Genomic DNA, 51,758 nt, shown 5'->3' with positions numbered 1-51,758 from the left:
CGCGGCACCTCAGGTCAGACGACCGGGCCCAGCTTGCGCTCCATCACGCAGCGGTTGGGGAACTGCTCCTGGTACGGGTTCGGCCTGCCGTACCAGTGCCCTCTCACCTCCACCGTGACCGGGTCCCAGATCAGCGGGCAGGGCCCGGGATCGACGTCCAGATTCCCGAACCACCCGTCCACGCCGCGCAGCGCGTCGCAGGCTTCCCTCGGGCGCGGGTGCACGCCCCCGTCCGGGTCGCACGTCAGGCGGAAGGCGTACGCCCCGCCGTCGGCGGGAGTGATGGTGATGATGGACTCCGCTCCCGAGGCGGCGTTGGCGGGAAGCGCCGCGAACGGCACGGTGAGGGTGGCGGCCGCGCACAGTCCGAGCGCGGCCAGTCTGCGGGCTGCGGTCAGTATGAGCGTCATGGGGGAACCTCCCTGGTCAACGGACGTCCCGGGGCGGGACGGCGCACGCATCATGACTACCGTCAGTGACCGATCTGCGGCTATTGGTGATACAGCCAGCTAGTTGTGAGCGCCCTGATACGGAGAGCTATCCATGCAGGTCATAGACGTGCGGCGTTACGCAGTGGTAATTAACTGGCTATTCCACTGGCGTTTCGGATCTCTGTAATGTGACGAACAGGTAAGCCGAACAAGGAGATCCGCAATGGCGGAATTCACCCCCACTGTTCCCACGCGAGTCCTGCCGCCCGTCGCCGTTCGCGACCTTCCAGAACCACCCCGATCCACCTGGCGCATCATCGGCCCGGGCCTGGTCGGCGCCGGCGTGGGGCTGGCGTCGGGAGAGTTCATCCTCTGGCCGTACATCGCCTCACAAGTCGGCCTCGTCTTCATCTGGGGAGCCGCGATCGGCATCATCACCCAGTGGTTCCTCAACATGGAGATCGAGCGTTACACCCTGGCCACCGGCGAAACCGCGCTCACCGGGTTCAGCCGGATGTGGAAACACTGGGGCCTGGTCTTCGTGCTCATGACGCTCGGCTCGAACCTCTGGCCGGGCTGGGTGACCACGTCCGCGACCATGGTGACGTACCTGACGGGCTCTGGTGAGGGCTCCGTACGGTGGATCGCCATCGGCATGCTGGTGGTGATCGCGCTCGGCCTGACGCTGGCGCCCGTGATCTACACCGCGCTGGAACGGGTGATCTTCGTGAAGATCGCCCTGGTGGCGACGCTGGCGGTGGTCGCGATCGTGCTCGCGATCACCGCCGAGAGCTGGCTGGAGCTGGGCAGGGGCCTGAGCGTCGGGGCCGAGTTCCCGGTGCCGCCGCTGGACTTCGCCGTGCTGATGGGCGCCATCGCCTACGCCGGAGCGGGCGGCGGCCAGAACCTGTGCCAGAGCAACTGGATCCGCGACAAGGGCTTCGGCATGGGCCTCTACGTCCCGCGCCTGGTCAGCCCCGTCACCGGCCACGAGGAGGCGGCCTCATCGACCGGCTTCCAGTTCGCGCCGACCAAGGAGAACCTGGCGCGCTGGAAGAACTGGTGGCGCTTCGCGAACGTCGAGCAGGCGTCGACGTTCGCCCTGGTGTCGTTCGTGACCATCGCGCTGATGTCGATGCTGGCCTACTCCACCGTCTTCGGTAAGCCGGGCCTGGAGAACGGCATCGGCTTCCTGCAGGTCGAGGGCCAGGTGTTGCAGGACACCGTCGGCGCCTGGTTCGGGGTGCTGTTCTGGGTGATCGGGGCACTGGCCCTGTTCGCCTCGGCCATGGGCATCGTGGACTACACCTCGCGCCTGGCATCCGACACGATCAAGACGGTCTACCTGCGCGACAAGCCCGTCTCGGTGAACCGGGTCTACTTCTACACGGTCTGGGCCATGGCGCTGATCGGGACCGCGATCCTGCTGGCCGGGCTCGACCAGCCGCTCATCCTGCTGGTGTTCTCGGCGTGCTTCGCGGCCGTGATGATGTTCGTGTACTCGATCCTGCTGATCATCCTCAACCGGCGAGCGCTGCCGCAGGCCATCAAGGTGCGCTCCTACCGGCTGGGGGCGCTGATCTGGTCGGTCGCGTTCTTCGGCACGCTGACCGTCATCGTGGTGATCCAGCAGGCGCAGAAGCTCTTCGGTTGACCTCAATCGCACTTGAGGTTGCACACTCGGCGGCATGAACGTTGTCGAGGTAACGAAGTTCGGCGGTCCCGAGGTGCTCGTGGCCGCGCAGGCCCCCGATCCCGTCTCGGGGCCTGGGCAGGTGCTGGTCGGCGTGTCGGCGGTGGACGTCATGTCCATCGACGCGCAGTTGCGTGCCGGGTGGGGGCAGGACTGGTACCCCGCCCGGCCGCCGTTCGTGCCGGGCACCGGGGTGGCCGGGCGGGTGTTGTCGGTGGGCGACGGCGTGGATCCCGGATGGACGGGACGGCGGGTCGCCGCGCTGCTCCCGGCCGGCGGGTACGCGGAGCGCGCCGTGGCCGGTGTGGAGGCCGTCGTGGCGGTGCCCGACGAGGTGCCGCTGTGGCGGGCGGCGGCGCTGATCCAGGTGGGGCCCGCCGCGCTGAGCCTGGTGGGGGCGGCCGGGCTGGAGCCGGGCGCGCGGGTGCTGGTCACGGGGGCCGGTGGGGCGCTTGGCCTGCCGATCGTCCAGCTCGCGCGGGCGGCGGGGGCCCAGGTGACGGCGGCGGCGCACGGCCCCGCCAAACGGGCGGCGGCCCTGGATGCGGGCGCGGCGGAGGCCGTCGGCTACGAGGAGCTCGCCGGGCGGTTCGACGTGGTGTTCGACGGGGTCGGCGGTGAGGTCGGCGCGGCCGCGTTCCGGCTGCTGGGCAGCGGCGGGAGGTTCTTCGCGTACGGGGTCCCCAGCGGTTCCACGGCTCCGGTCGACCCGGCGGAGGCCGAGCGGCGGGGGGTGCGCCTGGTCGGCATGGAGCAGGTGCAGTTCTCCCCCGACGAGTTCAGGCGGCTCGCCACGCTGAGCATGGAGGAGCTCGCGGCGGGCAGGCTGACGACCACCGTCGGCCTGGCCCTGCCGCTGGAGCGGGCGAGCGAGGCGCACGCCGCGCTGGAGGCCCGCGAACTGGTCGGCAAGGCCGTCCTGCTCGTCACCGCCCAGGCCGTCCGCTACCACCGGCTCGGCGGGCCCGAGGTGCTGGAGCTGGAGGAGATCCCGCTCCCCCAGCCGGGCCCCGGCCAGGTACGCGTCGCGGTCAGGGCGGCCGGGGTGAACGGCATCGACTGGAAGCTGCGCACGGGCTTCCCCGGCGCCCAGTTCGACGGCCCCCAGCGCACCGGGATCGAGCTGGCGGGGACGGTCGACGCGCTCGGCCAGGGGGTGACCGGCCTGCGGCTGGGCGAGGCGGTGTACGGCCAGGTGGTGTTCGGCGCGCTGGCCACTCATGCGATCGCCGAGGCGGACGCCCTGGTGGCCAAGCCGGACGAGCTCACGTACGAGGAGGCCGCCGCGCTGCCCGTGGCCGTCGAGACCGCCACCCGCACGCTGCGCGAACTCGACCTCCAGAAGGGGCAGACGCTGCTGATCCACGCGGTCGCGGGCGGCGTCGGGCTGGCCGCCGCGCAACTCGCCCGCGCGCTGGGCGCCAAGGTCATCGGCACCGCGAGCGAGCGCCACCACGACGTCCTGCGCGGCCTCGGCGTGCACCCCGTCACCTACGGCGAGGGCCTGGAGGAGCGCCTCCCGCACACCGTGGACCGGGTGCTGGACGCCTCGGGCAGGGACGTGCTGGAGTTGTCGGTCAAGCTCACCGGCGACCCCGCCAAGGTGATCACGATCGCGGACATGGCCGGCGCGAACCGCCTGGGTGTGCGCTTCTCGACCGGCGCGGGCTCCGGCCCCGCCGCCAAGGCCGAGGTCCTGCGCGCGGCCGGCGACGTGCGGGTGCCGGTCGCCGAGGTGTTCCACCTGGAGCGGGCCGCCGACGCCCATCGCCGCAGCGAGGACGGCCACTTCCTGGGCAAGCTCGTCGTCAACGCGGAAGCCTCTTTTCCGCATTAGCGGGCACACTGGTGCGCATGCTGGAAACCTCGGCCCGCCTGCTCAAGCTGCTGTCCCTGCTCCAGGCGCACCGTGACTGGTCGGGACCGGAGTTGTCCGCCCGGCTCGGCGTCTCGACCAGGACGATCCGCAACGACGTCGAGCGCCTGCGCTCGCTCGGCTACCCGGTGCACGCCACGCCAGGGGCGGCGGGCGGCTACCGGCTGGGCGCGGGCGCCGCGCTGCCGCCGCTGCTGCTCGACGACGAGGAGGCCGTCGCGGTCGCGGTCGGGCTGGGGCGCGCGGCCGGGGGCGGCGTCGAGGGCATCGAGGAGACCTCGGTACGGGCGCTGGCCAAGCTGGAGCAGGTGCTCCCCGCCCGGCTGCGGCGCCGGGTGAACGCGCTCAACACCTACACCGTGCAGATCCCCGGCAACGCGCCCTCCGTGGCGCCCGACGTGCTGACCACGATCGCGAACGCGGCCCGCGACCACGAGCGGCTGCGCTTCGACTACACGGGCCACGAGGGCGGCACGAGCGTGCGGAACGCGGAGCCGTACCGGCTGGTGCACCGGCGCGGCCGCTGGTACCTGCTCGGCTACGACACGGACAGGCAGGACTGGCGCACGTTCCGGGTGGACCGGATCCACCCTCGCTCACCCTCGGGCCCCCGCTTCACCCCGCGCGAGCTGCCTGGCGACGGCGACGTGGCCGCGTACGTGGAGAAGGGCGTCAGCACGGCGATGTGGCGCTACCACGCCACGGTGCTGCTGCACGCCCCGGCCGAACAGGTGCGGGCGCTGCCGCTGGCACTGGATATCGAGCCCGTGGACGCCGCCACCTGCCGGGTCAGGCTGGGCGGCGACGACCTGGACGGGATGGCGGTGTGGATCGGGCACATCGGCGTGGACTTCGAGGTGCTCGACCCGCCCGAGCTGGCCGAGTGCGTACTGCGGCTGTCAGAGCGCTACCGGCGGGCCGTCAGCGGCCGGTAAGGCCCCGGTCAGCGGGCCCGGGCAGGCTCGGGGACATGAAGAACATGACACACGTCGCGGGCGGCAAGAGCGACTTCCAGCTCGTCACCCACCTGACGCTGTCCGGCAGCCAGTTCGAGATCGGCCGGGCGCTCACCGAGGAGGCCAGGCGGCTGGGCTGGGCCCCCACACCGGCCGACCCGATCGTGAACCGGGCCCGCAGGACCTGGTTCGAGCGGCACTGGCCGCAGCACCACTCCCGCATGGACGGCGCGGCCTCCGCCCTCGGCCTCGACCCCGACCAGGACGAGGTGGCCCTCGACGGGCTGAGCTTCGTCCCGGAGGGCTCCGGCTGCTCGGCCCTGTGGGTCCCGCCGACGGCCGCCACGGACGGCCACGGGCGGGTCGGCCGCAACTACGACTTCTTCACCTGGACCACCAGCGAGATCATGGGCGGCGCGCCGAAGCAGAACGAGCTGCCCATGTCCGCCCGCCCCTACGTGATCACCACGATCCCCGACGAGGGGCTCTCCTCCGCCGTGATCACGATGTCCGACCTCGACGGCTGCATGGACGGCGTCAACTCGGCCGGGCTCGCGGTCATGCTGCTCATCGCCGACTTCGAGAGCGCCACGCCGCCGGAGAGCGTCACGCCGCAGGTCGGGCTGGGCAGCCTGCACCTGCCCCGGTTCCTGATCGACACCTGCGAGAACGTAGACCAGGCCAAGCAGGCGCTGCTGAGCGCCAAGCAGTACGACCACGGCACGCCCCTGCACTACCTGGTCGCCGACGCGAACGGCCAGGCGTTCGTGTGGGAGCGGGGCAGGGACGGCGGCGAGCACATCGTCGAGTTCGGCGACGGCCCGCTCTGCGTGACCAACCACCTGCTGCACCGCAACCCGGACCCGATGAACCTGCCCGAGGACACCGAGTCCAGCTTCGCCTCCTACGGCCGGCTGCGCTCGCTGTACGAGCGCAGCAAGGGCGCCACCATGTCACCGCGGGACCTGCGTGACAGCCTGCGCGAGGTCCAGGCGGCCGAGGACCCGGCCGCGCCGTTCCGCACGTTGTGGAGCACGGTCTTCGACACCACTGACCGCACCCTGTCCACCCGCTTCTACCTGGGCGACGGCGACCGTTACAGCGAGGAGCTGGTGTTCCCGGCCTCCCCCAGATAGTCCAGGCGCACCTTCGAGCGCGACAACTTGCCGGTCGGGGTACGCGGGAGCACGTCGCGGTACTCGATCACCCTCGGCTGCTTGAACCTGGCGATCCGCGGCCCGCAGTGCTCAAGCAGCTCGGCGGTCAGCTCGGGCCCCGGCGCGACCCCCTCGGCGGGCTGCACGAGGGCGACCACCTTGTGGCCCCACTCCTCGTCGGGCACCCCGATGACGGCCACGTCGGCCACCGCGGGGTGCTCCAGCAGGGCGGCCTCGATCTCGGCTGGGTAGATGTTCACCCCGCCGGAGACGATCAGGTCGGTACGCCGGTCGCACAGGAACAGGTAGCCGTCGGAGTCGAGGTAGCCGATGTCACCCGGGGCGTACCACTCGCCCAGCATGCTGGCGGCCGTCTTGGCCGGGTCCTTGCGGTACTCGAAGGTGCCCATGGCCGACTTGACGTAGATCAGGCCGGGCTCGCCCGGCGGCAGCTCCACGCCGTTCTCGTCGCAGATCTTGGCCTCGAACGTGGGCGCGGGCCGGCCCACGGTGCCCGGCCTGGCCAGCCATTCGTGCGGCTTGACCGCGAAGGCGATCGTGGACTCGGTCGAGCCGTAGTACTCGTACAGCACCGGCCCCCACCAGTCCATGATCCCTTGCTTGACCGCGACGGGGCAGGCGGCGGCGGTGTGGATGACCTGGCGCAGGCTCGACACGTCGAACTTGCCCCTGACCTCCTCCGGCAGCTGCAACATCCGGTGGAACATGGTGGGCACCATCATCGCGTTGGACACCCGGTGCCGCTCGATGAGCTCCAGGATGTTCAGCGGGTCGAACCTGGGCGTGATCACCACCGTGTGGCCCAGGTGCAGCGCGAACTGGGCGTGCGCGCACGGCGCCGAGTGGTACATCGGCGAGGTCACCAGGTGCGTCTCGTCGCCCGCCTTGAGGTCCACGACCTCGCCGAAGAACCACGTGTACAGCGGGACGAGCTTTTCCGGCTCGGCCCCGGCCAGCGGGCGCTGCACGCCCTTGGGGAATCCGGTGGTGCCGGAGGTGTACCACATGACCGCCCCGGCCGCCCGGTCCTCGGGCGCGGTCGTCGGCCGGCCCTCGGCCAGGCCGTCCGTCCCGGCCTCGCCGCCCGGCACGCTGTGGTCGGCGTCCGTGATGACGATCTTGGCGTCGCAGTCGCCCAGGATGTACGCCACCTCGGACGCGGTCAGATGCCAGTTGACCGGCACGTAGTAGAGCCCGATCTGGCCGGTCGCCATGACCATGACCAGCGCGTCGATGCCATTGGGCAGCACGCCCGCGACGACGTCCCCGGTGCCGAGCCCGCGGGCCCGCAGGCCGTGCGAGACCTGGTTGACGCGGGCGAGCAGGTCGCCGTAGGAGGTCTCGGCGCCGTCGGTGTCGATCACCGCGAGGCGGCCGGGGTCGGCGGCGGCGATGGCGTAGAAACCCGGTAGGTCGCTGACGTCCATTTAGAGCTCCAGCAGTTGAGCGAGTCGGGCGCGGTGCACACGCGGTGGGCCGAGCAGCACTTCGTCCGCCTTGGCCCTTTTGTAGAACAGGTGGGCGTCGTGTTCCCACGTGTAGCCGATGCCGCCGTGCAGCAGCAGGTGGTCGCGGGCCACCTCGAAGCAGGCGCGGCCGACGTACGCCTGCGCCAGGGCGGCGGCCTCGGGCAGCTCGTCGGGGGCCTCGTCGGCGGCCCACGCGGCGTATCTGACGATGGACTCGGCCTGTTCGAGCTTGCCGTGCATGTCGGCGAGCTTGTGCTTGACGCCCTGGTAGGAGCCGATGTAGCGGCCGAAGGCGACGCGGACCTTGGCGTAGGCGACGATGGCGTCCAGCGCCGCCCGCATCACCCCGAGCTGCTCGGCGGCCAGCGCCACGCACAGCCGGTCGGCGATGCCGTGCTCCGGCGCCGGGCCGAGCACGCGCACGGGCGCGCCCTCCAGCACGACCTTCGCCTGGCCGCGCGTGAGGTCGAGCGTCTCCAGCGCGGTCCTGGTCACGCCGGGGCCCGCCAGCTCGACGGCCACCATGACCAGGCCGTCGCCGGTGCGCGCGGGAACGACCAGGACGTCCGCGTCCATGCCGGAGAGCACCTGCGGCAGCGTGCCGCTCGCCGTCGTGCCGTCGGAGGCGACCTCGCTCTCGTCCAGCGTGGCCGCGATCCGGCCCTCGGCGATGCCCGACATCAGCTCTTTGTCGGGCACCAGGGTCAGCGCGAGAGCGGTGAACGCGGTGGCCAGGAAGGGGCCGGGCAGCAGGGCCGCGCCCGTCTCCTCCAGCGCGACCGCCAGCTCGGACAGGCCCGCGCCGGCGCCGCCGTACTCCTCGGGGATGATCAGGCCCGACAGGCCCAGCTCGCCGTTGAGTCGGGCGTACACCTGGGGGTCGTAGCCGTCGCGGACCTTGGGCAGCGGCGAGGCGGTGCGCAGGAAGTCGCGTACGGCGGCGCGCAGCTCCTGCTGTTCCTGGCTGAGTACGAGCTTCACGCCTGCGTCCCCACCTTCAGGTCCTTGAACGGCACGGTTTTGTCCACCCGAGGCTCCGGCGGCAGGCCGAGCACGCGGTCGCCGACGATGTTGCGCATGATCTCGTTGGTGCCGCCACCCAGCGCCATGCCGGGCGCCATCGAGATCGCGCGGGCGAGCGGATGGCCGGCCAGCGCCGCCTCAGGACCGACCAGCCGCGTGGCCAGGTCCGCCTGGTAGAGGGTCAGCTCGGCCAGCAGCAACTTGGCGGCGCTGCCCCGCGCGCCGGGGAAGATCCCGGCCCTGGTCTCCTGGGCCAGCCGCTGGTTGAACAGCGCCAGGGCGCGGCTGCGGATGTGCAGCTCGACGAGCTCGTCGCGGACCAGCGGGTCATCGGTGTCGACGACCTTGCGCAGTGCCTCCAGCGAGGCGGGGTTGTCCTTCTGCCCGCCCATGCCGACGCCCGCCGAGATCGACAGCCGCTCGTGCAGCAGCGTCGTGACGGCCACGCTCCAGCCGTCGTTGACCTCGCCCACGCGGTGCTCGTCAGGGATGGTCACGTTGTCGAAGAAGATCTCGTTGAAGTTGGCCCTGCCGGACATGTCCTTCAACGGCCTGACCGTCACGCCGGGGTGGTGCATGTCCACCACGAACATGGTCAGCCCCTTGTGCTTGGGCACCTCCACGTCGGTGCGGGCCAGCAGCAGCCCCCAGTCGGCGTAGTGGGCGACCGAGGTCCACACCTTCTGGCCGTTGACGATCCAGTGGTCGCCGTCGAGCTCCGCCTTGGTCTGCAGGCTGGCCACGTCGCTGCCGGCGCCGGGCTCGGAGAAGAGCTGGCACCAGATCTCCTCGCCGCGCAGCAGTGGCCGGACGAAACGCTCGCGCTGGTCGTCGGTGCCCCGGTCGACGATCGTGGGGCCGGTCATGCCCAGGCCGATCGAGAAGACGTACGTGGGCAGGGTGTAGGCGGCGGCCTCCTCGGCGAACACACGGTCTTCCGCCTGTGTCAGACCCTGGCCGCCCCATCGCTCCGGCCAGGTGATTCCCGAGTAGCCGGCGTCGTACAGGCCGGCCATGAAATCTCTGGCACGGGCGATCCCGTCCGTCTCCGCGTAGTCGTCGGACGGCACGTTCCGCTGCAGCCAGGCCCTGGCCGCACGCCGATAATCCTCAAGGTTCACATCGACTCCTCGGCATCAGTGCTCACTTACTCTAGTCAGGTCATCGCGGCACGCATAGAGCATTGCTCTGGAGGTCGCCGCGGCGCTGTTGGCGCCGGCGCGAGACCGGGGACAAGCCACGACGGCAGGCGCGGATCGAGGATTCGGCCACCGACGACCGTTTCGTCCTGGGGATGCCGGTTAAGGATGACTGAGGCAGTTTGTTGAGACCCCAACCGAAAGGCGTTCGGGACACGCGGTTACCATGATCAACCTGACCGCCGGCGAATGACCACGAGGGAGATCTTTATGCCAGAACCGTCCCGGTTTGTCCTATAAATCCCAGTGATCAGAAGTTAGAGTTACTCGCTGTGACAACAGGTTTCAGCCGATTACGGCGCGAGGATTTGCTGAAGACGGCCTGCGAGGTGATCGCGGAGCAGGGGTTCGGCCACACCAGGACCCTGGACATCGCCAGGGCCGCCGGGGTGAGCCAAGCGCTGCTCTTCTACCACTTCGAGACCAAGGAGCGGCTGCTCGCGCAGGCCTTCACCTATGCCGCCCGGCTGCATCTCAACGCGCTCGCGGACGTCGAGCGGTCCAAGGGCACGCCACTCGACCGCATGCGCTCCCTGCTGCGGCTCTGCTCCCCCGCCATCCCCACCGAGGGCTGGCGGCTGTGGATCGACGCCTGGTCCGAGGCGATGCGCAGCGTCGAGCTCGAAGAGATCTCGCGGAAGATCGACGCCAGGGGCCGCACGCTGATGCGTACGATCATCGAGGCCGGCGTGGAGTGCGACGAGTTCGTGTGCGAGATCCCCGACGACACCACGTGGCGGCTCTTCGCGCTGATAGACGGGCTGGCGGTCCAGACGCACGCGCATCCGAAGGTGTTGTCACGGCGACGGGTGAACGCGCTCATCCGTACGGCGGCGGCGAGCGAGTTGGGGGTGCCCGCGGAAAAGCTGTGATCCCGCCCCTTCCCAGCCTTATTGGATTCTCCGTACAATTGCTGGGCGAGGGAGAGGAGTGCATGCGATGACATCCGCACCGAGCTCTACCGCCGCCAGGGAACGTGACGAGAAGGTCGCGAGCGGGAGCGCGTACCGAGCGGTCATCGAACGCCTCTCGAAGGCGTCGGTGGACAAGCACTGGGAGCCGTACCGCGACATCCCGTGGGACGATCCGGAGTTCCAGGTGGACCAGACCGATCCGCGCTGGGAGCTGACCGGGGTGGACCGGCTGGGCGCCCACCCCTGGTATCGCGCCCGCTCACCCGAGGTGCGCGCGCGGATCGGGTTATGGCGGGTGGCCACCGCCATGAAGATCGGGCTGCAGTTCGAGAACCTGCTCAAACGCGGGCTGCTCAACTACGCCTACCGGCTGCCGAACGGATCCCCCGAGTTCCGGTACGTCTACCACGAGACCATCGAAGAGGGACATCACGGGATGATGTTCCAGGAGTTCGTGAACCGTACCGGGATGCCGATCCGCGGCATGCCCCGGCCGTTATCGATCATCGCCCAGGTGGCGCCCTGGATCCCGCTCGTCTCGACCGAGTTGTTCTTCGTGTTCGTGCTGGGCGGCGAGGACCCGATCGACCACGTCCAGCGCCGGCTGCTCAAGGACGGCAGGGCGCACCACCCGCTGGAAGAGACGATCATGCGCATCCACATCGCGGAGGAGGCCAGGCACATCTCGTTCGCCCGGCACTACCTGCGTAACCGGGTGCCGCGCCTGCCCGCCCACCGGCGGCTGCTGCTGGGCGTCGTCTCGCCGCTCATCCTCGGCGTGATGGCGCGCATCATGCTGGCGCCGCCCGGGCCGATGATCCGCCGCTTCCGGATCCCCGCCCACGTGGTGGCCGAGGTCTACCTGCGCAACCCGGAGGCCCGGCGGGAGATCCGCGACTCGGTGGGCAAGACGCGCGAGCTGTGCGCCGAGATCGGGCTGATCAACCCGCTCACCCGGCGGATCTGGCAGGTCATGGGGATCTGGGAGGCCACCTCCGCGTGACCGGTCTTCCATCGATGGGACCATGGACAGGTTCTCGAAGTGTTCGATGGAAGGTTCTGATCTGTGAGGCGGCTACTCACGGTCCTGCTGCTCGCGTTCGCCTCGGTGGGGGCGTTGTGCTCCCCCGCCATGGCGCACAACGTGCTGATCAGCAGCGACCCTGCCGACGGGGCCACGCTTTCCGCCTCGCCCGGGCGGGTGACGCTGGTGTTCGACCAGGCGGTGCGCCAGGGATACGCGCAGGTGGGCGTGACCGGGGCGGACGGCTCCTCGTGGGCCGACGGGAGTGCCGCCGTCGCGGCCGAGCGGGTGTCGGTGAAGGTGAAACCGCTGCCCGCCGGAGGCTCTTACGTCGTGGGCTACCGGATCCTGTCGGCCGACGGGCACCCGGTCACGGGGAAGATCACCTTCCGCCTGGCCGCGGACGCCTCCGGGGTCACGGCCGGGGCGGCTTCCGGCGGCACCAGCGCCGAGGCCGCCGAGGCGGCGGCCAACGGCGGGGCCGGGATGGCCGTGGTGTGGATCGTGGGCGCGCTGCTGGTGCTGGCGGCGGGCACCGCCGTGGCACTGCGCCGCTCCGGCCCGGCGGCACCGGCTTCCGGGGCTGAGGGGACGCGGTCGTGACGGTCGCCGCTCCTCCCCTGCCCCGGCAGCGCGTCGGCGGGCGGCTGGTCGTGGGCGCGTTCGGCGTGTGCGCGGTCGTCGCGGCCGTGGCGGCCAGTTCGTTCACCGCGCAGGAGGCCGTCCCCGGGATCCCCATGCCGGGACCGCTCGTGTCGTTCGGGCTGCCCGTCGTCCGTGTGCTGCTCGACCTGGCCGCCGTGGCCGCGGTCGGGCTCAGCCTGCTGCCCAAGCTGCTCGGCTTCAGCGACCCGGACCGTACCGAGCCGGTGCTGGTCAGGGTGCGCCCGCTGGCCGTGATCGCCGCCTGGGCGTGGGCGATCTGCGCGCTGCTCACCATCGTCTTCCAGACCGCCGAGCTCAATCCCGGCGCCGTGCCGACGTTCGGGATGATCGCCGGCTACATCGGGAGCGTCGGCACGGGTCAGGGGCTGCTGTTCAGCGCGGCGTGCGCGCTGGTGGCGGCCGGCATCGGGCTGATGGCGGTGCGGTTCGGCGAGAAGGTTCCCGCCGAGCTGCGGGTGATCGTGGCGTTGTTCGGGCTGTTGCCGATCCCGGTCACCGGGCACGCGGTCAACTCGGTCTGGCACGACCCCATCATGATCTCGATGGAGATCCACGTCATGGGCGCGGCGGCCTGGACGGGCGGGCTGGTGGCCACGGCCGCGTTCCTGGCGCCGCACCGGGACCTGCTGGCCAGGGTGATGCCGAAGTTCTCCAGGATGGCCACGGTGTGCCTGCTCATGGTGGCGCTGTCCGGCCTCGTCACGGGGCTGGGCACGATGGCGCTCACGCCCGGGGTGAAACTGCCGGACGCGATCGTGACCAGCCACTACGGGCTGCTGGTCGTGGTCAAGACCGCCCTGGTGGCGCTGCTGGTGCCGCTGGCCGCGCACATCCGCTTCCGGCTGCTGCCCGCCATCCGCCGTGGCCAGGCCACCGCCCTGGTGGGCTGGGCGGCGGCCGAGGTGGGCGTGATGGGGCTGGCGTACGGCGTGGCGGTGGCGATCACCCGCGCCTCGATCGCCTGAGAGCCTTCTACGGCGTCGCAGCCGTCTACGGCGTGGGGGCGCGCCGCCGCAGACGGCATAGCGGCTGTCCACGGCGTGGGGCCGCCGCAGACGGCATGGCCGCCGTCTACGGCGTGGCGGGGGTGACCACGGGCGGGGGTGGGGCGGGGACCGGCAGGGGCCTGCGCCTGGCCGCGAACCATTCGATGGCCAGCCAGGCGACGAGCAGCCCGAGCCCGGCCCACACGGCCGACGACGTGGCCAGTGGCGGCGCCCCCAGCAGCTCTTTCTGGCCCATGAGGGCCCCGTACACCGGCCCCATGACCGCGTTCTGCGCCATCAGCGCGCCAAAGGCGCCGGCCGTCACGCCGACCGCCCCCAGGACCGCCCGGACGGCGGGCATCCGTACCAGGAATGCCACGTCCACCAGCACCCCGCCCACGATGAGGAAGAACGGCAGCGCCGACGGCGGGAACCCGGTGTAGGTCAGCAGTGGCCAGGCCACCGTCCTGAACCCCACGTACGCCGCCGCGACCAGGGTGGCGGCGCCGAACCTGCCGATCATCAGCCTGGCCGCCACCAGCACCGACAGCCCGACGACCACCGCGTACACGGGGTAGAGGTAGTCCGGCACGGGCAGCGTGAACCCGGTCATCATCACCCGGTCCACCGGCCGCCCCATCTGGTCGGCCGCGAACTGGAGCAGGATCTTCTCGGCGTAGACGGCGTGGTTGTCCCAGGCGCCGAGCGACAGGATGCCGTACTCCTGGTGCTGCTCGGGAAAGTGCACGTTCTCCAGGAAGAACGCGAGGAACGCCCCCAGCACGACCACCCGCTCCCGTCCCGGCGGCGCGCCCATGAACCAGCCGCGGACCACACCCGCGATCATGAAGAACGTTCCAGCGTAGAGCATGATGTGCGACGGGCTCCACGAGGTGATGTCGAGCCCGTTGACCCGGTGGTTGATCAGGTCGAGCGGCACCGCGATGAGGAAGATCCCGGTGCCCCACTGGATGAGCCGGAGCGCGGCCTTGTCCACGCCGTAGCCGGTGTAGCCGTGGATCACGGTCAGGGCGACGGCGAGGGCCGTGCCGGCGGAGTTGAGCAGGTGGGGCGGGGCCAGGTCGTCGCGCAGCCACATGAAGTGCCACGAGACGTCCCAGGCGGAGCCGAGCACCTTGAACGTGAACGCCACCAGCCAGCCGAAGTAGAGCACCCTGAACAGATCTTGCGGCGTGTCGCGGCCGGCCTCGCCGCGGGTCCAGTAGGGGAGGGCCCAGGCGGCGGCCTTTTTGAAGGATGCTGGAGACTTCACGGGACTGAATCTTACGGTCATCGGTGCCACTGTCCCGCGATGAGTCCGTTCGACCGTCTTTGACTGGCGGCACAATATCGCCCATGCCCTTCGACATCCGGCCCGCCCTCGCCCAGGACTCGGCCGCCATCGAGGCCGTGTGGATCGCCACCTGGCGCGTCGCCTACCGCGGACTCATGCCCGACGCGTACCTGGCGGGGTGCTCCCGGCCGAGTTCTCGACCGGCATGGGACGCGCGTTGATGACGGCGGCCACAGACGCGATCTCGGCGGCCGGCGGCACGGAGGCCGGGCTGTGGGTGCTGGCGGACAACCCCCGGGCACGCCGGTTCTACGAGCGGTACGGGTTCACGCCGTCGGGCCGGACGAAGACGCCGGCGAATCCGCCGCTGGAGGAGGTGCACTACCGGCTGAGGCTCGCAGGGAGAACATGAGAGGGATCCTGGGGGCGTCGCCGGGCATGCGGTAGACGCCGCCGTCCTCGGTCAGGGTGGGGAAGCGGCGGAAGACCGTGTGATCGTGTTCGTGCAGGAACTCCACGCGCAGCCCGGCCGCCGCGACCGCGCTGACGATCTCGCCGAGTTCGTGCCGGAACTGTACGGAGGTCTGGTATTCGAGGATCTCGGAGCCGGTGTAGGTGTACGGATATTCCCAGACGTGGGGGCCGGGGTCGAAGTAGTGGTGGGTGACCTTGGCGCCCGTTTCGTCATCCAGTACGTCGGCGAACGGGTGAAATTCCGCGATATACAGACTTCCGCCCGGCTTTAGCAGTGCTGCGACCGTTTCGGCCCACCGGGTGAGATCGGGCAGCCAGACCAGGGCGCCGACGCCCGTGTAGACGATGTCATACCTCTCACCGAGCGCCTCGGGCGCGTCGTAGACGTCGGCGGTGACGAACTTCGCCGGGATGCCGCATTCCGCGGCGATCCTCCTGGCCTGCTCGATGGCCGGTTCCGAGAAGTCGAGCCCGGTCACCTCCGCGCCTCGCCTGGCCCAGCCGAGGGTGTCGAGGCCGAAGTGGCACTGCAGATGCGCCAGAGTGCGTCCGGCCACCTCGCCCACCTCGTCGATCTCGAACGGGCGCAACGGGTCGCGGCCCGCCTTGAAACCCTCGACGTCGTAGAAGGCACTGCCGACGTGGATGGGGACTCTCGCGTTCCAGTTGGCCCGGTTGACCTGCAGATAGTCGTTCATGGTCATGATCGTAGGCGTCGGCTCGGCGCCGGCGCATCGGCATTTTTCCAGGAGCGTCGTCAGCGGTGGCGCAGGCGTACGGGGAGGTGTTTGAGGCCGTTCTGGAAGTTGGACGTGAGCCGCCGAGCGGTTCCGGCCGGCTCGACGTCCCAGGCGAGCAGTTCCCTGAACACCGAGCGGAACTGGGCGCGGGCCAGGTGGGCGCCGAGGCAGAAGTGCGGGCCGAAACCGAAGCTGACGTGGTCGTTCGGGGTGCGGGCGATGTCGAAACGGTCAGGGTCGGGGAAGACGGCCGGGTCGCGGTTGGCGCCGGCGTGGTAGACGACCACCTTGTCGCCCGCTCTGATGGGCCGGCCGGCGAGGGTGAGGTCGCGGGTGGCCGTACGCCTGAAGTGCATGACCGGCGGCCAGAAGCGGAGCATCTCCTCGATCGCGGAGTCCAGCAGGGAGGGATCCTCGCGGAGACGGGCGAACTCGGCGGGGTGCTGGAGCAGCGTGCACAGCCCGCCGGGGATGCCGTTGCGCAGGGTCTCGTTCCCGGCGACGGCGAACAGGAAGAACATGTTCTCGAACTCCGCCTCCGTCAGGCCGCCCTTCAGCATGGCCGACATGACGGACTCACCATCGGCGGGGGCCTCGGCAAGGGCGTGGGCATAGGCGAACATGTCGCTCAGCGCCGCCCTGGAACGCGGGCTGACCCCCGGCCCGAGCCTCGGCCTGGCCGCGAGGGCGAGGCGGCCCATGGGGCTCAGGGACTCGACGTCCGCCGTGGACAGCCCCGCGTAGTCGTCGTCCTGGTAGCCGATCACCCGCGACGCCCAGTCGTACAACAACCGCTTGTCCTGCGCGGGAACGCCCATGACGTGCGCCAGCGTCCACACGGGCAGGTCCGCGGCCACCTCCACGAAGTCGCACTCCCCCTCCCCGAACAGCGCCGACGCCCGTTCCGCGATCGTCCGCTCCAGGGCCCGCACGGCACGCGGGGTGAAGGCCGCCGCCACGATCCTGCGCAACCTGGAGTGGTCCGGCGGGTCCATGTTCAGCATCTGAACCTGGACGAACCGCAGATCGTCCGGGGTGTCGGGGTCGCGGATCTGGGTGGCGCCCAGATGGGAGGAGAAGTCCTGGGGGTTGCGCAGCACGTGCTTGACGTCGGGATGCCTGAACACGGCCCAGTAACCGGGCCCTTCCCGCCACGGTCCCACGGCCGGTTCCGGTACCCAGCACACGGGCGTCTCCGCCCGTAGGCGGGCGAACAGCTCATACGGTACGGCTGCGTCGTACGTGGACGGGACGAAGATCTCCACCACCGACCGCTCGGCACCGTTACCGCCGCCCGTCACCGACATGTCACCCTCCCGCTCGCATGCGGACGCACACCATTCAGCCGCTCAGGGCCACGGGAGGACGGCGGCGGGAACCGCCTTGTCCACAGGCGCTTCCGCACCGCGGGCCACTTGTCCACAGAACCCTCGCGCGGCACCTCACCCATGAAATACAGCGTGCATGATGACCCGGTGACCCCAGAAGACGCAGAGGCGATTCTCCAGGAATACTTCGCCCCCTGGATCCAGCAGCTCGGATTGCGCGTGGAGGAGGTGGGCGAGCGCCACGCGATCGTGCGCCTGCCGTGGTCCGACGATCTGGCCAGGCAGGGCGGCGGGCTGTGCGGTCAGGCGATGATGGCCGCCGCCGACACGGCCACGGTCATCGCCATCTCGGCGGCGCGCGGCGAGTTCGTGCCGATGACCACGGTCCAGCAGTCCACGACGTTCCAGCGGCCGGTGCTGGGCAAGGATGTCCTGCTCGACGTCCGCATCACGAAGCTGGGCCGCACCCTCGCCTTCACCGAGATCACCCTCACCGCCGAGGGCAGCGCGGAGACGGCGGCGCAGGCCACGACCGTCTACGCGATCTTGGGCTGACCGCAAGCGGAGATAGCCGTTCCCCTTATCTCGCGGGTAATCGCCAGGCCGCACGAATCCGAGGAGACTGCAACGGCACCGCAGAAACAGACTTTAAGGACAAATAATGACGACTCGCGAAACCGTTCAGGAACTGCTGCGCCGTATGGGTGAGGGAGACGTCGACCGGATCGCCGCGTTGTTCGCCGAGCAGAGCGAATGGCGGTTCAACTGGCCGGAGGAGGGGCATCCGTCGGTGCCGTGGATCCGCCCCCGTTCCAGCCGTCATGACGTGGCGGAGCATTTCCGCATGCTGGGCGCCTACCACGTGCCCGAGCTGAACGGCACGTCGGTGGCGCGGATCCTGGTGGACGGAGACGACGCCGTCGTCCTCGGCGACATCGCGCAGACCGTCGAGACCACCGGCAGGTCCTACACATCCCCGTTCGCGCTGCATCTCACGATCGAGAACGACCTGATCACCCGCTACCACATCTACGAAGACAGCCTCACCGTGGCCCGAGCGCTCTCGGACGACACCCGGCGGCAGGCTTCATGATCGCCCTGTTCACCTCCATCAGCACCTTCCAGCAGGTTCCGGCGTGAACCCCGTCTCAGGGATCTCTCAGGTGCGGAAAGTAGGCTCACCGCATGAAGCGTGTGGCCGCTCTGGTAGCGGCGCTCGCCCTCATCGGGGTGGCGACGTGGCTGGTGTGGCCGTCGGTTCCCGAGGTGCGGGGCCAGGACCAGAAGATAACCGTCGTCGACGGACCAGCCGACGACCAACGGGTTGAGCTCGATACGACGTTCTTCCCGCCGCCCGACGGCGGGAAGGCGCCTGCCGTGTTGCTCGCCCACGGTTTCGGCGGCAGCAAGCAGAGCATGAGAGACCAGGCGGTCCGCCTCGCCCAGCAGGGCTATGCCGTGATGACCTGGTCCGCTCGCGGCTTCGGCCGCTCGACCGGCCAGATCGCGCTCAACTCGCCTGACTACGAGGTCAAGGACGTCAAGCAGCTGATCGACTGGCTGGCCAAGCGTCCCGACGTTCAACTCGACGCCTCGGGCGACCCACGCGTCGGCATCGCGGGCGGCTCGTACGGCGGCGCCATCGCCTTGATGACGGCGGCGTACGACCAGCGGGTGGACGCGATCGTGCCCCAGATCACCTGGTCCGACCTGGCCGACGCGCTGTTCCCCAACGCCGCCGCCCAGACCACCGCCACCACCCCTCAAACCGCCTCCACCTCGACCTCAGCCACCACCCCTCAAACCGCTTCCACCTCGACCTCCGCCACCCCCTCCGCCGCCACCTCGGGTGGACAGGAGGGCGATGTGGCCACGAGTGGGGTCTTCAAGCGCATGTGGGCCGGAATCTTCTTCGGCCAGGGCGTCTCGCTGGACACCATGTCGCTGCTGGGCCAACGGGAGGCCGCCGGGGCGGTGTCGGCGGAACAGGCGCGGTGCGGCCGGTTCCTGACCGCGGTCTGCGACGTCTACCAGCAGGTGGCGAAGGACGGCAGGGCCACGCCGGAGGCCATCGCGTTGTTGCGCAGGTCGAGCCCGATCACCGTGGCAGGCCAGATCAAGGCCCCGACGCTGCTCATCCAGGGGCAGCGCGACTCGTTGTTCCCGCTCAGCCACGCCGACGCGAACGCCAAGGCCATCGCCGCCGCGGGCACACCGGTGAGCCTGGCCTGGTTCGACGGCGGGCACGACGGGGGCAACGGCGAGGCCGACTGGCTCTTCGACCAGTCCACGGCCTGGTTCGGCCACTATCTGAAGGGTGAGGACCCGGCGGCGCCTGTGAGCGCGTTCACGGTGACACGTGACGGCGGGCGTGACCCCGGCACGCGCCAGCGCATCCGGCTCCATCCCGAGGCCGCCTCCTACCCCGGCCTCGCGGGCACCGACACCTCCACCGTCGAGCTGAACGGCCCCGAGCAGAACATCGTCAACCCGCCCGGCGGCGCACCGGCCTCGATCTCGACCGTGCCCGGCATCGGCGGCCTGCTCGGCGGCCAGACCAACGGCGGCGTCTCGATCGACATGCCGGGCCAGAGCGCCGCGTACGAGTCCCGCCCGCTCACCACCCCGCTCCAGCTCACCGGCAGCCCCACCGTCAAGATCAAGGTGTCGGGCAAGGGCGAGGCGACGCTGTTCGCGAAGTTGTACGACGTGGCGGACAGCACCCAGTTGCCCGCCCTGCCCGCCGGGCTGGTGGCCCCCATCCGGGTGACGATCCCCGAGGGCGCGGGCAGCGCCGAGGCCACCGTCGCCCTGCCCACCGTGGACTACCGCTTCGCCGTCGGCCACCGGCTGCGGCTGGTCGTGACCACGACCGACATGGGGTTCGCGACGCCCGCCGAGCCGGCCACGTACCAGGTCTCGCTGGCCTCTCCCGCCCTCGCGGTCCCCACGGTCCGCACCCTGGCCGCCGCTCCGACCGGGGTGGCCTGGTGGGTCTGGGCCATGCCCCTGGCCGCCGTGGTGGTCGCCGGCATCATCCTGGCCACGGGCCGCACGCCCACCCGGCCCCGCCGCCGCACCGCCCTGGCCGCGAACGCACCGGCGCCCGTCCAGCCACAGGACTCGCCGCCCCTCGTGCCCTCCCCCAACGGCCAAGCGCCCGGCACCTCGGTCCCCGCTCCGGTCGGCGGCGTTCCTGCCTCCTCCAACGGTCAGACGGACGATCATGCCGACGCCCCCGGCAGTGCGCAGGAGCCCGCCACCTCGGGCCTCAAGGCAACCGCCGGCAGTGGGGCGGCCGCGGATGGCGAGGCAGTCCCGGGCGACGAGGCGATCCCGGGTGGCGAGGCGATCCCAGGCAGCGAGGTGGTCCCGGGTGGCGGGGCGGTCGGGGATGGCGGTGATGTGCCGGCGGTTCGTGGTGATGGCCTGGAGGTGCCGCTGGAGATCAGTGGGCTGACGAAGGCGTACCGCAACGGCGAGTTGGCCGTCGATGGCCTGTCGTTCCGGGTCGAGCAGGGCCAGGTGCTCGGGTTGCTCGGGCCGAACGGCGCGGGTAAGACGACGACGATGCGGATGATGATGGGTCTCATCCAGCCGGACGACGGCGAGGTCCGCATCTTCGGCGAGCGCGTGACCCCGGGCGCCCCCGTACTGTCCAGGCTCGGGTCGTTCGTGGAGGGGCCGGGGTTCCTGCCGCACCTGTCCGGGCGCGACAACATCGAGCTGTACTGGGCGGCGACCGGAAGGCCGAAGGCCGACGCGCACTTCGACGAGGCGCTGGAGATCGCGAACCTCGGCAAGGCCCTGGAGCGAGCCGTGCGGACCTACTCGCAGGGCATGCGCCAGCGGCTGGCCATAGCCCAGGCCATGCTCGGGCTGCCGGACCTGCTGGTGCTGGACGAACCCACGAACGGGCTCGACCCGCCCCAGATCCGGGAGATGCGGGAGGTGCTCAAGCGCTACGCGCGCGACGGCCGTACCGTGATCGTCTCCAGCCACATGCTGGCCGAGGTGGAGCAGACCTGCAGCCACGTCGTCGTCATGCAGCGCGGGCGCCTGGTCTCGGCCGGTCCCGTGTCGCGGCTGCTCAGCTCGGCCGTGTCCACCAATGGGCACGGGCCGCGCCTGGAAGATGTGTTCCTCGACCTCATCGGAGACAAGACGTGACCACCGCGACGGGGTACGCGCCGAACCGCACGCTGCCGTTGCGGGTGGAGATCGTCAGGCAGTTCAAGCGGCGGCGGACGCTGGCGATGTTCGGGCTGCTGCTGGCGCTGCCGTGGGTGCTCGTGATCGCGTTCCAGTTCGGGCCGCAGTCGAGCGGGCAGGCGCAGTCGGCGCTGCGCATCTCCGACCTGGCCACGGCGAGCGGCCTGAACTTCGCCGCCTTCGCCCTGTCCGTGTCGGCCAGTTTCCTGCTGGTGGTGGCGGTCGCCCTGTTCTGCGGCGACACCGTGGCCAGCGAGGCGAACTGGTCCTCGCTGCGCTACCTGCTCGCGGCGCCGGTGCCCCGCGACCGGCTGCTGCGGCAGAAGCTGATCGTGGCGCTCGGTTACTCGGCGGCGGCGGTGATCTGCCTGCCGGTGATGGCGCTGCTGGCGGGCACGCTGGCGTTCGGCTGGGACGACATCCAGGTGCCGGGGACGGGTGAGGTGATCCCGGCTCTCGACGTGCTGCCGCGGTTCGGGATCGTGATCGCCTACGCGATGGTCAGCCAGCTCGTCGTCGCCGCCCTGGCCTTCCTCGTCTCCACCATGACCGACTCCCCGCTGGGCGCGGTGGGCGGGGCGGTCGGCCTGTGGATCGTCTGCACCATCCTCCAGGCGGTCGAGGCCCTGGGCGTGCTGCGCGAGTTCCTGCCCACGTTCTGGAACAACGCCTGGCTGGACGCCCTGGCGCCCGAACTGGACTGGAGCGGCATGGCGAAGGGGGCGTCGGTGTCGATCACGTACGCGGCCATCCTCATCGCGGTGGCCTTCCGCCGGTTCCGGCGCAAGGACGTGGTCAGTTGACCCGGGCCCTCGCCCGGCGACACACCCCGGCCCACGGGATGATCAGGTCAGTCCGTCCAGGCGAGAGACTTGCTGACGGCCTTCTTCCAGCCCGCGTACCCCTTCTCGCGCTCCTCCTCGCTCCACTCCGGCTCCCACCGGCGGTCCTCCGCCCAGTGGGCCCGGAGTTCGTCGGTGTCGCGCCAGTAGCCCACGGCCAGGCCGGCGGCGTAGGCGGCGCCGAGGGCGGTGGTCTCGGGCACGACCGGGCGGCTTACGGGGACGCCGAGGATGTCGGACTGGAGTTGCATGCACAGGTCGTTCGCCGTGACCCCGCCGTCCACCTTGAGGACGTCGAGAACGACGCCTGAGTCGCGCTGCATGGCCTCCATCACGTCGCGGCTCTGGTAGCAGATGGCCTCCAGGGTGGCGCGGGCGAGGTGGGCCTCGTTGTTGTAGCGCGACAGGCCGACGATGGCGCCGCGGGCGTCGGCGCGCCAGTAGGGGGCGAACAGGCCGGAGAAGGCCGGGACGAAGTACATGCCGCCGGAGTCGCTCACCTGCCGGGCCAGCGACTCGCTCTGGGCCGCGGTGGTGATGATGTGCAGCTGGTCGCGCAGCCACTGGACGGCGGAGCCGGTCACCGCGATCGAGCCCTCCAGGGCGAACACCGCGGGCTGGTCGCCGAACTTGTAGGCCACGGTGGTGAGCAGGCCGCTCTCGGAGCGTACGCGGGAGGTGCCGGTGTTGAGCAGCAGGAAGTTGCCGGTGCCGTAGGTGTTCTTGGCCTCGCCGGGCGCGAAGCAGACCTGGCCGACGGTGGCGGCCTGCTGGTCGCCGAGGATCGCGGTGATCGGCACCTCGCCGCCGAACGGCCCGGACCGGAGGGTGACGCCGTAGCCGGTGGGGTCGGAGGAGGGGCGGATCTCGGGCAGCATGGCGCGCGGGATGTCGAAGAACGACAGGAGTTCGTCGTCCCAGTCGAGTGTGCCGAGGTCCATCAGCATGGTGCGGCTGGCGTTGGTCACGTCGGTGACGTGGGCGCCGCCGTTGACGCCGCCGGTGAGGTTCCACACGGTCCAGGTGTCGGTGTTGCCGAAGACGGCCTCGCCCCGGTCCACGGCCTCGCGGACGCCGTCCACGTTCTCCAGGATCCATTGGATCTTGCCGCCGGAGAAGTACGCCTCGGGCCGCAGCCCGGTCCTGTCGCGGATGATCTGTCCGCGTTCGTCCTGGTCGAGCGCGGCGGCGATCCGGTCGGTGCGGGTGTCCTGCCAGACGACGGCGTTGAAGTACGGGCGGCCGGTGCGCGGGTTCCACACGATCGTGGTCTCGCGCTGGTTGGTGATGCCCAGCGCGGCCAGGTCGTCGTGGTGCAGGCCGGCGCGCTGCAGGGTCGTCTGGACGACGGCGGCGGTCCTGGTCCAGATCTCGATCGGGTTGTGCTCGACCCAGCCGGCCCTGGGCAGGATCTGCTCGTGTTCGAGCTGGAACTTGGCCACCTCGGCGCCGTCGTGATCGAAGATCATGAAACGGGTGCTCGTGGTGCCCTGGTCGACGGCGCCGACGAAGTCAGGCATGTCTCACTCTCAATCTGACGGCTTCACGGTGTCGCGGTCCTCGCCCTGAGGCAGGAAGCGGGAGATGCACGCCTGGTAGAGGCCGGCCCCGAGGAGACCGCCGAGCACCGGGCCGACGATCGGGACCCAGAAGTACAGGTCTCCGTACTGATCTCGCCACGCTCCGCGGTATCCGGTGAGGAAGCTGGCCAGGCGGGGCCCGAAGTCGCGGGCGGGGTTGATGGCGTAGCCGGCGTCGGCGCCGTACGCCATGCCGATGGCGACGACGAGCAGCCCGATGACGACCGGCCCCATGTTCGCGCTCGGCGCCATGTTGGCCGTGTCGGACAGGGCGAAGATGATGAAGAGCAGGATCGCGCTGCCGATGATCTGGTCGCGCAGCCCGCCCCACATCGAGACCGGCAGCGTGCCGTTGCCCGGCAGGGTCGAGAAGACGATCTGGGTCTTGATCGTGTGCCCGGGGTCGGCCATGGCCAGGATCTCGGTGTAGTTCCAGCGCACGATGAGCGCGGCGAGGAAGGCCCCGGCGGTCTGCGCGACGACGTACGGCATGACCTTGTGCCGCGGGAAGCCGCGGAAGGCGGCGAACCCCAGCGTGACGGCGGGGTTGAGGTGCGCGCCCGTGGTGCGGCCCGCGACGTAGACGCCGAGCGCCACGCCGATGCCCCAGGCCCACGCGATGCTGTCGTGATCGCCGAGCCCGCCCGCCACCACCTGCGCGACCACGCCCGCGCCGAACAGGATGAGCACCATCGTCCCGGCGAACTCCGCGATGAGCTCGCCTGTCAGCCCCCTCTGGCTGAGCCGTTCGACCACCCCGCCACCCCCTCGCACCTTTGTGTGCCATTCCCGATCCGAGGGAATGCATACGGACTGTGCGTAATAGGTTGCGGAAAGTGAGAGGTGAGCCGTGGGCCTGACCGGCGCGCTCGACGCCACGAACCGGCAGGAGACCATCGACCGGCTCGCCGGGCAGACCTTCGACGTGCTGGTGATCGGCGGGGGTGTGACGGGCGCGGGCGCCGCGCTGGACGCCGCCTCGCGCGGGCTGCGGGTGGCGCTCGTGGAGACCCGCGACCTGGCCTCGGGCACGTCGAGCAGGTCCAGCAAGCTGATCCACGGCGGGCTGCGTTACCTGGAGCAGTTCGACTTCAAGCTCGTACGCGAGGCGCTCAAGGAACGCGGCCTGCTGGTCTCAAGGCTGGCCCCGCACCTGGTCAGGCCCGTCACGTTCCTCTACCCGCTGCGCCGCAAGGTGGTCGAGCAGCCGTACGTGGCGGCGGGGCTGACGCTGTACGACGCGCTGGAGGGCATGCGCCGCCCCATGCCCAGGCACCGGAACCTGTCGGTCAAGGAGGCCCGCAAGATCGCCCCAGGGCTGCGGGCCGACGTGCTGACCGGCGCGATGATCTACTACGACGCGCAGGTGGACGACGCCCGCTTCACGCTCACGCTGGCCCGTACGGCCGCCGCGCACGGCGCCGTGATCGCCACCCGCGCCGGCGCCGTGGCGATGTTGCGCGACGAGCGCGGCGAGCGGGTGGTCGGCGCCCGCGTGCGTGACGAGGAGAGTGGCCGCGAGGTGGACGTCGGCGCCGACGCGGTGGTGGTCTGCGCGGGCGTGTGGACGGGCCCGGTCACCTCGCTGCCGGGCGCGGCGGAGCCGGGATTCACGGTGCGGATGTCGAAGGGCGTGCACGTCATGGTGCCGGGCGAGGCCATCGACTCGCGTACCGGGATGATCATCCGTACCGAGAAGAGTGTGCTGTTCATCATCCCGTGGACCAGGCGCCGCTGGATCGTCGGCACCACCGACACCGACTGGGACGGCGAGCGGGAGGAGCCGGCGGCCACCGGCGAGGACGTCGACTACATCCTGGAGCACGCCAACTCGGTCCTGGCCAGGCCGCTGACCAGGGACGACGTGGTGGGCCTCTACGTGGGGCTGCGGCCGCTGGTGGCCGCCGACGAGACCTCCGCCACCACCAGGCTGTCGCGCGAGCACGTGGTGGACGTGCCCGTGCCGGGGCTGGCGACGATCGCGGGCGGGAAGTTCACCACGTACCGGATCATGGCCAAGGACGTGATCGACGCCGCGCTGGAGGGCTACGACGTGCCGGAGTCGGTCACCGAGCGGCTGCCGCTGATCGGCGCGGACGGGCTGCCCGCGCTGGAGCGCTCCGTCCAGCGCATCGCCGAGGACCACGACCTGGACACGGAGACCGTCGCCTACCTCGTACGGCGTTACGGCAACCTCGCCATGGAGGTCCTGGAGATCGTCCGGCGGGATCCCTCACTCGGGGAGCCGCTGATCGAGCCGGGCCCGTGGCTCAGGGCGGAGGTCCGCTACGCCGTCACCCACGAGGGCGCGCTGCACGCCGAGGACATCGTCGCCCGCCGCACCCGGATGCTCATCGAGTCGAGCGACCTGGCCGACCGGGCGGCCCCGCTGATCGCCGAGTTGATGGCGGGCCCGCTCGGCTGGGACCGGGCGCGGGTGGAGCGGGAGGTCGCCCGCTGCCGCGCCCTGGTGGAGTCGGAGCGCACCGCGCTGGCTAGATCGTACGGACGAACGTGACCAGGCTCGTGCCAGGACCGTTGTAGCCGGGAACGGGGTCGCCGACCTCGAACCCCATGCGCCGGTGGAAGGCGATGGAGGTCGCGTTGACCGGCGCGGTGATGGCCTTGACGACGTGGCGGCCGTGGTCGCGGGCCAGGTCGAAGAAGCGCTCGTACAGGCCGCGGGCCAGCCCGCTCTTCCTGAAGCCGGGAGAGACGCCGACGAAGTGGATGTACGCCTCGTCCGGCAGCGACGGCGAAGGGAAGCCGATCAGGAACCCCGCCAGCCCGCCGCCGTCTTCGGCGATCAGGCTCGTACGGTGGAAATGATCGAGGAAGAGCCTGGGGACGGACGGCAGGATCGGGCGGCCCCACCAGTCGTCGACCACGGCCGCGATGGCATCGTAGTCAGCGGGGCGCGCCTGGCGGAAGCTCAGCCCCAATGTGGCGGCTTGTTGTCGAGGTAGAAGGCGTCGGCGTCGTCGGACCGCCAGTCGCCCCAGCCGAGGTCGGTGTCGTCGGCGGTCTGCTCAGGTAGAAAATCATCCACGCCGGACATACTACCGAGACGTACAAACCAATACCGAGCGTGTCGGCTGGTTCAAGGACAGGTCAAGGCCCCGGCGGTACGATGTCAGAGCAGGTGTCGCCGATCCCCCCGTGAGGTCTGCTCATGGCCACCCCGACAGGCTGGCGGCGAGAAGGCAATCTGCCGGCGGAGCTCACCAGCTTCATCGGCAGGACCCGCCTCCTCGCCAACCTCAAACGACACCTCAACGAGTCACGCCTGGTGACCGTCACCGGCATCGGCGGCGTGGGCAAGTCGCGCACGGTGCTGCGGCTGGCGCACCAGGTGCGCACCCACTACCCCGACGGCGTGTGGTTCGCCGACCTCGCGCGGCTGCAGGACGCGGGCATGGTCAAGCACACCATCGCCTCCGCGCTCGGCATCGCCGACCAGTCGTCGCGGGCGGAGTCGGAGTCGTTGTCGGAGTGGGTGGGCGAGCGCGACATGCTGCTCATCATCGACACCTGCGAGCACCTGGTGCAGGGCTGCGCCGAGCTGGTCCACGAGCTGCTGGAGGCCGCGCCCAACCTGAAGGTGCTGGCCACCAGCCGCCAGTCGCTGCACCTGCCCTACGAGCACGTGGTGCCCGTGCCGCCGTTGCAGGTGCCGGGCGACGATCCGGCGGAGAGCCTGTTCACCAACGAGTCCGTGCAGCTCTTCGCGGCCAGGGCCGGGGCCAGCGTGCCCGACTTCGTGCTGGACGAGGAGAGCATCGCCCCGGTGGCCGAGTTGTGCCGCAGGCTCGACGGCATCCCGCTCGCGATCGAGCTGGCCGCCGTGCGCCTGCGGGCGCTGTCGGTGGAGCAGATCCTGGGGCTGCTGGCCGACCGGTTCAGCCTGCTGGCCGGCGCCAGCCGCACCGCGCTGCCCCGGCACCAGACGCTGCGGGCGGCGATCGGCTGGAGCCATGAGCTGTGCGAGCCGGCCGAGCGGTTGTTGTGGGCGCGGCTGTCGGTGTTCGCGGGCGACTTCGAGCTCGACGCGGCCAGGTTCGTGTGCTCCGACGGGCGGCTGCCGTCGGAGGAGATCACCGACCTGGTGACGGGCCTGGTGGAGAAGTCGATCCTGCTGATCAGGAGCAACCACGCCGGCGTACGCTACAAGCTGATCGACACCCTGGCCGAATACGGCGAGGAGTGGCTGGACAAGCTCGGCCAGTCCGAGCAGATGCGCCAGCGGCACCTGGAGTACTACCTGAGCCTGGCCCAGCGCAGCGAGGACGCCTGGTCGGGGCCCCGGCAGATCTACTGGTTCGTCCGCATGCGGCAGGAGCACGACAACGTCCGCGTGGCGCTGGAGCACTCGCTCAAGGCGCCCGGCAAGTCCGCGCCGGCGCTCACGCTGCTGTCGTCCCTGTGGTTCATGTGGGTGTGCTGCGGCTTCGCCCGCGAGGGCCGCCTCTATCTGGAGCGGGCCCTGGAGGCCAACCCCACGGTGAGCAAGGAGCGCTGCAAGGCCCTGTGGGTGCTCTCCTACGTCAAGAGCGCCCAGGGCGACAGCGCCGGGGCGCTCCAGGCGGCCGAGAAGTGCAGCACCGAGGCCGTCCGGGTGGGCGACTCGCGGGCGGTGATCCTGGCCTCCAAGATGCAGGGCACGGCGGCGCTGCTCCAGGGCGACCTGCAGAAGGCCAGCGCGCTGCTGGGTGTGGCGATCGAGTTCAACACCGACAACAAGGAGCTCAACCCCGGCCTGCTGCCCGCGATCGTCGAGTTGTCGATCGTGCTGACGACCCAGGGCGAGCTGTACGAGGCCGAGTCGCTGCTGCAGGACTGCCTGCAGGTGTGCAGGGAGCGCGGTGAGCTGTGGCTCAGCTCGCACGCGCAGTGGGCGCTGGCGGGCACCAGGCTCGCGTCGGGGCGGGCCGACGAGGCGCTGCAGAACACGCGGGAGGCGCTGCGGATCAAGCGGCACTTCCACGACACGCTCGGCATGCTGATGGCGCTGGAGACGGCGGCGCGGATCTTCGCCATGTCCGACCAGATCGAGCTGGCCTCCCAGCTGCTCGGGGCGCTGCACCAGAACTGGCGGACGGCCGGCCTGCCGCAGCTCGGGGCGCCGTGGATGACCGATGTTCACGACCAGTGCGTACGCGAGTGCAAGCGAGGGCTGGGCGAGCTGGCGTTCAAGGACGCGTTCGAGGAGGGCGCCCGGCTCGATCTCGACGAGGCGTCCGCGCTCGCGCTGGAAGACCCGGACGCCCCTGACGAGAGCTGATGGGGACCTAGACCGCCTGCGGCCACTGGGTGCCGTCAGGCCAGGCGAGCACGTAGCGCGCACTGCCGAGTGAGAACTCTATGTGGCCGCGCACCCAGTGTTCGAGGCCACGTACGTACTTGCGGACCGGGAGCGGGGCCCACTTTTCCAGCGCCGCGCGCCTGTCGATGAAGGCGGCGATCGCGTCGTTGTGCATCGCGGAGACCTCGCGAAGCGCGTTCTGGAGGGTGAGGGCCTTGTGCGTGGCCAGCACCGTGACGAGGTTGTGCCTGGCCTTGTCGTTGCCACGCTCCTTGGCGTACGACAGCAGGTCGTTGTCCCAGCCGATGAGGTCGCACGCCAGATCCGACAGCCTGCGCACGTCCGGGTGGTGCCACTCCTCCGCCTCCAGCCGGTAACCGCCGCCGACGTCGATGAGGGCGAAGCAGGTGTAGGTGGCCCCGGTGATGCGGCGCATCAGGACGTAGTCCTCGGGGTTCGGGATGAGATCGACTTCTCGGTTTGCTGCCTCCCAGATCTGGGCGAACAGGTATTCCTTCACCGTGATCCGCCACCGGTCCACCTGGGCGGGGGTGGCGCACTCGGAGATCCGGCGCAGGAGTTCGTTGAGTGCGAGCCCGAAGGGGTCGCCGGTGTCCGGTTCCCTGCGTCCGTCGAGGATCTCAAGGAGCGGCGGCAGGGCGCGGGCCAATGCGGAGGCCCGGTGCCCCATCAGCTCGCCCTCGCAGAACGCGTCGTCGAAGGCGAAGAGCCAGTTGTACCAGTCGTTGATCAGCCGGAGGCTGTCGCGCGGCACGGCGGGGTTGGTGCGTGCCGCGAGCAGGCCGATCTGGGAGCGCCGGAAGTGCTCGATCGTCTCGGCGCCGTTGAGCATGTTTGAGGCGGCCAGCCAGGTGTGGCTCTCCGCATCGACCTCCGAGGCATGAACGTTGATCTCATTCGCGAACGGACATGGCAACGGAGGGATGTGGAGTGGTCGCCTACTGAAGGGATGCGCAGAAGTAGCCACGCTTCCCAGCATGACTAGGGAGTGTTCGAAAGGCCACACTCAGCAACTTCGAGGCCTTTCATGCTTATTTCATACTATGAATCGCTTTGCGTGAACCATTGGATAAACTGGTCATTCGCGAACATTCGCGCCGCGTCCAGCGCGGACGGCTGCCCGGCATGCGGGTCGGCGCCACCGTCCAGCAACGCTCTGACCACGGCAGACTCCTTCTTGAACACCGCGCCCGCCAGGGGCGTCTGCCCACGGTCGTTGGCCCGGTTCGGATCGGCGCCGCTTGTTACAAGCATGCGTACAGTCTCGGCGTGACCGTAATAAGCCGCCAGCATCAGCAAAGTGTCACCTTTGCCGTTGGTGAGATCGACCGGCACCCCGGCCTCGACATAGGCGCGCAACGCCTCGGTCTCGCCCGCCCTGGCCAGGTCGAACATCCTGGTGGCGAACTCCTCCAGCTCCGGGTCTCCGTCCATGCGACCCATTCTGCCTCGATAGGGTGCCCGTGCACGGAATCGTTCCGACGCGCCGTAGGTTCTGGGAAAGAGTACCTAGGGAAAGGCTGTCCAACCGTGTTCGACCCGAAGGATCTCTACAAGCTCGCAGACGACGCGCCCGAGCTGCCCGATCCGGTCTTGCTGTACCACTTCGACGGCTTCGTCGACGCGGGCGGCGCCGGACGCCTCGCGCTGGGCCACCTGCTGGCCGAGCTGGAGCACCGGGTCGTGGCGACGTTCGACGTGGACCGGCTGCTCGACTACCGGTCGCGACGACCCATCATGACGTTCGACACCGACCGTTGGGTGGAGTGCGAAGACCCGGAGCTTGCCGTCCATCTCGCCAAGGACTCGACGGGGACGCAGTTCCTGCTGATGAGCGGGCCCGAGCCCGACCGGGAGTGGGAGCTGTTCACCAGGGCCGTGGGGGCGTTGATGGAACGGCTCAAGGTGAGCAAGATTGTGACGCTGCACGGGATCCCGATGGCGGTCCCGCACACCCGCCCGCTCGGCGTCACGATGCATGCCAGCAGGCCCGAGCTCATCAACGCGCAGACCAGCTCGTTCGGCCGCGTCCAGGTCCCCGGGAGCGTCGCCGCGCTCATGGAGCTGCGGCTCGGGGCCAAGGGGCACGACGCGCTGGGGTATGCGGTGCACGTGCCGCACTACCTCTCGCAGGCCGAATACCCGACCGCCGCGGTGTCCGCCCTGGAGGCGGTGACGAGGGGAACGGGGCTGGTGTTCCCGATGGACGCGCTGCGCGACGCCGCCCGGCGTACGACGACGGAGATCGAGGACCAGATCCGCGCCTCGACCGAGCTGTCCACCGCGATCAGCGGGCTGGAGCAGCAGTACGACGCGTTCGCGGGCGGCGCGGAACGCGAGAACCTGATGGCCGAGACGACGCCCATGCCCACGGGCGACGAGCTGGCCGCCCAGTTCGAGGCCTTCCTCGCCGAACGCGACGACGAGTGACCCGCCTCCCGCCCTACACCGGCTGAGGACCCTCCGGTAGCGCGCCGCCGCGACGGTGCGCCCTGTGGGCCGTCATAGGCTGGAGTTATGAGTGATATCCGGGTTGGGCTGGTCGGTTATGGCACCGCTGGGGCGTACTTCCACGCCCCCCTGATCCACGCCACCCCCGGCCTGTCCCTGGCGGCCGTCGTGACCAGGAATCCCGATCGTCAGGCCGAGGTCGGCAGCAGGTACGGCGCGGCGGCGGTGGGCGATGCGGAGGAGTTGTGGGAGCGGTGCGACCTCGTCGTGGTCGCCTCGCCCAACAAGACGCATGTGACCACGGCCGCTGCCGCGCTCGCCCACGGTCTGCCCGTCGTCGTGGACAAGCCGCTGGCCAGGACCGCCGAAGAGGGGCGGGAGCTGGTGCGGCTGGCCGGGGAGCGGGGGCTCATGCTGACCGTGTTCCAGAACCGGCGGTGGGACGGCGACTTCCGCACCGTGCGGCGGCTGGTCCGTGAGGGCCGGCTGGGCGAGGTGCTGCGGTTCGAGTCGAGGTTCGAGCGGTGGCGGCCGGTGCCGAAGGGCGGCTGGCGGGAGGCGGGCGGGCCCGAGGAGGTCGGCGGGCTGCTGTACGACCTGGGCAGCCACCTCGTCGACCAGGCCGTCCAGTTGCTCGGCCCCGTGCGCGAGGTCTACTGCGAGAGCGACGTCAGGAGGGAAGGGGTGGCCTCCGACGACGACACCTTCATCGCGCTGACGCACGCCGGCGGGGCCCGTTCGCACCTGTGGGCCAGCGCGATGGCCGCCCGGCTCGGGCCGCGCTTCCGGGTGCTCGGGTCGAAGGCGGGCTTCGTGAAGCACGGGATGGACGTGCAGGAGGAGCGGCTGCGGGCCGGCATGACGCCTGACTCGGCGGGGTTCGGCGATGACGAGGAGGATCACTGGGGCGTGCTGGGCACGGAGGACGAGCGGGAGGTCGTGCGCACCGAGGCGGGCTCGTACCTGGACTTCTACCGGGGGGTGGAGGCGGCGCTGCGCGAGGGCGCGGCGCCACCCGTCGACCCGGAGAGCGCGGTCGCGGTGCTGAGCGTGATCGAGGCGGCCCGGTTGTCGGCGACCCAGCGGATCGTCGTCCACCTGAGCTGAACGTTCAGCGCAGGCGGGCGCGCGGTGTCCTCGTCCGTCCGCATGAGCTCAGCGCAGGCGGGCGCGCATGGCGGCGGTGTCCTCGTCGGTCCAGCCGTTCTGGGAGAGCCAGCCCATCGGGCCGCCGAAGCGGTCGTCGAGGACGGCGAAGAACTGCTCGATGTAGCGGTGCCTGGGCATGTGGTCGTCAGCGGGGCGCGCGTCCAGGTCGCCCCGGTAGGTGTCGCTGCCCCGCAACCGCTTGAGGATCAGCTCCAGCCGCTCCCCCGTGGCCGCGTAGTCCTCGACGATCGCCTCCCGGGTCGCCCCGGCGATCTCCAGGGCCAGCGCCGACAACACCCCCGTACGGTCCTTGCCCGCCGCGCAGTGCACCAGCGACGCCCCGTCGTCCAGCGCCATCGCCCGCAGGGCGGCCACCGCGGAGTCTGGCCGGTCGCGCAGGTAGCCGAAGTAGAAGCCGGTCACCCGCAGCTCCTCGTCCAGCACCCGCTCCGCCCACGGGAGCACCCGCTCACCGTCGATGGTGTCGGCCTCGACGTCGGTGTGCCGGCCGCCCTCGGCGAACAGGCTCAGGTGGTGGTGCCGCACCTCGGGCACCCGGGTCAGCGGCCCCGGCCCCTCCAGGGTCACCTCGGCGTTGGAGCGCAGGTCCACCACGTGCCGCAGGTTCAACTCGCCCACGAGCAACGCCACGTCATCGGGGGTGAGGCCCTGCAGATTGTCGGCGCGGAAGATCCGCCCGCGACGGGTCTCGCCACCGTCGCCGGTGGGCAATCCGCCCAGGTCACGCGCGTTCACCGCGCCTTCAAGGTCTATCCACCTCGTCGTCTCGCTCATTATTACGACCCTATATGTCCGCCAAACATGAGCGAATTCGAGGTTCATAACGCAGCATGAACGTATGGATCCACGAGCTCTGCCTCCACGGCTGGTGATCGATCCAGCGCTGCACCCGGAGATCTCAGTCGAGTTGCGGTCGAGTCCGCACCTTCTCCGCATGGCACGATCGGGTGCGCGAATGGACACCACACGCAATCCTGCGATGCTCTTCGTCCTGCCGGCCTTCCTGATGATGGTCCTCATGGTGACCGGCGTGCGCGGGCTGTTCGTCGCGGGCCTGGGTGTGAGCATGATCGTCCTGATCCGGTGGATGGCGATGGACAGCGCCTACCGCTCGACCAAACGAAGACTCCGCCTGGCCCGGGAGCACGCCGAGCAGTACATCCTCCCCGAGGACCTCGACTACCCCTGCCAGATGTTGCTCCGCAGGGCGCAGAACGCCGTCGAGGCGATCATGCACTCGAAGGTGCACAAGGCCGGGCTGATCGACAGCATCGAGAACCAGGTGTCGCTGCCGGAGGAGATCTGGCAGATCGCGCAGCGCCTGCGGCGGTTGTCGTCGATGCACGCCGAGCATGGCAAGATCATCCCGCGCGAGCTGCCGCCGGGCATGGAGGACGCGTTCAAGCCGTACACGAGCGCGCTCGACGCCGCCTGGACGTCGTTGTCGCAGCGCGTACGACACCTGGAGAAGTACGCCAAACAGGTGCTCAAGGCCGACAAGGTCTACCACGCCCACCAGCGGCTGGAGAGGCTGGCCGACAAGACCCCCGAATACCAGCAGCTGCTCGCCGAGACCGTACGCGACGAGCTGGCGCACGAGCGCATCAGAGAGCTGTCCGACCAGGCCGCTCACGTGCGCAAGTTGTTCGAGGAGAGCATCCTGCAGGCCAGACAGGCGGCGGGAGAGCTCCTCCGCTCGCCTCTCACCTAGGCACGGGAGAGCCGCCTCTCACGTGTCAGGCGTCGCCCGCCGCAGGAGCTCCAGGGTCCTGCGCATGCCGGCCTCGTTCCCGAGGCTGCGGTAGATGTCCCTGGCCTGCTCCAGCGGCCCCACCGCGGCCCGAGGACCGCCGGCGTCCAGGTGCGCCTCGCCGAGGTAGCGCAGGCTCATGGCCATCCACCACCGGTCCTCCAGCGCCGCGAACTCCTGAACCGCCCGCAGCAGCTCCCGCTCGGACTCCTCGATCCGGCTGAGCCTGGCCAGCGCCCGACCGGCCGACACCGCGGTCCGCGCCACCCCCCACGAGTCGCCCAGCGCGGTCAGGATCTCCCCCGAGCGCCGGACGTGGTCCAGCTCGCGCAGCCCGTTGTCCGGGTCGCCGACCTCACCGGCCGCCCGCAGGCAGCGCGCCTCCTCCCACAGCTCGCCACGCTGCTTGAACATCTCGCCGGCCCGGTCGAGGCTGAACCCGGCCCTGGTGAACAGGTTGGCGGCCAGCCGGTGGTCCCCGGCCCGGTGCTCACCGCGCGCCTGCGCCGCCAGCACCTCCCCGTACATGCGTAAAGTCTGGGCCTCGGAGTAGCGGTTGCCGTCCCGCTTGAAGATCTCCAGGGCGTCCTCGAGCAGCTCCCTGGCCTCCTCCTGCCGCCGCTCCGCCATCCGCATCTCGGCCAGGTTGCGCTGGGTGCGGGCCATCCACCACACGTCCTCCTCGCCCTTGAAACCGGTGATGGCCCCGATGAGGAAGTCCTGTGCCCGGTCCAGGTGGCCCTCGCTGAACAGCGTCATCCCGACTGTGCGCATGGCCCTGGCCGCCCACCAGGTCTCGCCCAGCTCGGTGAACAGCTCCAGCGCGCGCTCCGACTCCGCCAGCGCCCGCTCGCGCAGGCCCAGCCCACCGTGTACGGCGGCGCTGTCGAGCAGCGCGATGGCCAGCGAGCGCCGATCCTCGATCCGCTCGGCGGCCTCGCGGCCGATCTCCGCCACGGCCGCCCAGTCGGCCCAGTACGCCCGCAGCGAGTGGCACAACGAGCAGAACGCCCTGGCCAGCCCCCACGTCAGCTCCCAGAGCCCGAGCTGACGGGCCAGGTTGATCATGGCGATGAGCGAGAGCCGCTCGGCGTTGAGCCAGTCGCCGGCCCTGACCTGCCCGTCGGCGCTCGACTGACGTCCGCCCCTGCTCCAGTCCTGCGGCCAGCGGTTCTGGGCGGCCTCCTCGGCGCGGCGGCGGTAGCCGGACAACACGCGTTCGATCGCGGCCCTGCGCCGGTCCTCGTCCCGGTCGGCCAGTTCGGCGGCGAACACCCTGACCAGGTCGTGCAGCCGGTAGCGCATGGCGCCGGTCTGGTCGGTGCCTGAACACTCGGCGAGCTGGGCGTCGATGAGCGCCTCAAGCTGGTCGGCGCCGTCGAGCCCGGAGATGTCGAGCAGCTCGCCGGCCACCCAGCCGGGCACGTCGGGTGCGGTCAGCGCGCTGAGCAGGCGCAGCAGGCGGCGCTGCATGCCGGTGCAGTCGTCGTAGCTGAGCTGCACGGAGGCGCGCACGCTCTTGTCCACCGTGGGCGCCACTTCGAGCTGGTCCAGGCGGCGGCGCCGGTCGGCCAGCCGCCCGGCCATCTCGCGCATGGTCCACTGCTCGCGGGTGGCGAGCCGGCCGCCGCAGATGTTGATCGCCAGGGGCAGGTAGTCGCACATCCGCACGACGTCCTTGGCGGCCTCCAGGTCCTCGACGATCCTGGCGCCGCCGGCCAGCCTGGCCAGCAGCTCCACACCGTGCGCCTCGCTGAAGACCCCGAGCCGGGTGTCGTGCGTGCCGTTCAGGAACAGCGGCGAGCGCGAGGTGACCAGCACCGCGCAGCCAGGCTCGGCCGGGATGAGCGATTTGACCTGTTCCGCGTCGTGGGCGTTGTCCAGGCCGATGAGGATCCTGCGGCCCTTGGTCCAGGTCAGCCAGAGCTTACGCAGCTCCTCAAGGCCGCCTGGGTCGGTGGTCAGGCGCACGTCCAGCGCGCGCAGGAACCCGATCAGCACCTCCTCGGGCCGCACGGGGGCGTCGACGCCGCCGCGCAGGTCGGCGTAGAGGCGGCCGTCGGGGTACCAGCCGGCGACCTCCTGCCCGAACCTGGTCATGAGGGCCGACTTGCCGACGCCGCCGCGGCCGTACACGGAGACCACCAGCGGCGGCGCGAGGTCGGAGGACTTCCTGCGGCTGCTGAACACCTCGCGCAGCTCGGCCAGCGACTCGGCGCGGCCGGTGAAGTGCTCGGGCACGGGTGGCCACTGGTCGGGCGAGAGCGGGCCCGGCTCTGATCGCAACCGGCGCTTGGAGGCCCTCGACTCGGTGGTGGCCCAGGTCGTCAGCCCGACGAGGGCGGCCGCGGTCACCGTCACGCCGACCTTGGCCGCGGGCGGGATCTCCCACTCCACGGAGGCGGCCAGCACGCTCGCCGCGGCGGCCGCCAGCCCGGCGGAGACGGGCGCGGCCCACGGCATCGTCCTGCGTCGTCGTGGCTTGTCCGGCAGCAGGTCCCCGGTCAACGACACACCCCCTCAGGGGGTGATTCAAGCCGATGGGGCACGGATTGCGCCACCCGCACCCCATCGTTCATTCAGAGACCGATCACGGGACAGGTGGCCGTCATCGTCTTGCTCGGATCGCTCTCCGAGGTGGCGGTGAGCTTGACCCTGGCCAGCCGGTCACCGCCGGCCGCGCGCACGGCGTTGACGCTCACGAGCGACTGCTTGCCGAACGCGACGGAGGACAGGGCGTTGGGGAGCTGGGCGGTCCAGCCCTTGCCCTGGACCTCGGCCTTGAGGCGGTAGAGGTCGGAGTTGAGGTAGGCGCTGACGTCCTCCGGGTGCTGCCCCTGCGCCGGGGCCGCCTTGCCGGTGTTGAACAGCGGGAACCTGCAGGTGGATGTGTTCTTGGCGGTGGGCAGACCGGCGGCGGGCAGGAGCCTGACCCCGCGCTTCTGCGGGCCTGAGCCGTCGAGCGAGCGGACGGCCACTGTGTAGGACAGATCGCCGTCACGGTCGCGCTGGAGGTCGGTGACGTAGAAGTGCAGGCGGTTGGCCTGGTCGACGTACTCGTACTCGCTGCCGGAGTCGGTGCCGGCGTGGAAGAGGGCGTCGGAGAGCTGGCGGTAGTCGCCGATCGTGATCGGCACCTTGGTGTTGTCCGGCATGACGTAGTCGGTCATGCCGATGTCCTGCGGGTTGGCGTCGATCACCCACTCGAACGGGGCGTCGTCCTCGTTCTTGGTCTTGGCCAGCAGGACGCCGGAGTCGGGGGTGAAGGAGTCGCTGCCCAGCCGGTCCACGACCTCGACCGTGTAGTTGTTGTACCGGCCGCCGTCGCAGAGCGGGTCCGTCGTCTGACAGGTGCTGTTGTCCTGGTCGAAGGCGATGTTGATGCCGGACAGCTCACCCTTGCCCGGCTGGACCGCGCGGGCCAGGACCTTGGCCGTGACGAGGCCGGACTCGCCGAGCGCCGCGCGCGACAGGCGCAGGACGTTCTGCTCGTCCACCATGTTCAGCTCGATCTTGTTGCGCAACATGTGCTGCGCGCCCATGGACGCGCCGGCGGTGGGCGGGATCAGCCAGCGCGAGTGCGGGCCGCCCGGCCCGTTGAAGCTGCCGCGGCTGAGCATCTCCCAGATGCCGGTGTACGCCCTTCGCGGCGGCACGGCGTACGGGTTGTTGTAGTTGTCGGCGATGCCGAAGATGTGGCTCAGCTCGTGGGCGTAGACCGCCATGCCGGAGCTCTCGGCCTGGACCGAGTCGATGCCGAAGCGGGCGTTGGGCCAGAAGTTGGAGCCGGCCTGCCAGGAGCTCCACTCGACGTAGCGGGTCCTGGACCAGTTGGGCAGCGCGGGGTCGGGCGGGCCCCACTCGTCGGGCACGGCCTCCTTGTTCGGGAACTTCATCATCCCGAACTCCTGCCAGGTGGACGACTCGTCCTGGCCGGCGCTGAGGTAGAAGACGAAGTCGTACTGGGCGGCCACGTCGGGGCCGACGGCGGCGATCCAGGCGGCGTTGCCGTCCGTACGCAGGTTCTTGTTGCAGGTGTCGCCGGCCGGGCAGGCCTCCCGCTGGTACTCCATGGCGTACTCGTGGTCCTTGCCCGGCATCGTGTACGGGCCGAACCCGGTGAGATCCACGCCGATCCGGCCGCCGGAGTCCTCCATCCAGTATTCGTGGATGGTGTGTCCCTTGTTGAGGTCGTTCGGGGTGTTGAGGAAGTCCTGGTAGAACTTCGCCACCTGGTCGCGGGGGACGTCGTGGGCCTCGGCGCTCGGGTTGGCGTAGATCGTCGAGCCCTGGGGCTGGGTCACCACGAACGACTGGTTGGGATAGTCGAGCAGCACGAGCGCGCCCTTGAACATGCGCTGCGAGCCCTCGACGGCCGGGTCGTTCCACTTCGTGCCGGGCGGCTTCTTGTAGTCCGCCCACGTCATGTTGTCGGGATTCTCCCAGTTCTGCGGGTCAAGGGGCTTGATGCCGCCCGTGGGGCGGCCGCGCAGCGCCTGTGCGTCGTCGAGAGGTGTGTCGGACTGCCAGGGCTGTGTTTGCGGCCAGTGGTCCTGCCGCCAGGGGTATTCGGGGTCCGCGGGGGGTGCTGCGGAAGCAGGGGTCGCCATCAGGCTCACCGGGATCATCACGATGGCCGCCAGCAAACCCTTCAACAGCTTCTTCGGGGCATTCACGGATTGACGGTATAGACGTTATTGACGGAGATCACCGAGCAGTTGTAGGGAAGACGTGTAGTGGCGTTTCCGTCACTTGTCGAAAAATCCACGTAAAGGTGGGGCTGTGGCGGATCTCCAGCGGACCGTGGACGAGCTCGCCGCCCGTCTCGGCCGCCCCTTGTTACTCGAAGACCGGGTCCAGCGCGTCGTGGCCTACAGCGAGCAGAGCGGCGCCATGGACGACGTCCGCCGCGACTCGATCCTGCGCCGGCACACCGTGCCCGAGGTACGCCGGTGGTTACGCTCGGCCGGCATCCACGAGGCCACCAAGCCCCTGCGCATCCCGGGAGCGCCGCACCTGGGGCTGCTGCCGCGCGTCTGCGTCCCGGTCCGGCACGCCGACGGCCTGCTCGGCTTCCTGTGGTTCATCGACGCCGAGCCGCCCATGTCCCGCGAACGCGTCGCCGAGGCCACGGCCGCCGCCACGGGCCTCGCGCTGGCGTTGTTCCACGAGAGCCTGGCCAGCGGGCTCGCCTCGCACCGCGAGCTGGAGGCGGTCACCGGGTTGTTGCTCGGGGAGCGGGACCCCGCCGGGGACGCCGCCAGGCAGCTCATCGAGGCGGGTGCGTTCCCGCAGGCGCAGCCGGTGACCGTACAGGTGGCCAGGCCGCGTACGGCCGAGCCCGATGACGCGCTGAGGCTGGCGCTGGAGCAGGGGCTGCTGGCGCTGCGACGGCGGCTGAGCGGGCACCATCCGCTGCACCTGGTGCGCTACGACCACGCGGTGCTGCTCACCGCCGGGTCGCCGGTCTCGGCCGACGAACTGCACGCGGCCATGCCGGTGCCGGTGGTGGTGGGGATCGGGCGGCCCAGGAACGCGCTGGCGGAGGCGGCGGGGTCCTACCGGGAGGCCAGGCACGCGGCCGAGGTGACCGCGCGGGTGCCCGGGCTGGGGCGGACGGCGGAGTGGTCGCGGCTGGGCGTCTACCGGCTGCTCACCCAGCTGCCCGACCTGGAGGTGCATCCGGGGCTGGAAGGGCTGCTCGCGGACGCCCAGTACCTGCCGCTGCTGGAGACGCTGGAGACCTACCTGGACCTGGCGGGCAGCGCGGTGGCGACCTCACGGGCGCTGCGGCTGCACCGCACGTCGCTCTACTACCGGCTGCAGCGGGTGGAGGAGCTCGCGAGTACGGACCTGAAGGACGGCGGCGAGCGGCTGGCCCTGCATCTCAGCCTCAAGATCGCGCGCTTGTCCGGGCGCTACTTACCTAGAGATTCGCATAGTTCGTCCTGATTGCGCCCATGTGCCAGCTTCACGTTTAATGCCCTGAGAGCGAGATCCGACGGGAGTCATCCATGCCGTCAGCGAAGCGTGCCACGCCGGTTCTCGGCACGCGCGCGCCCGCCCCCGTCGTGATCCACTCCGCGCCGCTCGTCCTGCCCATGTGCGCCGATCCCCTGCGCGACGGGGCGGTGGTCACCAGGGGCGAGCGCGTGCTCGCCGTGGGGCCGCGGGCCGAGCTGCTCTCGTCCTTCCCCGCCGCCGAGGAGCTGCGCTGGAAGGGGATGATCGTCGCGGGCATGGTGGACGCGTGCTCCGCCCTGTCGGCCGCCGCTCCGGGGGTGACCGCGCGGGCGCGGGTGGTCTCCGACCTGGCCGAGTCCCCGGGTTTCCCCGGCATCTCGTACGTGGAGGCGACCAGCGCGAGCGAGGAGGAGTGGGAGGAGAGCGGGCGCGACGCGGTCATCACGGCGATCCGCGAGGTCGAACGGCCGTTCGCGGTCGGGATCGCCGCGCACACCCGGCATCCCCAGGTGCTGGAGGACGTGGCCGTGCTGGCCAGGACGTTCGGGCTGCGACTGCTGGTCGATCTGGACCGGCACTCCCCCGCGGCCCTGGACGAGGCCGGGGTGCTGGGGCCGCTGTGCCACGTGGTGTGCGCCAGGCCGCTCGACCCGGGCGAGCGCAAGCTGCTGCGGCTGCGCAAGACCGTGGTGGCCCTGTGCCCGCCGGGGCCCGTGGACGCGCTGTCCCTGCTGGAGGAGGGCAACACCGTCGCCTTCTGCACGCGGGACCAGGGGCCGGGCGCGTGGAGCCCGCTCGAACTGGCCGCGGCCGTCCGCCGGCACGCGCGTGAGCTGGGCCAGCGCCCCCGCGGGCTGGACCGCAGACTGGTGGAGGCGGCCACGCTGGGCGGGGCCAGGGCACTGGGCATGGACCGGGGCAAGGGGCGGATCGGCACGCTGGCCCGCGGCGGGCGGGCCGACTTCGCGGTCTACGACGCACGCGGGCGCTATCCGTACGCGGCCCTGCTGGCCGCACCGCCCTGCCTCGGGACGGTCGTCGGCGGCGCGATCAGCGGAACCGGCTCTCCACCTGCTCCAGCAGCTCCTTGAGCTGCTCGCGCTGCGCTTCCGAGAGCACCGAGAACAACTCCTCCCCCGCCTGCCCGCGCGCGTCGCGGGCCCGTTCCGACAGGGCGCTGCCCTCGGGCGTGATCATGATCAGCGTCGAGCGGCGGTTGGCCGGATCGACCTCCCTGCGCACCAGCCCCGCCTCCTCCAGCGCGTCCACGACGGGCGTGAGCGAGCGCGGCACGATCCGCAGCTCGTCCGCGAGCCGCACCATGCGCGGCGGCTGCTCGGCCTCGGCGATGGCCCGCAACGCCCGCGCCTGCCCTGGATTGAGCCCGAGCGGCTCCAGCCGATGAATGTAGCCGTGCCGCAACCGCTTGCCGACCAGGAACAACAGCTCGGCGAGCGCCTTCTCTCCCATGTCGGCCAGTTTACCGGAACAAATATGAGCTAACCTCTGTTTGAGCGGACATCTGAAAAGGAGCTCCATTTGACCGAAGAACCACGTGCGCCACTCGGGCGCATCATCAAGCTGTTCGGCCCCTACCGCGGTCGCCTGACCGTGGTGGGCTCGTTCATCGTGCTGTCCTCCGTGGTGTCGCTGGCCTCGCCGTTCCTGCTGCGCGAGGTGCTGGACGTGGCGATCCCGTCCAGGGACACCGGGCTGCTCGCGCTGCTGGCCCTGGGCATGATCCTCGTGGCGCTCGTCACGACCGTGTTCGACGTGCTGCAGACGCTCGTCTCCACGACCGTGGGCCAGCGGGTCATGCACGACCTGCGCGTCGCGGTCTACGGCCACCTGCAGCGCATGTCGCTGGCCTTCTTCACCAGGACCAGGACCGGCGAGGTGCAGTCGCGCATCGCCAACGACATCGGCGGCATGCAGTCCGTCGTCACCTCGACGGCCGCCTCCCTCGTCTCCAACCTCACCACCGTGATCGCCACGATCGTCGCCATGATCGCGCTCGACTGGCGGCTGACGCTGGTCTCGCTCGTGTTGCTGCCGGTGTTCGTGTGGATCAGCCGCAAGGTCGGCTCCGAGCGCAAGCGCATCACCTCGGAACGGCAGCGCAAGCTCGCGAGCATCGCCTCCATGGTCCAGGAGTCGTTGTCGATCAGCGGCATCCTGCTGGGCCGCACGATGGGCCGCTCCACCGAGCTGACCGAGCGCTTCGGCCGGGCCTCCGACGAGCTGGCCGATCTCGGCGTGCGGACCAGCATGGCCGGGCGCTGGCGGCAGTCCTCCATCCAGCTCGTCATGGCCGCGATGCCCGCGCTGATCTACTGGGCCGTCGGCCACACGGGCACGATCTCGGTGGGCACGCTGGTGGCGTTCACGACGTTGCAGACCAGCCTGTTCCGGCCGGCGGTCTCGCTGCTGCGGCTCGGGGTCGAGGTGCAGACGTCGCTGGCGCTGTTCGGGCGGATCTTCGAGTATCTCGACCTGCCGGTGGACATCCACCCCGGCAAGCGGGAGCCGGCGGAGGTGCGCGGCGAGGTCCGCTTCGAGCAGGTCGACTTCTCCTACGGCGACACGCCCACGCTGACCGGCGTCGACCTCACCGTGCCGGCGGGCGGCAGCCTGGCCATCGTCGGCGAGACCGGCTCGGGCAAGACCACGATGAGCTACCTGCTGCCCCGGCTCTACGACGTCACGGGCGGGCGGGTCACGATCGACGACGTGGACGTGCGGGAGCTGACGTTCGAGACGCTGAGCGACACGGTCGGCGTGGTGTCGCAGGAGACCTACCTCTTCCACGCCTCGATCGCCGACAACCTGCGTTTCGCCCGGCCGTCGGCCACCGACGAGGAGCTGGAGGCGGCGGCGCGGGCCGCGCGCATCCACGACCACATCGCCTCGCTGCCCGACGGTTACGACACCATGGTGGGCGAGCGCGGCTACCGCTTCTCCGGAGGTGAGAAGCAGCGCCTGGCCATCGCCCGCACGCTGCTGCGCGACCCGCCCGTGCTGATCCTCGACGAGGCCACCAGCGCGCTGGACACGCAGACCGAGAAGGCCGTTCAGGGGGCGCTCGACACGCTGGCGCGGGGCCGTACGACGATCACGATCGCCCATCGCCTGTCCACCGTCCGCGACGCGGACCAGATCGTCGTGCTCGACCACGGACGCATCGTCGAGCGCGGCAACCACGACGAGCTGATGGCCCGCGGCGGCCGGTACGCGGCGCTGGTGAGCCGCGACCAACCGCTCGAACTGGTCTAGCCAAGGTCGTCGGGCACCCGAGCCTTGAGAAGGCCTGACCGGCGCGACCGCTGAAGGCGCGTGCGGCGGGAACGGGCGCGTGGGCCACGGCGGGCGCAGCGGGTCTCCGACACGCATGACGGCGGCTGCCCGTGGGGGTTGCCAAGAAAGCCTGTGATTCTCGAGAACGGGCGAGGACTCCCGGGAAAGCCTCCAGCAAGGCAACTACCCTCGTGGCGTGCACAACACCAGATACGCACCCTCCGGCATGGTGTGCAGCGTCGACCACCTGGCCTCGGCGGCCGGGCTGGCGATGCTGGAGCGCGGCGGGTCGGCCGCCGACGCGGCCATCGCCGCCAACGCCGTGCTCTCCGTCGTCGCCCCGCACATGTGCGGGCTCGGCGGCGACCTGTTCGCCCTCGTCCACGACGGCGGGGTGAAAGCGCTCAACGCCTCGGGACGCGCGGGCTCCGGCGCCGACCCCGACCGCCTGCGGTCCGAAGGCCACACGCGCATGCCGCACCTGCACGACGTCAGGTCCGTGCCGGTGCCCGGCTGCGTGGACGGCTGGCTCGCGCTGCACGCCAGGCACGCCCGCCTGCCCATGACCGACCTGCTCGCACCGGCGATCCGGCTGGCCAGGGACGGGTTCCCGGCCTCGCCGCTGATGGTGGCGGGCGCCAGGAACGCGGCGCGGCGGCCGGGCGGGGGCGACTTCGCCTCCGTACGCGCCGCGGGAGACCGCGTGACCAGGCCCGGCGTGGCCCGCGCGCTCCAGGCCGTGGCCGAGCGCGGCAGGGACGGGTTCTACCTGGGCGAGTTCGGGCAGGGCCTGGTCGAGCTGGGGGCGGGCGAATATTCCGAGGCCGACCTGGCCGCGCCGGGCGCCGACTGGGTCGAGCCGCTCAGGACACGCGTGTACGGCCACGACGTCTGGTCGATGCCGCCCAACTCCCAGGGTTACCTGCTGCTGATGTCCCTCGCCATCACCGAGCGGCTCGACCTGCCCGCCGCCCCGCGCCATGCCGCCTGGGCCCACCTGCTGGCCGAGGCCGCCAGGGTCGCCGGGCACGACCGGCTCGACGTGCTGCACGAGGCGGCCAAGGACCTGCTCGACCCGGCCGAGATCACCAGGCGGCGGGCGATGATCGACCCCAGGGCCCGGCTGCGGCTGGGAGGTCCTGCGGGGCAGGGCGACACGACCTACCTGTGCGCGGTGGACGGCGACGGCATGGGCGTGTCGCTCATCCAGTCGAACGCGTCCGGGTTCGGCGGCATGGTGTTCGAGCCGCGTACCGGGATCAACCTCCACAACCGCGGCATCGGCTTCTCACTCAAGCCCGGTCATCCCGCCGAGTACGGCCCCGGCAGGCGCCCGCCCCACACGCTGACCCCCGCGCTGATCACCCGCCGCGACGGCACGCTCAGGTCCGTGGTGGGCACGATGGGCGGCGACGCGCAGCCGCAGATCCTGCTCCAGGTCATCACCCGGCTGCTGCGGCACGGTGAGGAGCCCGGGCAGGCGGTCTCCGCGCCGCGCTGGCGGCTGGGCACCGGCGGCACCGGGTTCGACACCTGGGAGGCGCCCGACGACGCCGGTCTCGACCTGGAGGACGGCGGGACCTGGTCCGACGGCCTGGGGGCGCTCGGGCACCGGGTGGCGGCGCTGCCGTACGGGAGCTCGTTCGGCCACGCGCACCTCATCGACGTGCGCGCGGACGGGATGCTGGCGGGCGCGGCCGACCCGCGCTCGCTCGTCGGCGCCGCGGTCGGACGCTGATCGAATGGACAAGAGAAGTTGACACAGGCCAAATCAGAGGATTTCGGCCCGCTCCCTGGGTAGGGGGCGCGTATGACCGAAAAACCTCCGAACCGCTACGGAATGAGCGACGAGCAGGAGATCGAGGTCGAGGAATGGACCGACGACCTCGGCTTCCGTCATGAGATCGTCGAGGACGACCCTCAGCACAGGGACACGCTCGACGAGCGCCTGTGGCGGGAGTCGAAGGACCGGCTGCACGAGCCCCGGCCCAAGCACCGGCTGACCCAGCCGGACGAGGGGCTGGAGCCCGACCGGGACGACGAGGAGATCGGCGAGGACTACGGCGGCGACGACGACGACGACCTGTCGGCCGAGGAGCGGGCCGTGCGCATCGACCCGGACGAGCGCCTCACGTGAGCCGCCCCAGCGCGGCCCCTCACGTGAGCCGCTCCAGAGCGGCCCCTCACGTGAGCCGCTCCAGAGCGGCCCCTCACGTGAGCCGCTCCAGAGCGGCCCTTTACGTGAGCCGCTCCAGAGCGGGCAGCAGGGCGTGCAGGTCTTCGGCGACCACGTCGGCGGCCTCCGCTTGCGGGCGCCCGGCATGCAGGTAGCCCCACGGGCCTCGGCGCAGCAGCGCGGTCCGCATGCCCGCCGCGGCGGCCGGCAGCACGTCGTTGTCGAGCCGGTCGCCCACGTAGAGGATCTCGGCGGGCTCGCGCCCCGCCACCGCCGTGACCTTGGCGAAGAAGCCGGGATCGGGCTTGGCGACGCCCCAGCCGTCGGAGGTGTGCACGGAGTCGGCGGGCAGGTCCATGGCGACCAGCGCGTCGTAGGCGTGCCGCGGCTGGTTGCCGGCGATGATCACCTGGCGTCCGGCGGCGCGGATGGCGCCCAGGGCCTCGCGCACGTCGGGGTAGAGGTCGCCCTCGTCGAAGTGGTTGCGCGGGCCGCCGGGGTCGTCCCGCTCCCAGGCGGCCTCCTCCGCGGCCAGGTCGATGCCGGGGCGGACGAGCCGGAAGGCTTCGGCGTAGGTCATGTCCAGCGCGACCATGCCGCCGAGCACGCCCATCAGCACGAACGGGGTCACGCCCAGCCGCTCGGCCCAGCGGGTCCAGATGCGCGTCTCGTCGATCAACGTCTCACCGACGTCGAACACCACAGCCTTGATCATCGATCCCCTCCTCTACCTAAGGACACGGTAGGACAAAATACCCGTAAAGGGATCTTTGCTCATGGTGCGAGCTTCTCCATCGCCTTGGCGATCCGCTTCTCCGACACGGGGGTCGGGGTGCCGAGCGTCTGGGCGAAGAAACTCACCCGCAACTCCTCGATCATCCAGCGGATCTCCACCACGTCCGCGTCCCCCCGCCGCGCCGGATGCAGCTTCTCCCGCAGGTCGTGATAGTCGTCCTCGACCTTGTGCACCCGATCCATCCACTCCTGGTCCCGCCACGGCTCCTCGGGGAGCTTGGCCAGGCGGCGGTCGATCGCCCGGAGGTAACGCAGGATGTCGGAAAGCCGCCGGTAACCCGTGGCCTTGACGAAGCCCGCGAAGACGAGCCGGCCGAGCTGGTCGCGCACATCGTCCGTGGCCGCGCTCTGGCGCAGGCCGTCGAGGCGGACGCCGGCCTCGTGCCAGACGCTCAGGATCTGCTCCACCCGCTCCAGGACGTCGCGCGCCGTGTCGTAGAGGTGGGCGCGCACGTGCTGGTAGAGGCGGTCGAAGGCGACCGGGTCCCAGGCGGGGCCGCCGACGTCGAGCATGAGCTTGTCCACGGCCGCGTCCACCACGTCGTCGAACAGGGCCACCGCCCCTCCGTGCGGGCTGCGTGACAGGGCCAGCTTGGCCTGGTTGGACAGGCCGCCGAGCAGGGACTTGGCGGGGTTGGTGACGTTGAGCAGGAGCAGGCGGCGCACGCCGGGCCAGTGGGAGCGGATCTGCTCGGCCTGCGTCTCGAAGATCTTGACGGAGACCGAGTCGCCCGCGTCCACCAGCGCGGGATAGCCCTTCATGCGGCCCTGCTCGAACACCTTGGGCAGGGTGCCGAAGCTCCACGTGTGCAGGCCGGTCTGCTCAAGGTCGTCGCCGGCCTGCGAGAGCGTCTGGCGCAGGCGGGGCGCCAGGCGGCGCTTGAGCGCGTCGAGGTCCTTGTCCTCGGCCACCGTGCGCTTGCGCTCGTCGATCACCCGATAGGTGATCCGCAGGTGCTCGGGCACCTGGTCGAGCTGCCAGGCCTCACGCGGCACGCGTATGCCGGTGATCCGGAGCAGTTCGCGCTCCACGGCCGCCAGCAGCGGCTCCCCGCCCTGCTCGACCCCGGCGAGCACCTGCTTGGAGTAGTTGGGGGCGGGCACGAAGTTGCGGCGCACGTGCTTCGGCAGGGAGCGGATCAGCGCGGTGATCAGCTCTTCGCGCAGGCCGGGGATCTGCCAGTCGAAGCCGTCGGAGTTGACCTGGTTGAGCACCTGGAGCGGCACGTGGACGGTGACGCCGTCGGCGTCGGCCCCGGGCTCGAACTGGTAGGTCAGCCTCATGCGCTGGCCGAGCTGTTTCCAGTTGTCGGGATAGTCGCGGGTGCTGACGTCGGCGCCCTCGTTGACCAGCATCTCAGGCGAGAACGTGAGCAGGTCGGGCTGCTCCTGCCCGGCCTGCTTCCACCACGAGTCGAAATGCCTGGCCGAGACCACGTCGGCGGGCACGCGCTGGTCGTAGAAGTCGTGGAGCGCCTCGTCGTCCACCATGATGTCGCGGCGGCGGGCGCGGTTCTCCAGCTCCTCGACCTCTTCGAGCAGCCGCCGGTTGTCCTTCAGGAAGCGGTGGTGGGTGTCCCAGTCGCCCTCGACCAGCGCGTGCCTGATGAACAGCTCCCGCGACAGGTCGGGGTCGATGCGGCCGTAGTTGACCTTGCGCCCGACCACGAGCGGCACGCCGTAGAGGGTGACCTTCTCCATGGCGATCACGGCGCCCTGGTTCTTCTCCCAGTGCGGCTCGGAGTAGGTGCGTTTGACCAGGTGCTGGGCGAGCGGCTCGACCCAGTCGGGCTCGATCTTGGCGTTGACCCGCGCCCAGAGGCGCGAGGTCTCGACCAGTTCGGCCGACATGATCCACTGGGGCTGCTTCTTGGCCAGCGTCGAGCCGGGGAAGACGGCGAAGCGGGCGTTGCGGGCGCCCAGGTATTCCTGGATCGGCCTGCGGCCTTCCTGGCCGCGCTGCTTGTCCATGACGTCCTTGACGCCGATGTGCGACAGCAGCCCGACGAGCAGGGACACGTGCACGTGGTACGGCTGCGCGCTCTCGCTGTTGGGCTGGGCCCCGAGCGACTGGCGAATCTGGCTGTAGATGTCCTGCCATTCGCGTACGCGCAGGTAGTTGAGGAACTCGCCCTTGCACAACCGCCTGAACGCGCTGGAGGACAGCTCCTTCTGCTTCTCGCGCAGGTAGTTCCACAGGTTGAGGTAGGCCATGAAGTCGGACTCGGGGTCGGCGAAGCGGCGGTGCCTCTCGTCGGCCTGCTGCTGCTTGTCCGAGGGCCGTTCGCGCGGGTCCTGGATGGACAGGGCGGCGGCGATCACCATGACCTCGCGCAGGCAGCCGTTCTTCTCGGCCTCGAGGACCATGCGGCCCAGGCGCGGGTCCACGGGGAGTTGCGCCAGCTTGCGGCCGACGCCGGTGAGCTGGTTCTGGGCGTCGAACGCGCCCAGCTCGTGCAGCAGGCTGACGCCGTCCTTGACCTGGCGGCGGTCCGGCGGCTCGACGAACGGGAAGGCCTCGATGTCGCCCAGCCCGATCGAGGTCATCTGGAGGATGACGGAGGCCAGGTTGGTGCGCAGGATCTCGGGGTCGGTGAACTCCGGCCGGTTGAGGAAGTCCTCCTCCTCGTAGAGCCGGACGCAGATGCCGTCGGAGGTGCGCCCCGAGCGGCCCTTGCGCTGGTTGGCGCTGGCCTGCGAGATCGGCTCGATGGGCAGGCGCTGCACCTTGGTGCGGTGGCTGTAGCGGGAGATGCGGGCGAACCCGGGGTCCACGACGTATTTGATGCCGGGGACGGTGAGCGAGGTCTCCGCGACGTTGGTGGCCAGCACGATGCGGCGGCCGGTGTGGCTCTGGAAGACGCGGTGCTGCTCGGCGGCGCTCAGCCGGGCGTAGAGCGGGAGCACGTCGGTGTTGCGGAACTCGGCCTTGCCCAGCGCGTCGGCGGCGTCGCGGATCTCCCGCTCGCCCGACAGGAACACCAGGATGTCGCCTGGGCCGTGGCTGATCAGCTCCCGGCAGGCGGCCACGATGCCCTGCGTCTGGTCGTCGTCATCGTCCAGCGGCCGGTAGAGCACCTCGACCGGGTAGGTGCGGCCGGACACCTCGACGATCGGGGCGTCGTCGAAGTGGCGGGAGAACCGCTCGGGGTCGATCGTGGCGCTGGTGATGATGACCTTGAGGTCGGGTCGCCTGGGCAGGAGCTGTTTCAGGTAGCCCAGGATGAAGTCGATGTTGAGGCTGCGTTCGTGGGCCTCGTCGATGATCAGCGTGTCGTACTGGTCGAGCATCCGGTCGTTCTGCAGCTCGGCCAGCAGGATGCCGTCGGTCATGAGCTTGACCAGCGTGCGCTCGCTCGCCTGGTCGGTGAAGCGCACCTTGTAGCCGACCACCTCGCCCAGATTGGTGCCGAGCTCTTCTGCGATGCGCTCGGCGACGGTGCGGGCGGCGATGCGGCGTGGCTGGGTGTGGCCGATCAGGCCGCGGACACCCCTGCCCAGTTCCAGGCAGATCTTGGGGATCTGGGTGGTCTTGCCGGAGCCTGTCTCTCCGGCGATGATCACGACCTGGTGGTCGCGGATGGCCTCAAGGATGTCATCCTTGCGCTGCGACACGGGCAGGTTTTCCGGATATTTCACTACCGGCACGGCCTCGCGGCGCCGTACCAGTCGTTTCTCGGCCCGTTCCAGGTCGGCGAGAATCTCCGCGGCTATCTTGTCGCGGGTGTCGCGCGAGCGCACCCGGCGCATGCCGTCGAGCCTGCGCCGCAGGCGCCGCTGGTCGCGGGGCATCAGGTCGGGCAGGCGGGATTCGAGCTCGGCGAGTGGTGAGGACAACGAAGGCGTTCCCATACTGCTTTCAGGATATTTGAGCTCCGCGTCCCCGGAGCCAACCGCCCATGCTGCCCGACCGCACCCGCCTTCCGCATCCCAATATCTCCGTGTCTAGTGATCGTGAATCGTGATCACGTAGCCGTCGGGGTCGGCGAAGCTGAACGTGCGCCCGAACGGGCCGTCCACGGGCGGGGCCACGATGGGCACGTCCGCCGCCTTCAGCTCGTCGTGCAGCCGCTGGGCGTCGTCGGCCTTGAACCAGAGCGCCACGCCGGTGCCAGGGCGCTGGGGCAGGTCCACGCCGGGGAGCGGCTCGCGTACGGCGAAGGCGATGGGCTGGGTGGCGAACACGACGGCGTGCGGCGGGCCGGCGGGGTCCGCTTGAGGCCGAGGCGCCCCTCGTAGAACTCGGCGGCCTTGGCGAGGTCGCGGACCTGCAGGGCGACGAAGTCGACACCGGTGACGGTCATGGTTTACTCCCTTGGGTATGTCAGGACTCTGACATAAGAGAGCTTATGTCAGAATGTTGACATGATGCAAATGGACCTCGGCCGCAGCGTCGGCTACCAGCTCAAGAGGGTGCAGTCCGCCCTGCGGGCCGCCATGGACGGTGTGCTGCGGGCGCACGGGCTCACGACGCCGCAGTTCTCCTGCCTGGAGCTGCTCGGGCAGCGGCCGGGGTTGTCGAACGCGGAGCTGGCGCGCGGGGCGTTCGTGACACGTCAGTCGATGAACGTGCTGCTGCGGAGCCTGCAGGAGGCCGGGCTCGTAGAGCGGCCCGCGACGGCCGAGTCGGGGCGCGCGCTGCCCACGCGGCTGACGGACGCCGGTGAACGGGTCCTGAACGCGGCCAGGACCGACGTGGAAGCGATCGAACGCCGGATGACGACCGGACTGAGCCCGGCCCAGGCGCAGACGCTCGTGACGCAGCTCGCGGACATGGCCGACGCGCTCTCCGGCCGTGATCGTTGAACCCCATCACGGCATGACGACGCGCCCCTCGCGGCCCGCGAACCGATCGGCCGCGAGATCGGCGCTCCACTCGCGGGGTCGCCGCCGCGGCGCGCTCCGCCCGCGCATGGCCGCCGCCGCGCGCGCTATCCGCGGGTGGCCGCC

General features: G+C 70.4%; 43 protein-coding genes and 1 pseudogene. 25 read left to right on the top strand and 19 right to left on the bottom strand.

The genetic code is table 11. The features are described from left to right. Nucleotides 1–14: 14 nt before the first annotated feature. The gene (locus ACFPZ3_RS00220) at nt 15–410 is read right to left on the bottom strand and encodes an SSI family serine proteinase inhibitor (RefSeq protein ID WP_379511825.1); all 396 of its coding nucleotides are present in this window, start codon (nt 408–410) and stop codon (nt 15–17) included. A gap of 244 nt (nt 411–654) precedes the next feature. Here ACFPZ3_RS00220 and ACFPZ3_RS00215 point away from each other — a divergent pair, with 244 nt between their 5' ends. From ACFPZ3_RS00215 to ACFPZ3_RS00200, 4 genes are read left to right on the top strand one after another with little or no spacing between them, the layout of a single operon-like run. Beyond that, a complete protein-coding gene (locus ACFPZ3_RS00215) occupies nt 655–2,085 on the top strand; it encodes an Nramp family divalent metal transporter (RefSeq protein WP_379511824.1) in 1,431 nt (476 codons plus the stop codon). Nucleotides 2,086–2,119: 34 nt separating this feature from the next. Beyond that, the gene (locus tag ACFPZ3_RS00210) at nt 2,120–3,961 is read left to right on the top strand and encodes a zinc-binding dehydrogenase (protein WP_379511823.1); all 1,842 of its coding nucleotides are present in this window, start codon (nt 2,120–2,122) and stop codon (nt 3,959–3,961) included. A gap of 17 nt (nt 3,962–3,978) precedes the next feature. Further along, nucleotides 3,979–4,935: a helix-turn-helix transcriptional regulator gene (locus ACFPZ3_RS00205; protein WP_379511822.1), complete on the top strand. Its 957-nt coding sequence runs from the start codon at nt 3,979–3,981 to the stop codon at nt 4,933–4,935. A gap of 35 nt (nt 4,936–4,970) precedes the next feature. Continuing rightward, nucleotides 4,971–6,092, top strand: a complete 1,122-nt coding sequence (locus ACFPZ3_RS00200; protein WP_379511821.1) for a C45 family autoproteolytic acyltransferase/hydolase — start codon at nt 4,971–4,973, stop codon at nt 6,090–6,092. Here the strand turns inward: ACFPZ3_RS00200 and ACFPZ3_RS00195 are convergent. The 3 genes from ACFPZ3_RS00195 to ACFPZ3_RS00185 are packed head-to-tail and all read right to left on the bottom strand — an operon-like array spanning nt 6,053 to nt 9,747. Then, entirely contained in the window at nt 6,053–7,561 is a 1,509-nt protein-coding gene (locus ACFPZ3_RS00195; protein ID WP_379511820.1) for an AMP-binding protein, read from the bottom strand. The two genes, ACFPZ3_RS00200 and ACFPZ3_RS00195, sit on opposite strands and share 40 nt — an antisense overlap. Next, the gene (locus ACFPZ3_RS00190) at nt 7,562–8,584 is read right to left on the bottom strand and encodes an acyl-CoA dehydrogenase family protein (protein ID WP_379511819.1); all 1,023 of its coding nucleotides are present in this window, start codon (nt 8,582–8,584) and stop codon (nt 7,562–7,564) included. Further along, the gene (locus ACFPZ3_RS00185; RefSeq protein ID WP_379511818.1) at nt 8,581–9,747 is read right to left on the bottom strand and encodes an acyl-CoA dehydrogenase family protein; all 1,167 of its coding nucleotides are present in this window, start codon (nt 9,745–9,747) and stop codon (nt 8,581–8,583) included. The genes ACFPZ3_RS00190 and ACFPZ3_RS00185 overlap by 4 nt, the downstream gene beginning before the upstream one ends. A 350-nt stretch (nt 9,748–10,097) precedes the next feature. Between ACFPZ3_RS00185 and ACFPZ3_RS00180 the strand changes: the two genes are divergently transcribed. The 4 genes from ACFPZ3_RS00180 to ACFPZ3_RS00165 all read left to right on the top strand — a co-directional run bounded on the left by ACFPZ3_RS00180 (nt 10,098) and on the right by ACFPZ3_RS00165 (nt 13,394). Then, complete coding sequence (locus ACFPZ3_RS00180) at nt 10,098–10,697, top strand: TetR/AcrR family transcriptional regulator (RefSeq protein ID WP_379511817.1); 600 nt, start codon at nt 10,098–10,100, stop codon at nt 10,695–10,697. Nucleotides 10,698–10,764: 67 nt separating this feature from the next. Beyond that, nucleotides 10,765–11,742 carry an AurF N-oxygenase family protein gene (locus ACFPZ3_RS00175; protein WP_379511816.1) on the top strand — a complete coding sequence of 326 codons (978 nt, stop codon included), beginning with the start codon at nt 10,765–10,767 and terminating at the stop codon, nt 11,740–11,742. 63 nt (nt 11,743–11,805) lie between these two features. Beyond that, nucleotides 11,806–12,366 carry a copper resistance CopC family protein gene (locus ACFPZ3_RS00170; RefSeq protein WP_379511815.1) on the top strand — a complete coding sequence of 187 codons (561 nt, stop codon included), beginning with the start codon at nt 11,806–11,808 and terminating at the stop codon, nt 12,364–12,366. Further along, the gene (locus ACFPZ3_RS00165) at nt 12,363–13,394 is read left to right on the top strand and encodes a copper resistance D family protein (RefSeq protein ID WP_379511814.1); all 1,032 of its coding nucleotides are present in this window, start codon (nt 12,363–12,365) and stop codon (nt 13,392–13,394) included. The genes ACFPZ3_RS00170 and ACFPZ3_RS00165 overlap by 4 nt, the downstream gene beginning before the upstream one ends. Nucleotides 13,395–13,500: 106 nt before the next feature. Here ACFPZ3_RS00165 and ACFPZ3_RS00160 read toward each other — a convergent pair whose 3' ends face one another. Next, nucleotides 13,501–14,688: a hypothetical protein gene (locus ACFPZ3_RS00160; RefSeq protein ID WP_379511813.1), complete on the bottom strand. Its 1,188-nt coding sequence runs from the start codon at nt 14,686–14,688 to the stop codon at nt 13,501–13,503. Between the two features lie 83 nt (nt 14,689–14,771). On the opposite strand from ACFPZ3_RS00160, the gene ACFPZ3_RS00155 reads away from it, so the two are divergent. Both ACFPZ3_RS00155 and ACFPZ3_RS00150 read left to right on the top strand, forming a co-directional pair. Continuing rightward, a complete protein-coding gene (locus ACFPZ3_RS00155; RefSeq protein ID WP_379511812.1) occupies nt 14,772–14,930 on the top strand; it encodes a hypothetical protein in 159 nt (52 codons plus the stop codon). Next, a complete protein-coding gene (locus tag ACFPZ3_RS00150; protein WP_379511811.1) occupies nt 14,915–15,121 on the top strand; it encodes a GNAT family N-acetyltransferase in 207 nt (68 codons plus the stop codon). Before ACFPZ3_RS00155 ends, ACFPZ3_RS00150 begins: the two co-directional genes overlap by 16 nt. Here the strand turns inward: ACFPZ3_RS00150 and ACFPZ3_RS00145 are convergent. Together ACFPZ3_RS00145 and ACFPZ3_RS00140 are read right to left on the bottom strand one after the other, a co-directional pair. Then, entirely contained in the window at nt 15,036–15,881 is an 846-nt protein-coding gene (locus ACFPZ3_RS00145) for a class I SAM-dependent methyltransferase (protein ID WP_379511810.1), read from the bottom strand. The two genes, ACFPZ3_RS00150 and ACFPZ3_RS00145, sit on opposite strands and share 86 nt — an antisense overlap. Nucleotides 15,882–15,940: 59 nt before the next feature. Next, entirely contained in the window at nt 15,941–17,230 is a 1,290-nt protein-coding gene (locus tag ACFPZ3_RS00140) for a cytochrome P450 (protein WP_379511809.1), read from the bottom strand. 168 nt (nt 17,231–17,398) lie between these two features. Between ACFPZ3_RS00140 and ACFPZ3_RS00135 the strand changes: the two genes are divergently transcribed. The 4 genes from ACFPZ3_RS00135 (at nt 17,399) to ACFPZ3_RS00120 (ending at nt 22,266) form a co-directional block, all read left to right on the top strand. Continuing rightward, entirely contained in the window at nt 17,399–17,806 is a 408-nt protein-coding gene (locus ACFPZ3_RS00135; protein ID WP_379511808.1) for a PaaI family thioesterase, read from the top strand. Between the two features lie 106 nt (nt 17,807–17,912). Continuing rightward, the gene (locus tag ACFPZ3_RS00130; RefSeq protein WP_379511807.1) at nt 17,913–18,344 is read left to right on the top strand and encodes a nuclear transport factor 2 family protein; all 432 of its coding nucleotides are present in this window, start codon (nt 17,913–17,915) and stop codon (nt 18,342–18,344) included. A gap of 92 nt (nt 18,345–18,436) precedes the next feature. Beyond that, nucleotides 18,437–21,421, top strand: a complete 2,985-nt coding sequence (locus ACFPZ3_RS00125) for an alpha/beta fold hydrolase (RefSeq protein WP_379511806.1) — start codon at nt 18,437–18,439, stop codon at nt 21,419–21,421. Next, complete coding sequence (locus ACFPZ3_RS00120; RefSeq protein ID WP_379511805.1) at nt 21,418–22,266, top strand: ABC transporter permease; 849 nt, start codon at nt 21,418–21,420, stop codon at nt 22,264–22,266. The genes ACFPZ3_RS00125 and ACFPZ3_RS00120 overlap by 4 nt, the downstream gene beginning before the upstream one ends. Nucleotides 22,267–22,313: 47 nt before the next feature. On the opposite strand, the gene glpK is transcribed toward ACFPZ3_RS00120, so the two are convergent. Together glpK and ACFPZ3_RS00110 are read right to left on the bottom strand one after the other, a co-directional pair. Then, on the bottom strand, nt 22,314–23,825 hold the full coding sequence (gene glpK / locus ACFPZ3_RS00115) for a glycerol kinase GlpK (RefSeq protein ID WP_379511804.1): 1,512 nt from the start codon (nt 23,823–23,825) through the stop codon (nt 22,314–22,316). A 9-nt stretch (nt 23,826–23,834) separates the two neighbouring features. After that, a complete protein-coding gene (locus ACFPZ3_RS00110) occupies nt 23,835–24,641 on the bottom strand; it encodes an MIP/aquaporin family protein (protein WP_379511803.1) in 807 nt (268 codons plus the stop codon). A 94-nt stretch (nt 24,642–24,735) separates the two neighbouring features. Here ACFPZ3_RS00110 and ACFPZ3_RS00105 point away from each other — a divergent pair, with 94 nt between their 5' ends. After that, the gene (locus ACFPZ3_RS00105; protein WP_379511802.1) at nt 24,736–26,403 is read left to right on the top strand and encodes a glycerol-3-phosphate dehydrogenase/oxidase; all 1,668 of its coding nucleotides are present in this window, start codon (nt 24,736–24,738) and stop codon (nt 26,401–26,403) included. On the opposite strand, the gene ACFPZ3_RS00100 is transcribed toward ACFPZ3_RS00105, so the two are convergent. After that, nucleotides 26,381–26,773 (bottom strand): GNAT family N-acetyltransferase, encoded by a 393-nt coding sequence (locus ACFPZ3_RS00100; protein ID WP_379511801.1) that lies wholly within the window; start codon nt 26,771–26,773, stop codon nt 26,381–26,383. The genes ACFPZ3_RS00105 and ACFPZ3_RS00100 overlap by 23 nt on opposite strands. 284 nt (nt 26,774–27,057) lie before the next feature. On the opposite strand from ACFPZ3_RS00100, the gene ACFPZ3_RS00095 reads away from it, so the two are divergent. After that, on the top strand, nt 27,058–29,166 hold the full coding sequence (locus tag ACFPZ3_RS00095; RefSeq protein WP_379511800.1) for an ATP-binding protein: 2,109 nt from the start codon (nt 27,058–27,060) through the stop codon (nt 29,164–29,166). Between the two features lie 7 nt (nt 29,167–29,173). Here the strand turns inward: ACFPZ3_RS00095 and ACFPZ3_RS00090 are convergent, their stop codons facing one another. Beyond that, nucleotides 29,174–30,124, bottom strand: a complete 951-nt coding sequence (locus ACFPZ3_RS00090) for a terpene synthase family protein (RefSeq protein ID WP_379511799.1) — start codon at nt 30,122–30,124, stop codon at nt 29,174–29,176. 125 nt (nt 30,125–30,249) lie between these two features. Then, nucleotides 30,250–30,651: an ankyrin repeat domain-containing protein gene (locus ACFPZ3_RS00085; protein ID WP_379511798.1), complete on the bottom strand. Its 402-nt coding sequence runs from the start codon at nt 30,649–30,651 to the stop codon at nt 30,250–30,252. 87 nt (nt 30,652–30,738) lie between these two features. On the opposite strand from ACFPZ3_RS00085, the gene ACFPZ3_RS00080 reads away from it, so the two are divergent. Next, nucleotides 30,739–31,638 (top strand): proteasome assembly chaperone family protein, encoded by a 900-nt coding sequence (locus tag ACFPZ3_RS00080; RefSeq protein ID WP_379511797.1) that lies wholly within the window; start codon nt 30,739–30,741, stop codon nt 31,636–31,638. 87 nt (nt 31,639–31,725) lie between these two features. Next, on the top strand, nt 31,726–32,766 hold the full coding sequence (locus ACFPZ3_RS00075; protein WP_379511796.1) for a Gfo/Idh/MocA family oxidoreductase: 1,041 nt from the start codon (nt 31,726–31,728) through the stop codon (nt 32,764–32,766). A gap of 48 nt (nt 32,767–32,814) precedes the next feature. On the opposite strand, the gene ACFPZ3_RS00070 is transcribed toward ACFPZ3_RS00075, so the two are convergent. After that, complete coding sequence (locus ACFPZ3_RS00070) at nt 32,815–33,603, bottom strand: tyrosine-protein phosphatase (RefSeq protein ID WP_379511795.1); 789 nt, start codon at nt 33,601–33,603, stop codon at nt 32,815–32,817. A gap of 181 nt (nt 33,604–33,784) precedes the next feature. On the opposite strand from ACFPZ3_RS00070, the gene ACFPZ3_RS00065 reads away from it, so the two are divergent. Continuing rightward, nucleotides 33,785–34,540: a hypothetical protein gene (locus tag ACFPZ3_RS00065; protein ID WP_379511794.1), complete on the top strand. Its 756-nt coding sequence runs from the start codon at nt 33,785–33,787 to the stop codon at nt 34,538–34,540. Between the two features lie 18 nt (nt 34,541–34,558). Here the strand turns inward: ACFPZ3_RS00065 and ACFPZ3_RS00060 are convergent, their stop codons facing one another. Next, nucleotides 34,559–37,087 carry an NB-ARC domain-containing protein gene (locus ACFPZ3_RS00060; protein WP_379511793.1) on the bottom strand — a complete coding sequence of 843 codons (2,529 nt, stop codon included), beginning with the start codon at nt 37,085–37,087 and terminating at the stop codon, nt 34,559–34,561. 71 nt (nt 37,088–37,158) lie between these two features. Further along, nucleotides 37,159–39,255, bottom strand: a complete 2,097-nt coding sequence (locus ACFPZ3_RS00055) for a M6 family metalloprotease domain-containing protein (RefSeq protein ID WP_379511792.1) — start codon at nt 39,253–39,255, stop codon at nt 37,159–37,161. A 106-nt stretch (nt 39,256–39,361) separates the two neighbouring features. Between ACFPZ3_RS00055 and ACFPZ3_RS00050 the strand changes: the two genes are divergently transcribed. Next, a complete protein-coding gene (locus ACFPZ3_RS00050; RefSeq protein WP_379511791.1) occupies nt 39,362–40,531 on the top strand; it encodes a PucR family transcriptional regulator in 1,170 nt (389 codons plus the stop codon). 62 nt (nt 40,532–40,593) lie between these two features. Next, nucleotides 40,594–41,634, top strand: coding sequence for an amidohydrolase family protein (locus tag ACFPZ3_RS00045; protein WP_379511790.1), 1,041 nt, complete (start codon nt 40,594–40,596; stop codon nt 41,632–41,634). Here ACFPZ3_RS00045 and ACFPZ3_RS00040 read toward each other — a convergent pair. Further along, a complete protein-coding gene (locus ACFPZ3_RS00040; protein ID WP_379511789.1) occupies nt 41,594–42,013 on the bottom strand; it encodes a MarR family winged helix-turn-helix transcriptional regulator in 420 nt (139 codons plus the stop codon). The genes ACFPZ3_RS00045 and ACFPZ3_RS00040 overlap by 41 nt on opposite strands. A gap of 69 nt (nt 42,014–42,082) precedes the next feature. On the opposite strand from ACFPZ3_RS00040, the gene ACFPZ3_RS00035 reads away from it, so the two are divergent. The 3 genes from ACFPZ3_RS00035 (at nt 42,083) to ACFPZ3_RS00025 (ending at nt 45,974) form a co-directional block, all read left to right on the top strand. Next, nucleotides 42,083–43,816, top strand: a complete 1,734-nt coding sequence (locus ACFPZ3_RS00035) for an ABC transporter ATP-binding protein (protein WP_379511788.1) — start codon at nt 42,083–42,085, stop codon at nt 43,814–43,816. A gap of 217 nt (nt 43,817–44,033) precedes the next feature. Further along, a complete protein-coding gene (locus ACFPZ3_RS00030; RefSeq protein ID WP_379511787.1) occupies nt 44,034–45,575 on the top strand; it encodes a gamma-glutamyltransferase family protein in 1,542 nt (513 codons plus the stop codon). Nucleotides 45,576–45,647: 72 nt separating this feature from the next. After that, a complete protein-coding gene (locus ACFPZ3_RS00025; RefSeq protein ID WP_379511786.1) occupies nt 45,648–45,974 on the top strand; it encodes a DUF5709 domain-containing protein in 327 nt (108 codons plus the stop codon). A 100-nt stretch (nt 45,975–46,074) separates the two neighbouring features. Here ACFPZ3_RS00025 and ACFPZ3_RS00020 read toward each other — a convergent pair whose 3' ends face one another. From ACFPZ3_RS00020 to ACFPZ3_RS00010, 3 genes and pseudogenes are all read right to left on the bottom strand, one after another. Next, nucleotides 46,075–46,728 carry an HAD family hydrolase gene (locus ACFPZ3_RS00020; RefSeq protein WP_379511785.1) on the bottom strand — a complete coding sequence of 218 codons (654 nt, stop codon included), beginning with the start codon at nt 46,726–46,728 and terminating at the stop codon, nt 46,075–46,077. A gap of 59 nt (nt 46,729–46,787) precedes the next feature. Then, entirely contained in the window at nt 46,788–50,660 is a 3,873-nt protein-coding gene (gene hrpA, locus ACFPZ3_RS00015; RefSeq protein WP_379511784.1) for an ATP-dependent RNA helicase HrpA, read from the bottom strand. Nucleotides 50,661–50,753: 93 nt separating this feature from the next. Beyond that, a pseudogene (locus tag ACFPZ3_RS00010) lies at nt 50,754–51,112 on the bottom strand (VOC family protein). A 61-nt stretch (nt 51,113–51,173) separates the two neighbouring features. Here ACFPZ3_RS00010 and ACFPZ3_RS00005 point away from each other — a divergent pair. Beyond that, nucleotides 51,174–51,614, top strand: a complete 441-nt coding sequence (locus tag ACFPZ3_RS00005; RefSeq protein ID WP_379511783.1) for a MarR family winged helix-turn-helix transcriptional regulator — start codon at nt 51,174–51,176, stop codon at nt 51,612–51,614. Nucleotides 51,615–51,758: the final 144 nt, after the last annotated feature.

The sequence above is a fragment of the Nonomuraea insulae genome, assembly GCF_042656245.1.
This window is presented reverse-complemented; position numbering and strand designations above follow the sequence as displayed.

What these genes read in the sequence shown, in the direction of transcription:
- ACFPZ3_RS00220 (WP_379511825.1), bottom strand. Translation starts at nt 410, where the DNA reads ATGACGCTCATACTGACCGCAGCCCGCAGACTGGCCGCGCTCGGACTG.
- ACFPZ3_RS00215 (WP_379511824.1), top strand. Translation starts at nt 655, where the DNA reads ATGGCGGAATTCACCCCCACTGTTCCCACGCGAGTCCTGCCGCCCGTC.
- ACFPZ3_RS00210 (WP_379511823.1), top strand. Translation starts at nt 2,120, where the DNA reads ATGAACGTTGTCGAGGTAACGAAGTTCGGCGGTCCCGAGGTGCTCGTG.
- ACFPZ3_RS00205 (WP_379511822.1), top strand. Translation starts at nt 3,979, where the DNA reads ATGCTGGAAACCTCGGCCCGCCTGCTCAAGCTGCTGTCCCTGCTCCAG.
- ACFPZ3_RS00200 (WP_379511821.1), top strand. Translation starts at nt 4,971, where the DNA reads ATGAAGAACATGACACACGTCGCGGGCGGCAAGAGCGACTTCCAGCTC.
- ACFPZ3_RS00195 (WP_379511820.1), bottom strand. Translation starts at nt 7,561, where the DNA reads ATGGACGTCAGCGACCTACCGGGTTTCTACGCCATCGCCGCCGCCGAC.
- ACFPZ3_RS00175 (WP_379511816.1), top strand. Translation starts at nt 10,765, where the DNA reads ATGACATCCGCACCGAGCTCTACCGCCGCCAGGGAACGTGACGAGAAG.
- ACFPZ3_RS00155 (WP_379511812.1), top strand. Translation starts at nt 14,772, where the DNA reads ATGCCCTTCGACATCCGGCCCGCCCTCGCCCAGGACTCGGCCGCCATC.
- ACFPZ3_RS00150 (WP_379511811.1), top strand. Translation starts at nt 14,915, where the DNA reads ATGGGACGCGCGTTGATGACGGCGGCCACAGACGCGATCTCGGCGGCC.
- ACFPZ3_RS00145 (WP_379511810.1), bottom strand. Translation starts at nt 15,881, where the DNA reads ATGAACGACTATCTGCAGGTCAACCGGGCCAACTGGAACGCGAGAGTC.
- ACFPZ3_RS00140 (WP_379511809.1), bottom strand. Translation starts at nt 17,230, where the DNA reads ATGTCGGTGACGGGCGGCGGTAACGGTGCCGAGCGGTCGGTGGTGGAG.
- ACFPZ3_RS00130 (WP_379511807.1), top strand. Translation starts at nt 17,913, where the DNA reads ATGACGACTCGCGAAACCGTTCAGGAACTGCTGCGCCGTATGGGTGAG.
- ACFPZ3_RS00125 (WP_379511806.1), top strand. Translation starts at nt 18,437, where the DNA reads ATGAAGCGTGTGGCCGCTCTGGTAGCGGCGCTCGCCCTCATCGGGGTG.
- glpK (WP_379511804.1), bottom strand. Translation starts at nt 23,825, where the DNA reads ATGCCTGACTTCGTCGGCGCCGTCGACCAGGGCACCACGAGCACCCGT.
- ACFPZ3_RS00095 (WP_379511800.1), top strand. Translation starts at nt 27,058, where the DNA reads ATGGCCACCCCGACAGGCTGGCGGCGAGAAGGCAATCTGCCGGCGGAG.
- ACFPZ3_RS00085 (WP_379511798.1), bottom strand. Translation starts at nt 30,651, where the DNA reads ATGGGTCGCATGGACGGAGACCCGGAGCTGGAGGAGTTCGCCACCAGG.
- ACFPZ3_RS00075 (WP_379511796.1), top strand. Translation starts at nt 31,726, where the DNA reads ATGAGTGATATCCGGGTTGGGCTGGTCGGTTATGGCACCGCTGGGGCG.
- ACFPZ3_RS00070 (WP_379511795.1), bottom strand. Translation starts at nt 33,603, where the DNA reads ATGAGCGAGACGACGAGGTGGATAGACCTTGAAGGCGCGGTGAACGCG.
- ACFPZ3_RS00065 (WP_379511794.1), top strand. Translation starts at nt 33,785, where the DNA reads ATGGACACCACACGCAATCCTGCGATGCTCTTCGTCCTGCCGGCCTTC.
- ACFPZ3_RS00045 (WP_379511790.1), top strand. Translation starts at nt 40,594, where the DNA reads ATGCCGTCAGCGAAGCGTGCCACGCCGGTTCTCGGCACGCGCGCGCCC.
- ACFPZ3_RS00040 (WP_379511789.1), bottom strand. Translation starts at nt 42,013, where the DNA reads ATGGGAGAGAAGGCGCTCGCCGAGCTGTTGTTCCTGGTCGGCAAGCGG.
- ACFPZ3_RS00025 (WP_379511786.1), top strand. Translation starts at nt 45,648, where the DNA reads ATGACCGAAAAACCTCCGAACCGCTACGGAATGAGCGACGAGCAGGAG.
- ACFPZ3_RS00020 (WP_379511785.1), bottom strand. Translation starts at nt 46,728, where the DNA reads ATGATCAAGGCTGTGGTGTTCGACGTCGGTGAGACGTTGATCGACGAG.
- hrpA (WP_379511784.1), bottom strand. Translation starts at nt 50,660, where the DNA reads ATGGGAACGCCTTCGTTGTCCTCACCACTCGCCGAGCTCGAATCCCGC.
- ACFPZ3_RS00005 (WP_379511783.1), top strand. Translation starts at nt 51,174, where the DNA reads ATGATGCAAATGGACCTCGGCCGCAGCGTCGGCTACCAGCTCAAGAGG.